Below are 55,470 nucleotides of genomic sequence, written 5' to 3'. Positions count from 1 at the left end.
GCCGACGTCATCGAGGCAGCACCCGCGTTGAAGGTCTTCGGGCGCTGCGGCGTCGGTTACGACAACATCGATGTGGCGGCGGCGACCCGGCAGGGCGTCGCGGTCACCTGCACCCCCGGCGCCAACCGGATATCCGTATCCGAGCACGTCCTGGCGCTGATGCTGAACTGCGCCCGGCGCCTTCCCCAGAACATCGCTTCCGTGCACAGCGGCGGCTGGACGCAGGAGAGCGGGCGTGAGCTGCACGGCACGACGCTCGGCGTCGTCGGCCTCGGCTCCATCGGCAAGACCGTCGCCCGCGCCGCACTTGCGCTCGGCATGCGGGTCGTTGCCCACGACCCTTACTTGGACGAGGACTTCCTCGCCGAGACCGGCGTCCAAGCGCGGTCCCTCGACGGCGTGCTGGCGGAGGCGGACTTCCTCACCCTGCACATCTCCCTCGACGAGCACACCCGCCATCTGATCGACGCCGCCGCACTGCGCCGGATGAAACCCGACGCGTATCTGATCAACACCTCGCGGGGCGGGGTCGTGGACGAGGACGCGCTCGCCGACGCGATCGAGGGCGGTCGACTCGCGGGCGCCGCACTGGACGTGACCGAGCACGAGCCGCTTCCGGCGGACAGCAGGCTTCGCGCGCTCGACAACGTGCTGGTCACCGCGCACATCGGTGCCGCCACCCGCGAGGCGCGCGCCAGGTCCGGCGCCATGGCGGCCCGGCAGGTGATCGACGTGCTCGCCGGGCGCCCGCCCGCTCACCTGGTCAACCCCGGGTACGCAAACGCCGCGGCCCACGTCGGAGCGCATGTCGGAGCGCACTTCGGAGCGCACTGATGCGGGCGCCGAACGGGCTGCGTCTTGACGCCAACCTCAAGTGGCTGTTCACCGAGGTCCCCTTCGAAGAGCGCTTCGACGCCGCGGCCGCTGCGGGCTTCACCGGTGTCGAGTACGCGGACCCCTATCCGTACCCGGCCACCAGACTCCGCCGTCGCCTGGCCGACGCGGGGTTGCACCAGGTACTGATCAACACCCCGGCGGGCGGGCCTGGTTCACCGGAGCGGGGGTGCGCGGCCATTCTCCCGGGAGGCACGGACCGTTTCCGCTCCGACCTGGAGCGCGGCCTCCACTACGCGGTCGAGCTGGGCAGCGACTTCCTGCACGTGAGAGGTGGGGTACGGCCGCCCGGCGTCAGTGACGACCGCGCCTTCGCCCATTACGTCGGCAACCTCTCCTGGGCGGTCGAGCGGGCGCGGGGCACCGGAGTGTGTCTGCTCCTCGAGGCGCAGAACGGCCGCGACGCGCCCGGCTTTGTGCCGGACACCCAGGCGCGGGCCGCCGCCGTCGTGGAGGCGCTCGCCGAACTCAGCGGGAACGGGGACGGGAGCGGCGACGGGGATGGAGACGGGCTCGGGCTGCTGCTCGACGTGTACCACGTACAGGTCCAGGAAGGTGATCTCGTCGCGACGCTGCGCGAGCACCTTCCCCGGGTGCGGCACGTCCAGATCGCCGACCCGCCGGACCGGACGGAGCCCGGCAGCGGCGAGATCGCCTGGCCGCGCGTCTTCGGCACACTGCTGGAGGCCGGATACGCGGGCTGGATCGGCTGCGAGTACCGCCCGGCGAACGGCACGATCAGCGGGTTGTCGTGGATCGCTGAGCAGGCCGGAACGGCTTCGGCGCACCCCGGGTCGGAAGTGCCCCGATGAGCGGCGGGAAGGCGGACCGCGCGCCGCGTATCGCACTGATCAGCGCCACCCCCGCCGCTGTCGCCCCGGCGGTCGCGGGGCTGGCCGAGGAGTTTCCGGCCGCCGAGCCCTGGAACCTGCTGGACGACCGGCTGTTGACCGACGCGCCGGCTGAGGGGCCGCTGCCGCCCGCCCTCAGGGATCGGATGCGGTGGCTCATCGGGTATGCGCTGGACGGTGGGGCGGACGGGGTGCTGCTGACCTGCTCGCTGTACGGTCCGGTCACCGAGGAGGTCGAGGCGCGGGTCCCGCTGCTGGCGCCCGACGCGGCCGCCTTCACCCGCGCGCTGTCCTCCGGCTTCGGCCGGGTGCTGGTGCTTGCCTCGTTCGAGGCGGCGATGCGGGATTCGGTGGCCCGCTTCTCCGCCGCCGTGACGGCTGCCGGTTCGGCGACGGAGCCGGTCGGCGTGGTCGCACCCGACGCCTGCGACGCGGCCCGCGGGAACGACACGGCCGCGCTGGCCGACGTACTGCGGAACGCATGTCTCGCGTACGCGGCCGGCGCCGATGCCGTCCTGCTCGCCCAGTACTCGCTGGCGCCCGCCGCCGCGCCGCTGTCCGCCGCGTTGGGTCTGCCCGTCGTCTCCGGCCCGCAGGCCGCTGCCATGTGCCTGCGCACCACCCTCACGGGGAGGCCCGCATGACCATGACCGAACCTCACCCACCGCGAGGCCCTCTCGGGGTCATCGCCGACGACTTCACCGGCGCGACTGATGTCGCCGTGGCACTGCGCCGCGCCGGGTTGCGGACGTTGTTGTTCTTCAGGGTGCCTGGGGGTGAGGGTACGAGCGAGGGTGGTTACGCTCCCCAACTCCCCCCGCATGACGCGCTGGTGGTCGCGCTGAAAAGCCGGATGGCCCCCGCGCCGGATGCCGTCGCGGCGTCCACCGAGGCGTGCGAATGGCTGCGCGCACAGGGCGCGGGGCAGCTCTACTTCAAGTTCTGCTCGACGTTCGACTCGACGCCGCACGGCAACATCGGCCCGGTCCTGGACGCGCTGGCGCACGCGACGGGAGCGGGCCCCGTACCGCTGACGCCGAGTTCGCCCGCACACCTGCGGACCCAGTACCAGGGTCACCTGTTCGTGGACGGCGTCCTGTTGGGTGAGTCGCACATGCGGGACCACCCGGTGACCCCGATGACGGACTCGTATCTGCCCCGGCTGCTGCGCGCGCAGACCCACGAGCAGATCTCGCTGATCGGTCTTCCTACGGTACGGAAGGGCCGGGCGGCGGTACGCGCCTCACTGACGGCCGCCGGGGTGCGGGGCGCGCGCTATGTGCTGGCCGACGGCACACAGGAGAGCGACCTGCGTACGCTGGGCCGGGCCTTCGTGGACGCGCCGCTCGTCGCGGGTGCAGCGGGGCTGGCCGCCGGGTTGGCCCGTGCGTACGCGGAGAAGCGCGCCGGGCAGGCTCCGGGCGCCGGGGACACTGGGGACGCCGGGATCCCCGAGGACATCGGGGCCATCGGGGACGCCGCGGGGACGCCTGACGGGTCGGCCGCCGTGCTGAGCGGGAGCTGCTCCCGCCGCACCCTGGAACAGCTCGCCGCTCTCGGCGAGGCGGGCAGGCCCTCGTACTACCTGGACGCGGTGGCCGTACCGGATCCGGTCGCGCTCGCCGATGCCGCACTCGCCTGGTACGACGAGTTGCCCGCGGGGGGCGGCGCGCCCGTCCTGTACTCCTCCGTCGCCCCGGAACGGCTGCGCGAAGTACAGCGGTTGCTGGGTGTGGAGCGGTCGGCCGCCGTGCTGGAGGAGGCGACCGGACTGATCGCGGTCGGTCTCGCCGGGCGCGGGGTGCGCCGACTGGTCGCCGCAGGAGGCGAAACGTCAGGGGCGGTGGTCGCCGCCCTCGGGGTCACCGGCGCGCGGGTCGGTGCGGAGGCGGCGCTGGGAGTGCCGTGGATCCATCCGCTGGGCGGCCGTCGCCCCCTCTCGCTGTTGCTCAAGTCCGGCAATCTCGGCGGCCCGGGCCTGCTCGTTGACGCCTCCGCCGAGGGGGTCGCGTGAGCGGTCGGGCCGGTGCGCACACCCACTCCACTCAAGCTCAGGCGAAAGGGCAAAGATGTCCACGGACACACCGCACAAGGTGTCCCTCTTCAGCGCGCTCGCGGTGAAGAAAGCCCTCGACGACGTCATCCTCACCAAGTTCACTCAGCAGACCGGTATCACCGTCGAAGGGTTCTACGACCCGACGAACGTGCTGTTGCAGCGCATCGAGGAGGGCGCCCGGCCGGAGGTCATGGTCGGCGTGACCGGCTCGTTTCCCGCACTGTGCGAGTTGGGTGTGATCGACAGAGGCTCCGTACGGAACCTCGCCCGGGTCGGGGTCGGCCTGGCCGCGCCGCCCGGTGCCGAACGACCCGCCATCGACACTGTCGACGCCCTCATCGCGGCGCTGCGCTCGGCCCGTTCCGTCGCCTACTCGCGCACCGGGGCCAGCGGGGTCTACTTCGCCGGGCTGCTGGAACGGCTCGGCATAGCGGACGAGGTGAACGCGCGGGCCACGGTCGTGGAGAAGGGCTTCACCGCGCTGGCCGTGGTCGACGGCAGAGCCGATCTGGCCGTACAGCAGATGAGCGAATTGCTGTTCGTACCGGAGGCAGAGGTGGTGGGGCCGCTGCCGGAGGGAGCGCAGCACTTCACGGAAGTCTCGGCCGCGCTGGGAACGGCGGCCGTCGCACGGGCCGAGGCCCGCGCGCTGCACTCGTTCCTCACTGGGGAGGAGGCCGGGGATGCGTACCGCGATGCGGGTCTGGACGTACCACCGCTGGGCTGACAGGACGTATCACCGCTGGACTGAACTGCTTGGGTTTCACCGCCCACTGTGCCGCCGGGGCGGCAGGCGCCCATGAACGCGATATTCGCCTTGGTCACCTTCATCGGGGCCATCGTCGTGTGGAACGTATGGGTCAAGCGCAACATCGGCGAGGCCATGGTCATCGGCTTTCTCACCAGCGCCGCGTTCGCCGGTACGGACGCGCCGCGCGTCGCCAGGGACGCCCTCGTCGAAGGGCTGAAGTCGGACATCACCTTCGCCGCACTGGCCTTCGTCTTCGTCAGCGAACTGCTGACCAGGACGGGGCTCGTGCAGCGAATGATCGATATTCTCAGCTCCCTCCTCGGCCGCCGCGAAGGGGGCTCCGCCTACGCGGCGACGGTCTCGGCCGGTCTCTTCGGTGCCGTGGCGCACAACGGCGCGGCGATCGTGGCGACCATCGGGTCCATCACCATTCCGTGGATGAAGCGTTCGAAGGCAAGCGGCGAGACCGCGGCGCTGGTCCTCTCCGGGAACGCGGGCGTCGGCGCCACCTTCCCGTTCAGCGGCGCGTTCTTCATCCTGCTCGCGGCGCCGACCGTGCTGCCGGTGCTCAGCGCGCAGGACGTGGTCGGCACGCTCTTCGTCACCGGTGCCTGGATGGTCGTGATGCGTCTGGTCATCGCGTACGTCATCGTCAAACGGCGCGGCGTGGGGGCGATGGCCGAGGAGGACATCCATCCGCTGCGGCAGTCGTTCGCGGCGGGCTGGACCTCGCTCGTCGTACTGGCTGCCCTCGCGGTACCGATCGTACTGACGACCTCGCCGACCAGCGACATTGTCGGGGAGCGTCTTGGCGGGCTCGAAGCCTCCGACGCCGTACCGCTGTTGGTCTGGCTGCCGGTGGTGATGCTGCTCGCCGGACTTGTCGTCGAGCGGCGGATGCTGCCGCGCGGCAGTGGTGAATGGTGGACGCTGCTGTCGGAGATCAGCCCCAAGCTCGGGCTGATCGGCGTCACGATGATCTCAGCCTTCGCCGCCTCCAACGTGCTGCACACCCTGGGGATCGGTGACCAGCTCGCCGCGGTTCTACGGAGCCTTGAAGACGTCCCGCAGATCGTCGCGGCGCTCGTCGTCGGACTGGTCGTGGTGATCGTCGCCGGTCCGCTCAACACGACATCGACGCTGGCGGCGGTCGGGCCGGTCGCCTTCGCCGCGCTGACGGCGGCCGACGTCGCGCCGTACATCGCCTTTGCCGCGATCATCGTGTGGGCCTCGTCCGAGGGCTGCTCGCCGCCGGGGGCCGCACCGCTGTATGTGGCTGCCGGAATCGCCGACATCAATCCGGTACGGATCTTCGTTCCGGTGACGCTGTATTACCTCGTGCCGTCCTATCTCATCGGCGTGCTGATGGTGGTTGGGGCGATATGGATTCCCGGGTGAGCCGGGTGAGCCGGGTGAGCCGGGTGGCTCGGGACGTGCTGGGTGGCTCGGGTGAGGAGTATCGGATGTACATGTTCTGCCTGAATGCCTCGCGCGTTCTGGTTGCCCTCTTCCTACTGGCCGGTTTCGTGGTGGTCGCGGGCCAGACGGTGGCCATCGCCGTCGGCTCCGCCTCACTGATGACGGCCTTCGGCGGCGGGGTCGCCGACACCGCTTGCATCCTGGCCGGGCTGGCCGGAATCTTCGCCTTCCTGCTGCTCTACACGCGGGAAGGGCGGGGAAATACCGGCGAGTTGGAGGAGGAGTGACTGGAGGAGTAACTGGAGGACTGACTACTCGCACGGGTCACGCGTGGCGAACGGAGCGAGGTGTGTCGCGGATCGAGGGCGACCTCGTAGACGACGGCCGAACTCATGCTGAGGCCGCGGCAGGTCAGCCGGCGCGGCGGTGTGCGGTCGGAGTGCAGCTCGATGTCGAAGCCCGTCGGAGGAGGCGAGCGGTTGGTGACGCGGCCCCGCCAGCGGTCGCTTTCGCGGGCGGTCTCGCGAACGACATCCGCATGATCCTGACGACCGACCCGGACCTCGCCCGCGGCACGCTCGAAATCCGCCGCGGACTACTGCGGCGCACCCTCTACCTGGAGGAGTTCACACACCGGCTCACCATGGAGTGGCTGACCGACCGCAGCGAGGCGTTGGAGACTGCCGATCCTCCCCCCAAAAACTGATGCGGCTGTTCGATATCGCAGAGCAGACAGCCATGCATTACGTTGGCGTCGCGCGCCCGGAGCCCACTGCGAAGCTGCCCCGATAGCCGTGCCGGTCACCCGCCAGTCAGCAGCAGCTGGCTCGGGCAGTGTACGGCGGCAGGGACGTCACGGACTCCCAAGCGCGCCAGCGTCATCATCGTCCGGGTCCTCCGCTGAGTGCATCCCACCGGTGACTGACAGGCCCTCAATTTTCTCACCGGCGGAGGTTCGGATGGGATGTGTGCGAGAACCGAACGGTGATGGACAGGCCGCCTTTGAGGGGTGCAGTGGTGGTGAGGGCGGCGTGGTGGGCTCGGGTGACGGCGTGGACGATGGCGAGGCCGAGACCGTAGCCCTCGCGGTGGCCGTGACGATCGGGCGCCAGTTTCTGGAAGGGGTGGAAGAGTCGCTGGATCTGGTCGTCGGGGATGACCGGTCCGCTGTTGGTGACCGTAAGGGTCGACTGGGTGCCGGAGTTCTGGGTGGTGATCTCTACGTGCCCGTCTGAGTGGTTGTGGCGGATGGCGTTGTCGATGAGGTTGGCGACGAGGCTTTCGATCAGCCTTGGGTCCCCGGCCGTCACTGCGGGCGTCAGGTGTTCGGCCAGGTCGATGCTTCTGTCTGTTGCTTGGCCGCGGCGGGAGGCGAGCACTCCTTCGACGACCTGGGCGAGGTCGAGGGTGTCCCAGCGAGAGATTCCACGCTCGCTGGTGGCGAGGGTGAGGAGTGCCTTGACGAGCCGTTCCTGGTGTTCGCCGAGGGCGAGGGCTTCCTGGCAGGCCGAGCGCAGGGAGTTCGTGTCGGCGTCGGGGTTGGCGAGGGCGACTTCGAGGAGGGTGCGCAGGCCGGCGAGGGGGGTGCGTAGCTCGTGGGAGGCGTTGGCGACGAAGTGGCGTTGGGCCTCGAAGGAGGCTTGAAGGCGGGCGAACAGGTCGTCGAGGGTATAGCCGAGTTCGGTCAGCTCGTCCGTGGGCTCGCCGAGGTCGAGGCGCCGGTGGAGGTTGCCGACGTAGAGGCTTCTGGCGGTGGCGGTGATGGCGCGTAGCGGGTGCAGGAACCGGCCGGCGACGAACCAGCCGAGTGCCAGGGCGACGGGAATCAGAATGACCAGGGCGACGGCGGATCCTGTGAGGAGGTGGGACAGGCTGATCCCGCCCCCGTCTCCGGTGGTCACGCTCGATGCGGGGTGGCCTTTGGGTGTGGCCGCATCGACGCTGGCGAGCAGGACGATGACGACGGCGAGGACGAAGCCCCCGGCGGCGTAGATGCCCGCCGCGTAGGCCAGCGCGAGCCGTGTCTGCAGGGACCTTCTGGCGAGCTGCTGCGTCGTCATGACGGTCCGATGCAGTAGCCGCCTTCGCGGATGGTCTCGATCACGGGCGGGTCGCCGAGCTTGGCCCGCAACCGGTGCATGGTGTGCTTGACGGCGCTGCTGAAGGGGTCGGCGGCCGCGTCCCAGACGCGTTCGAGCAGTTCCTCGGCGGAGATGACCAGACCGGGTGCGGCGAGCAGGCATTCGAGCAGGGCGAACTCCTTGGGGCTCAGCTCGAGGCGCCGGCCGGCCCGGAATGCGACGCGGCGGGCCGGATCTAGGGCGATGTCCCCGCATGCCAGGGTGGGTGGTAGCGGTGGGGTGGCGCGGCGGGCCAGGGCACGGACGCGGGCGACCAGTTCGGCGAACGCAAACGGCTTGGGCAGATAGTCGTCGGCGCCGAGGCTGAGCCCGAAGACGCGGTCCTCGATCGTGTCGGACGCGGTGAGCATCAGCACGCGGGTCGCGCAGCGGCCGTGGGCGAGTTGTCGGCAGATCTCGTCCCCGTGGACGCCGGGCAGGTCGCGGTCGAGGATCACCACGTCATAGCGGGTGACGGCCAGATGGTCGAGGGCGGCGGTCCCGTCCAGGACGACGTCGACGCCCATGCCCTCGTGGCGCAGGCCGGTGCCGATGGAGCGGGCGAGGACCTCAAAGTCCTCGACGACGAGGACCCTCACCGTCCCCCACCGCCGGTCGTCGTGCGGGCGGGGCGGCCGAACCGGCCCGCGGGTCGAGGTGGCATGCGCCAACGATGCCAGATCCCAGGTCTCAGCCGGGTCGCAGCGGCTGCAACCGGGCTGGAACCGGGTGCCGCGTACAACCGTCGGCATGAGTGCACTTCGAACCGTGAGCCCGCTGCGATGAGCGCCCCAGGGATAGTCGTCGCCGGACTGCGCAAGCGATACGGGGCCACGCTGGCCCTCGACGGCATGTCCTTTACCGTCCGTCCGGGTCTGGTGACTGGTCTCGTGGGGCCGAACGGGGCCGGGAAGTCCACCACAATGCGGGTGATCCTCGGCCTGGACGCGGTCGATGAGGGCACCGCACTCATCGAGGGCAGGCCGTACCACAGCCTCCGGCATCCGATGAATCATGTCGGTTCACTGCTGGACGCCGCGGCCCTGCACCCCGGCCGCAGCGGGCGTAACCACCTGCTGTGGCTGGCGCACACGCAGGGCCTGGCCGCGCGGCGGGTGGACCAGGTGATCGAGCAGGTCGGCCTGGTCCCGGCAGCCCGGCGCAAGGCCGGCGGCTACTCGCTCGGCATGCGGCAGCGGCTCGGGATCGCCGCAGCCCTGCTGGGCGACCCGCCGATCATCATGCTCGATGAGCCGTTCAACGGCATGGACCCCGACGGCATCATCTGGATGCGCAGATTCCTGCGGTCGCTGGCCGGGCATGGCCGCGCCGTGCTGGTCTCCAGCCACCTGATGAACGAGGTGCAGGACACAGCCGATCATCTCGTCGTGGTCGGGCGCGGCAAAGCCGTCGCCGACGCCGACATGGCCTACCTCATCGCGGCCGCCTCCCGGAACCGGGTGGCCGTGCGGACCACGGCCAGGACGCACGCGATGAGGGTCCTCGCGCATGCCGACGCGAGCGTGGCGGCCACGGGCCACGACACCCTTACCGTCTCCGGCCTGCCCGCGGAACGGATCGTGACGCTCCTCAGCCAGAGCGCGGTGCCGTTCTCCGAGGTATCAGCACTCCGCGCCACCCTTGAGGACGTCTATCTGGAGCTCACTGGCGGGGCGGTCGAGTTCCGCGCCGCGACGCCCACGGAGGTCTCGCAGTGACCGCCACGCTCACGCCGTCCCGTTCCGGGCAGCGGGACGGGGGAAACAGCTTCGCGCATGTGGTGCGCGCGGAGTGGACCAAGTTCCGAACCGTCCGCGGCTGGGTGACCGGCATGCTGGCGGCGGCACTGATGATGGTGCTGTTCGCGCTGCTCGTCGGCGTCAGCAGCAACCAGAAGGGCTCACCGCCCGTTCCGATCGGACCGGGCGGTGAGCCGGTCACCGACAGCTTCTACTTCGTGTACCAGCCGCTCGCCGGAAACGGCAGCATCACCGTCTCCGTCTCCGCGCTCAAGAGCAGCATCCCCAAAGGCCCCGGGGACCTGCGGCCCGGCACCGTGCCGTGGGCGAAGGCCGGGCTCATCATCAAGGGGAGCACCCGCCAGGGATCACCCTACGCGGCGATCATGGCCACCGGCAGCCACGGCGTGCGGATGCAGGACGGCTACGTCAACGACACGGCCGGCCCCCCTGGTCCGGTCTCCGCCGAGTCCCCCCGCCGGCTGCGGCTGGACCGCTCGGGCGACACGATCACCGGCTATGCCTCCACCGACGGCACGAGATGGACCAAGGTGGGCACCGCGCAGGCGAGCGGGCTCGGATCGACCGCGCAGGTGGGGCTGTTCGTCGCCTCTCCGCCTGCCGTGGGCGGCGGGGGCACCGCCGGCAGTGTGTCCACGGCCACCTTCGGGGATCTTCGTACCCAAGGGGGCTGGGCCGGTGGCAACTGGACAGGCGGTCAGGTGGGAGCCACGTCCCCCAGCTTCGCCGGCTACCCGGAGAACGCCTCGGGTTCGTTCACGGGATCCGGTGCCCGGTTCACGGTGACCGGTGCCGGAGACATAGCGCCCGCTGTCCGCGACAGCCTGCCGACCGGCGGGCTCCTCCGGGACATCCTCGCCGGCACGTTCGCCGCACTGATCACGGTGATCGTCGTGGGGGCGCTGTTCATCACCGAGGAGTACCGGAACAAGATGATCCACCTCACCCTCGCCGCGAGTCCGAGGCGGAGCCGGGTGCTGGTGGCCAAGGCGATCGTATTGTGGGCCGTCACCTTCGTCGCCGGGTTGGTGGGGGTGCTCCTCGCGACTCCGCTCGGTGAGCGGCTCGCCCGGGGCAACGGCGTCTACATCTTCCCGGTGTCGTCCTCGACCGAACTGCGGGTGGCACTCGGGACCGCGGCGCTGCTCGCGACCGCCTCGGTCCTGGCCCTGTCCGTCGGCGCCCTCTTCCGGCACAGCGCGGGCGCGGTCACCACGGTCATCGTGGCCATCGTGCTGCCCTACATCCTGATCGCCATCCCGTTTATGCCCGCAGACGTGTCGAAGGGAGTGGCCACGGTGACGCCGGGCGCAGCTTTCGCCGTCCAGCAGACGCTTGAGCCATACGACCAGGTCACAAGCGCTTACACGCCGTACTACGGTTACTACCCGCTGGCGCCATGGGCCGGGTTCGCAGTCCTGGCCGGCTACGCGGTGGCAAGCCTGGCCGTGGCCGCCGCCCTTCTCAACAGGAGGGACGCATGAGACTGGCACTGCACGCGGAATGGACGAAGATGCGGACCGTCGCCAGTCCCCTATGGCTGCTGCTCGGTACCGTCGCGGCAACGGTGGCCCTGAGCAGCGTGGCGACCTCGGTGGTGAACTGCACGGCCAGCGGCTGCGGCGGCGACACGACCAGGCTCACCCTCATGGGCGTCTACATCGGCCAGGCTCTGGTCGCCATCCTGGCAGTGCTGATCATCAGCGGGGAGCACAGCACGGGCATGATCCGCACCACCCTGACGGCGGTGCCACGGCGAGCCGCCGCCTTCGCGGCCAAGGCCCTTACTCTCACCGCCGTCGTGGCCGTCGGCGGAACGGTCGCCGTCCTCGGGTCGGTGCTCGCCGGGCGGCTCATCATGCCCGACCTCGGCGACCAGGCCCTGTCCCTGTCCGACGGGCCGACGCTGCGCGCGGTCTTCGGGACGGTCCTCTACCTGGTTCTGATCGGGCTTCTGAGCTTCGGCGTCGCGACCGCCGTGCGGGACTCAGCCACCAGCACGGGGGTCGTCCTCGGCCTGCTCTACATCGTCCCCATCGTCTCCCAGACCATCAGCGATCCGTACTGGCAGCGCCTGCTGGAGAAGTTGGCGCCGATGAGCGCCGGGCTCGCCATCCAGGCCACCACCGGTCTCGGCAGCCTGCCCATCAGCCCGTGGGCCGGCCTCGGCGTGACCGCCGGGTGGGCCGCCGCGGCGCTGTTGGCCGGCGGCCTGCTGCTGCGCATACGTGATGCCTGAACGCCCTCTCCGGCCCGTTCACTCCGCCCGTGATGAGGATCTCTGGCATCGGGTGCGGGGTGGCCAGCACGGCGACGATGGTGACGGGCTGATCGCAGTGCGGGCAGTTCCGGACGGTTCCGCGCCCCCGTCGCCCCGTCCGCCGGTCTGGCGGCCGTCCAGACCGGCGTTGGCGGGCGATGTTACGCAGGGACGCCGAGCGGCGGGTGCTCGAGCACGCGGGGCTTGTACTCGACCAGCTGGATGCGGCCGTCGAAAGTGCGGTGATCGATCATCTCGAGGGCAACGTCCGGATAGCCGTCGTAGATGCGTTCTTCGCCCGTGGCCCCGGTGATCACCGGGAACATCACGACCCGGAAGCGGTCGACGAGTCCGGCTCGTAGCAGCGACCGGCACAGGCTGAGGCTGCCGATCGTGCTGAGGAGCCCCGAGCCACTCGACTTCATGGCGCGGACCGCCTCGACGGCGTCGTCGCGGACGAGCGTGGAGTTGGCCCACGTCAGTGGCTCCTCTAGTGAGGAGGAGAACACCACCTTGGACGCTTGCGTGAGCTCGTCGACGGACGCCTCTTCTTCAGGCCTGAACTCGTCTTGGCCATGTGGGACCTCGCCTGCGGCGAAGCCCGACATCAGGCGGTAGGTGTTCGCTCCCATCAGGTAGGTGGCCTCGGGCTGCTCGCCGAGCCATGCGAGGTACTCCGGGCCCTCGAGGCCCCAGAACCCGGGCCACCCCTCTCCCGATGCGTGGCCGTCGAGGGAGGTGATGAAGTCGACAAGAAGCTCCGACATGGCGCTGTCCTTTCCTGGGGTGTCACGAGCTTGGACCGGCCGGGAGCCACAAACTCATCGGCCTCACTGTGGATTAACGAGAAACTTATGACGCTGCAGCCGATCAGGTCGGCGGAGCGGCACTGCTTCGGGGGCCGGAGGCCTGATCGGTGAGGCTCCGCTGCCCGATGTCGACAGCGGGTACTTCATCGACTCACCTGCGACAGCGGCGGAGCACGTACGTCAGTACGGCCCCGCTCCGATCGACGGCGAACCGATCGCGCTGGTCTTCGCCAGCGACGGCGGGGGCCATCTGTTCGCGATCTGAGCCAGTGGACAAGTCTGGAAGTCCACCACGGCCTTCTGGTTTGACGACTTCGAGGTCACCGCGTCCAGCTTGCAGAAGTTCCTCGAACAGCTCGGCCGCCGGATCGCGAAACAGACCTACTGACCTATTCGAAGTGTTGTCGTAGTGGGTGACGAGTGGTGATCCCTGCGGTAGGCCGGTGCTATGCGCTACGCACAGGGCGGCGGGCTGACCGCCGAACGGCAGCACTTTCGTGAACGGATTCGGTTCGAGGCCGGTGAGCGGTTCGAGCAGGGTGAGAAGAACGCGGTGATCGCGAAGGAACTACGGGTGAGTGTGCGGTCGGTGGAGCGCTGGCGGCGGGCCTGGCGCCAGGACGGGACGGCCGCCCTGGCCTCCGCGGGCCCGCCGAAGCTGCCCAAGCTGGCCGATGATCGATTCGCTGAACTGGAGCAGGAATTGGCGCGGGGGCCGGCCGTGCACGGCTGGGAAGACCAGCGCTGGACCCTCGCAAGAATCCGCATACTGATCTACCGGCAGTTCACGCTGGATGTCTCGCCGGCCGCGGTATGGCGGCTGCTGCACCGGCACGGCTGGTCCTGGCAGTCACCCGCCCGCCGGGCCATCGAGCGCGACGAGCACGCGGTCGAGCTGTGGAAGAAGGATGTGTGGCCGCAGGCGGAATGACTGCGGCGGCGCAGGGAGCCTACGTCGTCTTCGAGGACGAGGCGGGGTTCGGAATGACCCCCTCTCGCGCTCGCACCTGGAGCCGGATCGGCCAGACGCCGGTGGTGCGGGTGCGTGGCCGGTCCTGGCGCCGCTACTCGATCGCTGCCCTGTGCTGCTACCGGCCGGGCGAGCCGCCCCGGCTGATCTACCGGCCCCGCCGTCACCGCAAGTTCCGCGGCAAAGGCCGCAACAGCTTTGCCTGGACCGACTACCGCGACCTCATCGTGCGCGCCCACATCCAGCTCAGGGCCCCCATCGTCCTCATCTGGGACAACCTCAACACGCACCGGACCGCCGGGATGCGCCAGTACGCGGCCGACCACGACTGGCTCACCATCATCTATCTCCCCTCCCCTCCTATGCACCGGACTTGAACCCGGCGGAGGGCGTCTGGTCATTGCTGCGGCGCGGCTGGCTGGCCAACGTCGCCTTCACGGACGACGACCACCTCGAACGCATCCTCCGCCGCGGTCTGCGGCACGTCCAACGCCACTCCGAACTCATCGACGGCTGCCTCACTGGCACCGGACTCAAGCTGACCCACCAACCGACGACAACACCCCGAAAAGGTCAGTAATCATCGGCCGAAGACAAACGCGCCCCTGTCCCCAGGAAGTCGTTCCACAGCTGGGGAATCGCGAGCAGGTGTGGGGACACCCTTGAGCAGGGGGTGGCCAATCTCAAGGTTCGGGCAAGGTTCTTGTGGAGCGTGACGGAGCGCGACCTGGATCATGCGAGGAGAACTCGCTTGCGCAGCAACGGGAGTCCGGCCCGGAGTGGCTGACATGGTCATGGGTCGGGGTGGAGGGCCTGGTCTTCACTAGGCTCTCCGACGCCTACCTGCCCTCGATGAGAGGGTGGCGGAAGTACAAGATCCGCGAGACGAGCGAGGCGGTTGTCGGCGCGGTTACCGGATCCCCGGCCGGCTCCGCGCACGCTACTGCTTGGCAGATACGACACCGAAGACCGCCTTCAGTACATCGGCCGCACCGCCCCCCTCGTCCGGGCGGCAGGCGCTGCGGTCGCCGGCCTGCTCGCTGCGGGACGGCGCGGACATCCGTGGACGGGCTGGTCGTTCTCCGCCGGATGGGGCAGCCGGGAAGAACTGAACGTCACGCTGGTGGAGCCCAAGCTGGTGGTGGAAGTCGGCGTCGACATCGCCCGCGATGCCTCCGGCCGGTGGCGCCACCCCGCACGCCGGCACCGCGCCCGCCCCGACCTCTCCCCCGCCGCCCTTCCTCCGCCTCACGCCGCTGCCCCCGGTGAGGCGGCACGGACGCGGCGGCCCCGGCCGACGCGCAAACGGCTGAGCGCACCCCAGTGCCCGGCCGCTGCCGTGCCCATCCCAGTCCCTTCTCCTGCACTCCAGCCAGAGGGATATGGGCGGCGAAAGCGGCCTAAACGAGGATGTCAGCGGTCGGACCACGGCGAAACCGCGTGGACACGGCGACGCACAGCGGCGCCACCTCCGGAGCAGTGGCGGGATCGGGCATGGCGCACCCATGAGCGGTGCCTGCGCTCTCAGTTCCTGGCGGCGGGGCGGGCGTCCAGCGCCATGCGCGGGCGCTTCGCGATGGACTGGTACCGCTGGACGCAGCCGGGATCCGCCAGCTGGTCGGCCCAGGCAGCTGCCTGTACGGGTCAGGCCACCATTCGGAGACGAGCGGCCAGCCCAGGAGGCGCAGCCCGGCGCGGTTCATGTCACGGTAGATGCCCTCCAGGTAGTCCGCGTCGACGGGCAGCTCCCAGCACGACTGCCAGCTCAACCCGTCCAGTTGAATGGGCGGCCAAGAGGCAGCCCAGGCAGCGCTCACGCAGAACCGCCGCCCTCCGCTCGGGAGTCAGCGGAGCGACTCTCTCTTCGCCCCCAGAGTCGGGCAGCACGGTCCTGCAGTCGGTGTCCAGGAAGATGTCGATCTCCCCGAGAACGACGTGCGTCGTCGCGATCTCCCGGTCGGGAGGACCAGTACGTCGGGAGGACCAGTACCTCGGCAGAAGGACGATCACGTCGTAGGCGTCGAGGGGCATCGGCCACCGCCGCTGACAGCGGATCGTGATCCTTACAGGGAAAGCCTCGGTCGCTCTCCCGGGCGGGGTGGCGGGCCTCCCACATGCAGGTGTGGTGCACCAGGACGCCCGGGCCGTCCGGCGAGGTCCACAGCGTGTTGGTCGTCGGCTCCGGCGGGGCGGCCGGCCCGGTGTCCTTCTTGCGGCGGCTTCGGCTGCGCCTCACGCCGCTCATGGTCCAGCGCCAGTAGTCCTCGGCTTCCTCCAGGAGCAGGACCCGCTGTCCGCTGTGCGCCCAGGCCGCCGCGATCCCACCGACCAGGTAGTGGAGGTTCCCGGAGCGCTTCGTCAGGAACCGCAGGATCTGCGGTGCAGCGTTGGTCGTCGAAGCGGGAGGTGATCGGCAGTACGCCACTAGCCGGGCAGGACGCCAACCAGCGCAACCACAACGGCCGAGGACCGGGCCGTTGGTTCCCTCGAACGGGTGAAGCCTCTGGCTGGCCGCGCCTCTCAGACTTGGCCGCTCGCCGGGCCGGAGCCGTCAGCAGCCGTTCCGCGACCGCGTTTCTCCAACGGAGATGTCGAACGGCGTTACAGCCATAGATGTGCATCTATGCCGGAAAGGCCGATGAGCGATGAGCAGGGCGCCAACGAGCAGCAGCTCCAGCAGATCGCGGCTGACAGCCTCGCGCAGATGTACTTCCGCGCCAACAACAGCCGCACACACGAGCTGGGCGTGGAGTTCACCGATGTGAAGCGGCTCGACATCGAGCTGTAACGAAGGGTCCTCCGGCGCGCGACGTTATCCGCAGCCCATAAGGGCCCTGCCAGTCGGCGGGGCCCTTATGGGCCTTGGACCGAAGAACCGTGGCATGCCCGCAGGTGAGCCCTGCAGGCACTCGGCCGAGCAGACCACACCATCAGCGTTCCGTCGGTACGACGGCGGACGGCCGTCGGGGGGGCTAAGTGACCTGCTCCACATAAGTGGACAACCAGTACTTTCCCATACCTGACAGTTCGTGCTGGGGGTTGTCCTTGTCGTACTGCACGATCTTGAGCCAGGTGGGTTTGGCCTTGTCGTGCTTGGCGCGTTCCCTGGCCTCGGCGGGGGTGAAGACGTCGACTCCCGTGCCGATGTAGTCATCATCCATCGCGTTCAGGATGAGGCGGGCCACGTCTGCGATCACTCGGATGACCTTCAGTGCGGTCTTTTCCTTGCCCTGGGGGTCAAAGTCCTTGATCGCCGCCTTCAGCGCGTTGCTGATGTCCTTCAAGTGCTTGTTGATCTCCTCGCGGAGTTTGTCCTTGCCGTAGTCGTGTTCCCATGCCTGGATCGACAGGGAGATCGTCTGGTCGAATCGGCCCGTCGTGAGCTCAAGCTCGACGGACTTGTAGACGTCCTTGCGGTAGCCCTCGTAGTCCTTGGTGATGAAGTGGTTGTCCTGGGGAGCCTTGGGGTTGTGAACGTTCACGACAAGGTAAACCTCATCGTCTCCCTCCGCCTCGAGTCCCGCGAACGCCTGATGCTCGCACCCCAGCTGAAGGGTCCAGAGCCGAAATGACTCCGGCATCCGGCCTTGTTCAGGCTGGGCCTGGTCTGACTCTTCCTGGCCAGTCTTCAGAAGAAACGTGCTCCAGCCGTAGCGCTGGACGTCCTGGGGGTTGAGCTGCCTCGCCTCGGCCAGGGCATCGCGGTCAGTGGCGATGGCAACGTTGGGGAGGTCCGTGACCGCGCCGGTCAGTTGCACCACTGCGGCGGCGGCCTGGCGATAGGTGAAACTGTCCCCCGGGGCCAGGCCGGCGACCGTGTCGGGAAACAGCGCTCCGCGTTCCTCGGGCGTGAGTCCGGCGTAGATGTCTCCGTAAGCGCGGATACCGTCGTCATCAAGCTCGGCGGCCCGCGCGAGCCCGAGGAAGTCCTGCTCGATGTCCGTCAGTTCGGCACCGCTCGTGTGCTTGTGGCAGGCGTTCAAAAGGACCGGGGTGAACAGGTTGATCGGGGCATTGGCCCGCACCCGCTCTACAGCCAGTCGTCTTTTGCGCTCCTGCCGCCCTTCGCGGCTCTCCCCGCTCTCGCTACGGAACAGCGCGCTCGCGTCTGTGGACCGCGCCCCAGGGTCCGCGGCCAGTTTCAGGATGTCGCGCAGCCGTGCGGGTGCAGAGGGGGGTGGCAGGTCAGCTGGTACGGCAGCTTTGGGCATGAGGAATCCTTGGAAGCGGCATCGGTGGACAGGCTGCGGCTCCCGGATGAACCACGGCCCCATCACGTCCGTCCCACAAGATCGCCGCTGCTAAGCCGCAATCGACCCAGTCGGGTGAAGGTGCGCCCATGTGCCCAGGCGGCCGATGATCACGGGCGTACCCGTCTTGGTGCTGCGTTCAGGCTGTCAACTGCCGTACGGAGCGAGCACGCCATGCTGTCCGCCATCCGCCTGCCCTCGCCCCGCCCGGCCCTCGCCGTCCGACGTGAGGGTGCAGTATCGGGTTCGTGGCTGGAGGTGATCGCCTCGAATCTCGATTACCACCGAGCGGCCTTCTTGTGGAAGTGCGAGGGCCTCTCCGATGCACAACTGCGGCTACGTCCTGTGCGGTCCTCGGCGTTGACCCTGCTGGGACTCATGCGCCATATGCAGGGGGTTGAGCGTGCCTGGTTCCAGAGGGCGTTGGCCTGCACGATGCCTTGCTTCTTCCCCTATCGGACCTACGTCACCGCTGACGGTGGCGACTGGTACGACGAGTCGGACGCCACGCCGGCCAGGGACGTCTACGAGGACTACCTGACGGCGTGCGAGGAGTCGCGTCAGCTCTTCGCGGAGATGACCGTCGACCTCGCGCGCATCGTGCCGAACCCGGAAGTCGGTGAAACCGATGTGGGGTTCGTCCTTGAGCACGCGATCGAGGAGTACGCCCGCCACGTCGGCCATGCGGTCTCCTCCGCGGGGCCATCGATGGCGTCACCGGCGAGTAACCGACCGCTGCGCCCCACGAAGCATGCCTCAGCACAACAGGCGACGAAACACTACCGCATGGGACAGCCACAGCTGAGCAAATGGCCAACCACTCGTGAGCACAGGCTGATCGCGGGCACGCAAGGCGCCGCACGAGCTGGTGCTGCGAGCCCGCGTGGTCGAACTGAGCTGGTCTGGAGAGCCAGTGCCGGTCATCGCGGACGAGCCGAGGTGCAGCCCGAAGACGCTCCGCCGCTGATTGCACCGCTGCAATCGCCTGCGCCTGAACGGGCTGGAGAACCTGGGCAGTCATGGTCACAAACGGCGGATCACCGAGTCGGAACGCTCCAGGATCATCGGCCTGGTCAGACAGCCGGCGCCGGGTCGGCTGACTGTGCGGGCGGACAGCGGGTTGACCGCAGCGGACCAGATGTACGCTGGCGCCGCGCCAGGTCCCGGGCCCATTCCAAGGATCCGAATTCCGAGGAAAAGGGCACGGACCATCGGCCTCTGCACTTGCCCGCCCCAGAGCGCGAGGGTCACTGCGCCGACGGCCTCGGGCCGGTGACCCCACGCCCGTTCCCGCCGGTGCCCGGCTGATCGCCGGGCGGCCACCGCATCAAGTCCGAGGTTGACTACGACCGAGGGCCGGAGAAGACCTGGGTCTACGGCGCTCTGCGAGTGCGGGACGGACACGAGATCCCCATGACCGCCTCCTCTCGCAACAGTGCCTTCTGCCAGAAGTCTCTTCAGAACGTCGCGGCAGCCCAGCCCAGTGGTGACATCTACGTCGACACCGATAACCTGCCCTCGCACAACAGCGCGTCCACCCGGACCCGGTGGGAAGAGCACCCCAGAATCCGGCACGTTTCCATCCGACCGGCGCCTGAAACGCGCCCCCCGAGATGGAACAAGCCACCCGCCTCGCAACATCCCAGCTCAACACCCGGGCTCTGGACCTGGGGAAAACCCACACCATCAACGCGCTGGCTGCGGCGCCGATACATGTAGACCGTTTGCTGACTGAGCGTTCCGCCTTTGCAGTACGTGTGCTTGAACTCCGGCCGTGAGGTGCAGCAGGCGGCTGGACGATCTGCTGTGTGGGGGGCGGCGGGACAGCTCGGCGGTACTGCCGGGAGTGCGGTGATCCGCTGTCGGTGAAGATGGCGGTCGTGGACGGTGGAGGTGAACCGGGCGCGGTCGGCGGTGTACTGCTTGGATATCATCGATCAACGGCGGCAACAGGGCTAACGAGCTGCAACAATGACCACCGGCGCACCGGGCTGCTCCTGGTCGAGCGGTGTCAGTGCCTCTGCCACTGCTCGATCAGGAGCAGCAACTGTGCCCTCGCCTGAGACTTGGATGACAGCCGCCCTCTACCGCGGTAGTTGCAGGCGGCTCGTCTCGTACCGCCCTGGTTTCGTCTCGTACTGCCCTGGTTTCGTCTGGAATCAAACCAGCAGGGGACGCCGGCCCGGTCGTCCGTCCATACCGTTATGCACGTACGCATCGCACGGCGGGCCGTCGGGGGACCCAACGGGGGGACCCGGCCCGCTCCTCGAGAAAGGACCGTGCGTCCATGACGACGATGACCATGCGTCAACGCATCACCACCGGCCTCGTCTCCGCCGCGTTTCTCGGCGGGACCCTGGTCGCTGTCGCACCGGCGGCGAGCGCCGCACCGGCCACGGCGCCAGCCGCCTCATCGGCAGGCGTCAGCGCCGCCCCCAACTGCCCCATGACCTCTGGAGTCGGCTACTACTGCGGCTACTACAAGGGCACCGCCTACACCGACTTCGGCGACCGGGGCAACAAGGTGAAGGAGATCCAGGCCCTCATCAAGGCGTCGCACTACTCGGGCCGTCTCGCGATCGACGGCGTCTTCGGCAACGACACCCTGAAGGCCGTCAAGTGGTACCAGAAGCGCTGGATGGGCGACAGCACGCCCGACGGCATCGTCGGGCCGAAGACCTGGAAGTCGCTGCGCTGGGACTGCGCCTGCTGACTCCCCAGCCCAAGGGTGCGATGGGCTTCAAGATCCGGGAGAGCCGGGCAACGGCTAAGGGGCTCAGGCCCGTATCTGCTGAGCGAGCTGCATGCTTCCCGCTCGTGAAGCAGAGGTACTGCAACCAGAGGTACTGCAACAACGAGGCATGCTGGATCGTCGGGAGCAAGCCGAAGACCGGCAGACGCTAACGCAACGGACGTATCGCGGCCGGGCGGACAGCGGCGGCGCCACCGGTCAGGCCGGTGACGCCGGCTTCTGCTTACGGGCGGCGGTACCTGCGCGAGGACGAGCGCATACACATCGCTGACCGGCTGCGGGAGAAGGCTTCCATCCGTCGTGAAGATGAGACTCTTGAACTCGCCGTCGATGCCGGTCGTCCTCAGAGGGCCTCCGCCGACTTGCTTCGTACTGGTCATGGGGGCCGGTGTGATCGTTGAAGACGCTGCTCGGGCTGGTTGTGTGCGGTAGTCCCGCGTCTTGATCGTCTGCTGGGTTTCAGCGGTTGCTCTCCAGGTTGGTCAGGACGAGGAGGGCCCGCAGCAGTGCGGTTGCCCCGGTGGCGGCGATGCCGAGTTTCGTGAGGATCTGCCAGTCGGCCTGTTTCTGGCCGGGGTTGAGCTTGCGGGCGCCTGTGGCCTTGAAGCCGGTAACGATGACCGGGTCGTCCGGGTCGGCCTCGGGGGTGTTGTCGAGGCCGACGAAGCCGAGGTCGGCCAGGGCGCCCAGGCCCGCCTCGCGCCGGTGCTCCACGATGCGGTCGCGGCGGGCGGCGGTGGTGTCGTGGGTGCTGCCCGGCCGCGATGGCCTACCGCTCAGGCGACGGCAGCAGGCCGGGAAGTTTGCGTCCCTCGGACGCTGACCAGACTTCCCGGCACACCCCACGCTCATCTCTTGTCGCGTTCCTTATACCGAATACCGAATCGGGTCGTGGCTCAGCTGTCGCCCACAGGCCCTACAGCCGGACGCGGAGCTCCCTCGACTCGTACTGTCTCGTCCCTCCGCTTCTCCCCCGGCTCCGAGGGCTGTGCGGCCCGCCGCCGGTCCAGACGAGTCACCACTGGCCCGGCCGTGACGCCGTGCAGCACGACCGACACCAGCACCGTGAACGTCACCACCGCCCACAGCTCTCGCTCGGGAACCGAGAAGTCCTGCTGCCCCAGCGCGTAGGCGAGGTAGTACAGCGAGCCGATACCGCGGATCCCGTAGCCCGCCACGACCCACCGCTCCCAGCGCCTCAAGCGGCCCCCCAGCAGCCCGGCCCACCCGGCCAGCGGCCGGACCACCAGCAGAAGCAGCAGCCCGGTCGCGGCGCCCTGCCAGGTCAGCGGTGCCAGACCGCCCAACGCGATGAACGCGCCCAGCAGGAACAGCAGCGTCGCGGTCAGCAGTCGCTCGACCTGTTCCACGAAGTCGTGCAGTACGTTGTGGAAGCCATGGGCGCGCTCCGCCGCCCTGACCGCGCAGGCGGTGGTGAATACAGCGAGGAAGCCGTAGCCACCGGCGAGTTCGGTCACGCCGTACGCCAGGAAGGTGGCGCCGAGCGCGACGAACCCTTCCCGGTACTCGGCCAGCCGCAGCACCGAGGAGCGGGTCCGGAAGAACAGCCAGCCCAGCAGCTTGCCGATCAGCAACCCGCTCAGCACACCGACGACACACTTCAACGCGACGTCCTTCACCGCCCATGTGCCGATCCACTCCGCGGACCAGCCGCTGCCCGCGGCGGCAGCCAGCGCGATCGCCGCGTATGTGACAGGGAAGGCCAGGCCGTCGTTGAGGCCCGCCTCGCTGGTGAGGGCGAACCGCACCTCGTCCTCGTCGTGCTTGTCCTCGGTGGGCTCCCCCACCCGCACCTCCGAGGCGAGCACAGGATCCGTCGGCGCGAGGACCGCCGCGAGCAGCAACGCGGCGGCCGGTGGCCACTCGAGCAACCACCACGCCACCACAGCGGTCGCTACGACGGTCAGCAGCATCGTGATGCCCAGCAAACGCCAGGTCGAGGCCCACAGGCGCCAGCCCACAGGCCGGTTGAGCGCCAGTCCGGCGCCCATCAGGGCGATGATGACGCAGACCTCGGTGACGTGCTCCGTCACGAGCCGGTGCTCCACCGGATCGACCACCGGCAACGGCAGCGGAAGCGCATACACGACGATGCCGCTCACCAGGAACACCACCGGCAACGACACCGGCCGCCCAGCCACCACGCGGGGCAACACCGCGGCGACCAACGCCCCCACTCCCAGCCACGCGAACACCACATCGGCGATGGTCACTGCGCTGTGTTCACCAGGCTCTCGTGACGCTCACTCGCGGGGAACTGCCGGCACAGCCGCGACCGGGCAGGTCCGTCCTCTCGGGTCACCGTGTCCTGGTGAAGGGGGCGGCTCATCGACACTCCTCAGCTTTCGTATGACTGTCATACGTCTAACCCCAAGGACCACGCCGACACTATCGTGCAGCTTCCCTCCTATGCTCCGGATCTGAACTCGGTCGAAGGGGTGTGGTCCCTGCTGCGTCGCGGACCACTGGCCAACGTCGCCTTCACCGACAACGAACACCTCGGACGCGTTTTGCGTCACGGCCTGCGTCGCGTTCCGAGCCAGTCATGGTCGGCGGCGTACCAGCGCATCCCGGCGGCCCGGTGGGTGCTGAGGTTGCCCCAGACCAAGACGATCGGGGCGCCGAGCTGGAGGTGGGCGCGCACGACCAGGTCACGGTAGTCGCTCCAGGCGAAGCTCTTGCGCCCCTGACCGGCAGGTGGCGGTGGCGGTGGCAGTGCGGACGGTAGATCAACCGCGAAGTCTCACCGGCCTTGCAGCAGCACAGGGCGGCGATCGAGAAGCGGCGCCAGGAGCGTCCTCGCACCTGCACCACGAGCGGGTGCCCGCGCCGGCTCCACGTGCGGGCGCCGGACGGTGACGTCGAGAGCCCGGACTCGTCCTCGAACACCACATGGGCCCCGAGCGCCGCCGCAGTCATTCCACCTGCGGCCACACCTCTTTCTTCCACAACCCCACCGCGTCCTCATCACGCTCCAGCGCCCGGCGGGCCGGCGACTGCCAGGACCAGCCGTGCCGGTGCAACAGCCGCCACACCGCCGCCGACGAACAGTCCAACTCGAACTTCCGTCCGATCAACACCCGGGTTCTCGCCATAGTCCAGCGCTAATCCTCCCCGCGAATTGACCATCGGACAACCTCGGCAACTTCGGCGGTCCCAAGGACGCCAGGGCATCCATACCGCCCGCTCGCCAGGCACGTCGCCAGCGCTCCACCGACCGCTCACTGACCCGCAGGTCCCTGGCGATCACCATGTTCTTCTCGCCCCGCGCGAACCGCTCACCAGCCTCGAACCGGATCCGCTCTCGAGCTCGTTGCCGCTCGGCGGTCAACCCGCCGCCCTGCGCGTACCACGTACCGCATATCACCGGCCTACCGCAAGGATCACCACCCGTCACCCCCTCCGACAACCCCTCGAAGAGATCAGTAGTTCCGCATCAGCCAATGTTCGCCCCGCAGTGCCCCAGATCGCGGATGACGCAGGTCTCGACGAACGCGACGTCTGAAATCCGCCAGCTTGCTCGCGGTCAGTCGGGCGAGAATCCGCTCATGATCGCTGAAACGCAGGGGATCCGCATCCGGCATCGCGGGCATGAACCGCAGGTTCATCCCACCGCCTACGTCGCCCCGACGGCCACGCTGGTCGGTGATGTGCGCGTGGGGCCGAGGGCGCGGGTGATGTACGGTGCGGTGCTCGATGCCGAGGGGTCTCGGATCGAGGTCGGGGAGGCGGCGGTGATCTGCGAGAACGCGGTGCTGCGCGGGTCTGCGGTCGCCGGTGATCAGCCGGTGCTTGTCGGCGACCACGTCTTCGTGGGGCCGCATGCCACGCTGTTGGGCTGCGAGGTCGGCAGGTGCGTCTATGTGGCGACCACGGCGACGGTCCTGCAGTGCGCACGGTTGGGGGCCGGCTCGGTTGTCGCTGTCGGCGCGCTCGTCCATGCGCGCACCGTTCTGCCGGACGAGTACTTCGTGCCGCCGCACACCGTGGCGCTTGACGCGCCGGTGCGGTTGCTGGCCCCTGGACATCCGGGCCTGGCCGAGGCCGTCGGCCGGGTGGGCTTCGCGCAGGTGGCGTTCGGTGTCGAGGCGGAGTGGACCGATCGGATCAGCCGGTACGAGCAGATCACGGAGGTGCGCGTCGCCGAGTTCGGCACGCACGCCGACGATGAGGTTCTGAATCTCGGCTAGCGGCGCATCAGCGACCCTTGTGCTGTGCTGAGGTGACGCGCCGTCCAGTTTCCACTGCGGACATCAGCCACGAGGGCCTGCGGGTCCTGCTCCGCGAGGAGGGCATCTCGTTTCAATGCATAAGGAATCGATCGGCATGTACGATTCAGCGCGGTGCCCCCTGGCCATCCACCATGCCGGGCACCGCCCGGTGGGCGCCAGCGCCGAAAGCAAGGAGGTCTTCAGGTCTTCATCGCCACCATCGGACGCGCGCAGCGGACGGAGAAGGCCCGGCTGAGTACGGAACTGCCGGCGATGCGGATACGGCCGAAGCGCTCTACCCCGCGCCGGGCGAGGTCGTCGACCGCCTTGGGATCCGTGACATCGGTCGGCACGACGAGCGCCTGCGCGCCATGGCGACGTTCGCACTCCTGCCGAACCGCCTCCAGTGCCTCCGCGCGCCGCGCCGCCAGAACAACAGAGCACCCTTTGCGGGAGAAGGCGACGGCGGTGGCCGGGCCAATGCCGCTGGAAGCCCCAGTGATCACAACCACAGAACCGCGCACTCCCATTGAGAACCCCTTCTCCTCACCATGACCGACGCCCGTCTGGTCACTCAAAGACCGGATCGTTTCTTCCACCGCTCGGCGGGTGCCCTTCGGGTGCAGCCCTTCGATTGCAGCCCTTCGGGTGCTTCCTTACGCCACCAGCCGACGCGGGCCACACCCGTCCCCGCGCGCGACCCCGGCCACGGTTCAGACCTCCTCGTCCATGCCGATGACCCTTCGCAATTCGTCACGCGCCTTGTGCGTCTCGCCCTCACGTTGCTCCAGCAGCGCCACCGCGATCGCGTCCAGCTTGCGCTGGACCGCGTGCTCGGCTCGCCGCTCGCTGTTCTTGAGCAGGGCCAACAGGACGAGGACCACGGCCGTCATCAGATCACCGACGAAGACCTGCCATGTCAGGGAGAGACCCGCCGCCTGGGTCGCCAGGAAGGCGCCCACCAGTGCCATGCACAGGCCGTAGAAGGGCGCCGACGCCGTGATGGTGGAGGCCTTCTCCGCCAAACGCTCGAACCAGCCCGGCTCTCCTGTCGAGGCCCCGGAATCCCGGGACGGTCTCTTCCGCATCGCGTCTGCACACCTTTCCTCACCTCATCTCACCCCGCCCCCCACCGCCCTGTCCTCACCGCCGCGCCCTTGAGGCGGCTCAGCCTTCGACGCCGGTGTCAGAATGAGACGCGCCGACGGGCTTGGACTCCGGTGACCCGCGCTGCCGCAGGTAGACGGCGAGAATGACCATGGAGGCGACCGCCAGTAGCTCCGACTGCCAGTTCTGCAGCGTGCGGCTCCAGAAGTCCGCCGACGACAGGTAGTGGGACCACGTGGTGGGGGCTTCCAGCCGGCGCAACTGCTCCTCGTTGTAGGCGGCGACGCCGGTGACCGACTGGGCGAGCCAGGAGAGCAGGAAGACGGCGCCCATGACCAGGCCGAGCGAGTGGGAGAAGACAACTCCACGCCAGTCCTTGTACGCGGCCCAGCGGGGCGAATTCTCCGTGGCGTGCGCGCCGACCCTCTGCTCCTTGTCGGACTCGGTGCCGTCCTTGTCGAGTTCCTTGGACTCCGGTGACCCGCGTTGCACCAGCCAGACGGTGGCGAAGATGTACAGGAAGAACTGGAGGTATTCCGACTGCCAGTTCTCGGTGACGTCGACGGCGAAGTCCGACGATGTCACGTAGGCCCCGAGGCCGACGGGTGCCATGCCGTCACTGACCAGCTGGTTGCTGAAGTCGGCGTGCCCCGCTACGGCTTGGCCCACCAGAGCCAGCAGGAACGTGGTCATGAAGAACAGCCCGAGGCCGTTGTGCCGGACAGAGCGACGTACGCGGTGCTGGGCCGGTGCGGTTTCCTTGTCCTTTTCCGGTGCGGGGCTCATCGGTGCATCAGCCCCAGCGTCATGAAGTACGCCAGCCCTCCGATGATCACCAGCAGCGTGCCGATGAACAGTGTCCTCATGGTCTCTCACCCGCCCTTGATCCCGCACTCGTACGGCCGCTGAGGGCGTGGGCGGCAGCCGGCGGCCGTCACTTTCCAGCCGGCCGGGAAGTGCGCCAGGAACACGGTGTCCCGCTCCAGCATCACCCGGGCCTGATCGCCGTACACGTCCGCGCCCCGCACCGTACCGGCCGCGGGGAGTTCCCGCTCGTCGATCGCCCGGCCGATCGCCTGCTCGCAACGGCTTTTGGAGGACTGCTCCAGTTCCTCCCTCGTGGCAGGTGCCAGAGCCGCGCACAGCCGTTCGTGCTGTCCCGCCTTCAGCGCTTGCTCGAAGCGCGTGACTTCCGCGGTGACCTCATCACGCCGCTCGGGAAGCGCGCCGCAGGCACTGACCGCGGCAAGGACCACGAGCACCCCGATGCCGGGCCCGTACGACCGTCCTCGCATCCTGCCTCCTCGGTGCCTGCTCAGAAAGGGCCCACCTTGTCGACGAAGCGAAACGCGACCACTCGTTCATAGGACAACCACCCTCATGTCTTCGCAACCGCGAGCCGCCGAGAGAGCCGTTGCCATACGGGGCGTACGGGGCGTAACAGCAGGGCCCGGTCAGGGCATGCTGTCGGATTCGATGACCAAGCAAACGGTGGACCAGGGCGGTCACCTCGCGCATGTCACCGGTCGCGTCCAGCGCGGGGCGGACGTGATCCAGCAGCACAACGACGACGTCACGGTGATCGGCTGCAATCAGCGAGGATTCAGATCATGGGTGCGGCCTCGGCCGACCCTTCCCCTGGTCGCGGTCGTGAGCCTCCACGCCACCACGTAGCAGTCCGCGGTCAGCCGGTCGCCGGGACGCCCTGGACCGGGCTTCACTCCCCTACGGCGCGAGCGCCCTGCCCGACCACGCCGCGATGGTCCTGCCAGCCCCCCGGGCGTCTTGAGCGGTATCCGCGCCCAAAGCCAGCCGCCTGAACTCGCCGAGCCAGGCGAGCGGCTGACCGACCCCACCACCCGCGCCATGCTCACCTCCCTCCTGCACGGCCTCGCCGAAGCCAACAAACACCAGGCCGGAGGCCGCCTCGTCCAGCCGCTGCACCACTGGCAGAGCCAGCTCGCCGGAGCTGACCGCCTTCTCGAGCGACCCCCACCCGCAGCCCGGGTGTGGCGTACGGCCTGCCTGCCTCAGGGCCTGGGGGGGGGAGTACTCCCAGTGAGCTTCAATGGTCGCGACGGTCGCCGGTCACAGCGCCCACTGGCTCGGCGCCCTCGCCCGCAATCGCCCGCACGGGAACCTTCGGCGTCCAACGCTGTGATGCCGCCCATCCAGACGGTGGATGAGCGGCATCACAGTGTCACTTCGGGGCACGGCCCGCACTTCGCTGTACGCCGACTCGTCTCAGTGGTCGGCGGGGACCTGCGGGGTGCGCCGTATACCGACGGCCGCGAGGACCGCGCCCAGGACGCAGAGCACTCCCGTGACGAGCACGGCGGTGTGCACGCCGTTCATGAACGCCTGGCCGCTGCCTTCGATGACCGCCGTCTTCAGCTGTGCGGGCATGTCACCGGAGACGGGAGCGATTCCCATCGCCACGGCGTCCTTGGCCTCATGCATCCCGTCGGCCATGGGCGCGGGCACCCCGGCGGAGGTCAGTTCGCCGGTCAGGGTCGAGCCGACCCGGCCGCTGATCAGGGACACGAGGACGGACGTACCCAGCGCGCCGCCGATCTGCAGCGCGGTGGCCTGCAGACCACCGGCCACCCCGGCGTCCTTGACCGGCGCGTTGCCGACGATCGCGTCGGAGGAAGCGGCCATCACCATGCCGACGCCCAGACCGAGCGCGATGAACGGCGGCCACATCGCGGCGTACGAGGAGTGCGCGCCCCAGCCGAGCATCCCGAAGGAGGCGGCGGCCTGGAGCACCATGCCGAGCGGCATGGACAGGCGGGCGCCGAACTTCTCGGTGAGCTTCGCGCCCAGCGGCGAGGCGACGACGGAGGCCAGGCTGAGCGGCAGGGTACGGACACCGGCCTCTACGGGGGTGAAGCCGCGGACGTTCTGCAGGTAGAGCATGACGAAGAAGATCACGCCGAGCAGGACGAAGAAGTTGACCGCGGTGATGAGCGTCCCGATGGTCAGCGCGGGGTTGCGGAACAGGCGCATCGGCAGCAGGGGGTGCCCGACGCGCGTCTCGTACCACCCGAAGACCAGCAGGATGACGAGGCCGGCCGCGAGGGTGCCCAGGGTCGTGCTCGAACTCCAGCCCCACGTCTCGCCCTTGACGACGCCGAAGACGACCACGAGCAGGCCGAGCGCGAGCAGGACGACGCCGGGTACGTCGAATCGGTGACGGTCGGCGGGGTTCTTGCTCTGCGGCAGCACCAGGGCGCTGAAGACGAGCGCGATGACACCGATCGGCGCGTTGACGTAGAAGACCGACTCCCAGGTGACGTGCTCGACGAGCAGACCGCCGACGATGGGGCCGAGCGCCGTGGACACGGACGAGACCATCGCCCAGATGCCCACCGCCATACCGAACTTCTTCGGCGGGAACACCGCGCGCAACAGGCCGAGTGTGTTGGGCATCAGCAGGGCGCCGAAGAAGCCCTGTACGGCACGGAAGGCGATGACGCCCTCGATCGAGCCCGCAAGACCGATGGCGACGGAGGCGATCGTGAAGCCCAGGACACCGACCATGTAGAAGGTACGTCGTCCGAAACGGTCACCCAGCTTTCCGCCGAGAATCAGCGCGGCGGCCAGGGCCAGCAGGTACGAGTTGGTGACCCATTGCAGATCGGTGGTGGACGCGTTCAGGTCCCGGCCGATCTCCGGGTTGGCGATCGAGACGACGGAGCCGTCCAGGCCGACCATGAACAGGCCGAATGCGACGGCGATCAGCGTGAGCCAGGGGCTGCCGCGACGGCGGCGCGGCGTATCGGTCGGGGTGGGCGTGGGCAGGCGGGAGGGATCCACGACGGTGGAGGGCATGGAGGTGCCTTGCTTCTTGGAGAGATTGAGGTGAGCGGCTACGGGGGGGCGCGGACAGCCGCGCGAACGCCGTCAGTCAGTGGGCGGCGGGGTGAATGTGCGGTGCCAGCCCTCGCAGGGCGCCGAGGGCGGACCCGATCGCGGCGCGGTCCCCGTCGGTGAGGGCGTCCAGCGCCTCGATGAGGTACCCATCCATGAGCTTCCCGACCGCGGTCAGACGGCGCCGGGCCTCGGCGGTGGTGTGCAGATGGGCGACGCGCTTGTCGTCCGGATCCTGTCGGCGCTCCAGGAGCTCCAGGCCGACCAGCTGGGTGACCAGGGCACTCACATTGTTCGGCTTCATCAGCAGTTCGTCGGCGGCCTCGCGCACGGTGACGCCGTCCCGCTCCGCGACGAGCCGCAGCAGCGCCAGCTGGCCCTCGGGCAGCTTGGAGTGCGGGAAGTCCTGGGCCAGCCGCCGGTCGAGTGCCCGGTACAGCACCGGCAGGGCAGCCGCGAGCCCGGAGGCGATGCGGTGCGTGTCCTGGTCGGGCGTGCTGGAGGCGGGCATGCCTCGATGATAAATATGAACCCATACCTATGTCAACATAGCTTTTGGTATTTCAGGCTCGCGCTGCTGGTCACCGTGGTGCGTAGAGCATCCCGAGTCTGTCCATGCCGGCGCCCGCGCGGCCCGTGAAGCCCACGATCTGCAGGCCCGCCGGGGCCGTGAAGGTGACGGCGTCCGGAGTCGGCGTGCCCGAGGAGAGGGAACGGCCCGCGTCGGTGGTGAACTCGGCGGAGAACACGCGGGTGCGGCCGTCCTTCTGCCCCTTGGTGAGGGTGACGGACGTGAGGTGCTCACCGCGGGCGAGGGTGAGGGAGACCGGGCTGCCACCGGTACCGCCGTGGGCCAGCCGGATACCGCTGTCCAGGGTGAGGGCGACCGCGTCGAGCCGGGCTGCCCCGCGCAGGGCCAGGGTGCGGGGTGCGCGGGTACCCGGCGGCAGGCCGTCGATGTCGTCGCTGTCGTTGAACGCGGTGCCGTGCGGGCCCCCGAACTGGTCGCTCGCCCGCAGGTCGGAGCGGAGCTTCCAGGAGAGGTCCACGGTGTGCGGGTAGTGGTCGGAGAGCGCCGCGCCCTCGGCGTCGCGGAACGCCGGATGCTCGTTGTGGTAACGGTCGGCGGTCAGCGCGAGGAGCGGGCTGCCCCGGTAGAGGATTTTGTCGACGACCTCGCAGTCGTCGGTGACGTGAGCGGGGTCGCACAGCAGCGGGTCGGAACCGGCGGGCGGAGCGGAGCCGTCGCGGACGAGCCGCACCCACGCGTCGGTCAGACCGTTGCGGCTCACGAGATCGCGGATGTTGTCGCCGGTGCGGGAGTAGCGCGTATTGGTGTCACCCATCACGATCACCGCGTTCCCGCCGGAGTTGGCGGCGATGAAGTCGGACAGCTGTGTGACGTTCGCACGACGCGCGGCCAGGTCGGCCTCGGTCGAACCGGCGTTGGTGTGCACGTTGTAGATGTCGACGACGGCACCTTCGGCCAGCCGCGCTCGGGCGAGGCTGAAGCCCTTGGGCGTCAGGCAGTCGGTGCCGTTGCAGCTGTTCCACCGCACGCGCTCGAAGTCGCTGTACGGCAGGTCCGAGAGGGTGTTGAGGCCGTCGCCGAAGGGCACACCACCGCTGGTCGCGGTGCGGTACGGGTGATCGTCACCCGCGTAGAGCGCCGCGTGGTGGTTGAAGTCCTCCTGGACGTTGACGATGTCGTAGCCGCCGAGCCGCGGTGAGATGAGAGGGGTGTTCCGCTCGGGATTTCCGGAAGAGATCCCTTCGGGCAGGCCCGCGACGTTGTACGTCAGTACGGTGAACGAGCCCTCGGCAGGCTCGGCAGCCTCGGGCGGGAACGCGGACGCGGCGGCTTCCCCCGCCGGGCCGACGCCGGCGGTGGCCCACGCCGCCGTGACGGCCACGAACAGCGCCGCGAGGCGGCGGCGTGTGGCGGTGCCTGGCCGGTCACTGCGCATCGCACGTCCTCGTTGTCCGCAGGGATCTCCCCATCGGATTCCCCATAGGTCGGATTCCCCATAGGGTTCATAGGAAGGGGAGCGGTCGGGCGACCGTAATGAGCGCCGACGCAAGAGTCAACGCACGCGCAGGACCGGGTTGCTGCCGCGGCTGCGGTGCGCGGAGAGACACGCGTGCGGGTCGACGGAGGAAGGCTACGTAGGGCCCCGGTCGGAAGCCGGCCAGACGTACGGCAGATCATCGGGAACGCCCGGGAAGAGCGGGGAGTAGATCTCCGGCGCCTTGCGCACCAGTGCCGACTGATGGCTGCGGTGGAAGGCGGGGTCTCCCAGCCAGGGCGGCAGCTCACCGTCGTCGGCGAGCTGTTCCTGGCCGCGTACGGCGGCGCCGGGACGGTGCCGGGTGAAGTCGGTGACGAGCGTGGCGGCACAGGTGTCGGCGCGCCCCTCCGCCACCCACACCGCGCACACGTCGAGGCCGTAGCGGACCAGGGCTTCCTCGTAGCCGATCCACATGCGTACCGCGGGATGATGCCGCCATCCGTAGCCGGGCACGGTCAAGCCGCGCAGCACCTGCAGGGCCTCGACCCGCTGCTTGCCCAGACGTGTCCGGTCCAGGGTCGCGGCGGACCTGGTGAAGTCGGAGTACGGGAGAAAGGTCTGCACGCAGAATGCCTACCGCGCATAGTCCCGATTCACCCGCGCGCCTCGTCTGCGACCTCGCCGAACGCAAGGGGACGACTCCTTCATCCGACATGATGCACGGCCGCCGTGACCGATGCTTCCCGCGTGCCTCACGTCCTGCATGCCGTCGAGTGCGGGATCGATCACCTCAAGCGCCGGGCGGCTCCAGCGCAACGCGTTCGAGCCGGTCACTGCCCACTCACCGCTCCTGAAGTCCGTACGCCACCTGACCGCGGCCTCGTAACCGCTCTGAACCCCGTGCTCGGCTACGAGGCAGTCGGCGCCCTGGCCCGCGACGCCAGTACAAACGGCCGGTCCATCACCGACCTGCCCCTGGAGAACGGCATCCTCACCCGCGCCGACTGCCGTCCCTGGCCGCCGGCTGGTCGACATCAGCTCGAACCACAACATCCCAATGACCCGGCCTGCTGACCTCGCCGCGATCATTCTCGCCCTGGTGCGAGGCCGAGCTGCGGCATCGGTCAGGAACGTCGATTGATCCCCACCCCATCCCTCCAAGGAGTTGCTGTGGCCGTAAGCGAAATGTCCGTGGCAGACAAGGGCGCTGGGCCGTACGGCATCGCGGCCGGACCGGACGGCGCACTGTGGCTCACGTTCGCGCACAGCGGCCGCATCGCGCGCCTCACCCTCGACGGCGAACTCAACGAATACCCCCTGCAACCGTCCGAGTGTCGCCCTACGGTCATCACTCCTCGACCCGACGGAGCACTGTGGTTCAGTCCTTCCCCGTGCCGACGCCCGACGGCGGACCCTTGGGGATCACCGCCGGTCCGGACGATGCGATGTGGTTCACGGAGATGAACACCGACCGGATCGGCCGCAGCACCAGCACGGGAGAGATCACCGAGTTCGTCCTTCCCTGTACGGGCACCTACCCCTCGGTGATCACCGCAGGCCCTGATGGGACCCTGTGGTTCACCCTCAACCAGGCGAACGCGATCGGTCGCATCACTGTCCACGGAGACATCGTGATCCACCCGCTCCCCACCCCGAGCGCTGCACCCGTGGGCATCACCAGCGACGGCACCGCCTTGTGGTGCGTCGAGATCGCGGCGGGCCAGATCGGCAAGATCTCGGTGGACGGCGCGATCAAGGAGTTCCCGCTCCCTGACCGCACGGCCAAACCCCACGCCATCGTCGCGGCCTCCACCGGGGGCTGCTGGTTCACCGAATGGGGAGCCAACAGCATTGGCCACATCACCGGTACCGGCAAGATCACCGAGTACAGCCTGCCGTCGCCGTCGTCCGAGCCGCACGGCATCACCCTGGGTCCCGACGGCGCTCTGTGGGCAGCCCTTGAAGCGGGAGGGGTCGCGCGGCTTGAACCGTAGCCTCAGGACGAAGAACCGCCCGCTCCGGAGCACCGCGCACACGTTTCGAGCACGCTCAGGGTAGCTGTGTATCGGCGTCGTGCCACGCGAGGCATGGGTGCGGCCCGATCGACATGGCGCGCCTGCCCGATCGCTGCTTCGCCCTTGGGCCAGTTGAGAAAGCCGCGCCCGCTCTTGGCGCCCAGGTCGCCCGCCGCCAGCTCCCCTTTGGCCTCCAAGTGTTCGGTGATGGCCTCGACGACGAGGCGTCGCTGGGCACGTAGATCAACGCCCCGACGAAGTCCTCCGGTTCGGCCGGCCGGTCCAGCGGGACGCGTGCGAGCATGGCGTCGCGGGTCGCGGTGGCCTTCTCGTCGTCCTCGTACAGCCAGGCGGGCAGCTCCGAGCGGAACACCGTGGGGGCCAGCACGTTCACCCGGATTCCGGCACCGCCCCACTCGGCGGCGAGGCTGCGGCCGAGCAGGTCGACCGCGGCCTTGGACGGGCCGTACGCGGAGTATCCGGCGGGGGGTAACCCAGCCGGCCGCGGGTGGAGGACACGAGCACCACGCTTCCCCCGCCGCCACGACCGAGCATGTGCCGCCCCGCCGCCTGGCACATCAGCCATGAGCCGCGCGCGTTCGCCGACTGGACGGCGTCGAAGTCCTCGACATTCATCTCGGTGATCGGCGTGACGTGGTTCATACCCGAGGCGACGAGCGGACCGTGCACGTCACCGAACGCCTGGGCCGCGGCTCAGGGATCGCCTCGGCGTCGTCCGGGGCTCTCGGCCCGGTACGGACGTCTCGACGTGGCCGCGGCCTTCTTGCACACTGACCGCCACAGCCATGGACGAGTCGCACCGTTGGGAATGGGTGGGAGCACCTTGGACGACTCACTCGTAGGTGAGCCGCGGCATCCCGATGAGGAGCCTTCTCCGGCGGACGAAGGAGGCGCCCCGATGACCCGCCGCGGTTCCGAGTCGCACACCGGGCCGGTGCTGGGCCGCGCACTGCGGATCCTCGGCGCGTTCAGCGTGAACTGCCCGGAGATGACGCTGAGTGAGCTGGCCCGGCGGTCGGGGCTGCCGGTGTCGACCGTGCACCGGATGCTCGGCGACCTCATCGCCTGGGGAGCGCTGGAGCGCGATGACAAGGGGTGCTACCGCGTCGGCCTGCGGCTGTGGGAAGTCGCCTCCCTCGCGCCGCGCGGGCAGGGCCTGCGCGAGCGGGCCCTGCCGTTCCTGGAGGATCTCTCCCGGATCACCCGCGAAAACGTGCAGCTCGCCGTGCGCGAAGGTACCGAAGTCGTCTTCGTCGAGCGCATCGCGGGGTCCGGTGCGGTGCCCGTGCTGACGCGCGTGGGCGGGCGTTTCGCCCTGACGGCCACCGGCGTCGGGCTGGTGCTGCTCGCGCACGCCCCCGCCGAGGTGCAGGAGCAGGTGCTCGCCGGACCCCTCCAGCGTTTCACGCCGGGCACGGTCACTGATCCACGCGCGTTGCGGCGCATGCTGGCCGAGGCGCGGACCAACGGCTACGCGGTCAGCGACCGCCAGGTCACGATGGACGCCCTGTCGGTCGCCGCCCCGGTGTACGGCGGCGGCGATGCGGTGATCGCCGCTGTTTCGCTGGTGGTACGCCATGGCAGCACCTCCGCGCACGCGCTGGCCCGGCTCATTCGTACCAGCGCCCGCGCGATCTCCCGCACCATGATCACGCCGCAGGTCTGAACGCCACGGCCGCGCGTAGGCGGCTGCGGTTGTTTCCCGGCATCCGGAAAGGCCCCTGGTGCCCCGGGGGCGGTGACCCCACGATGGTCCGCACCAGTCGACGCCCGGCCCCGGTCCGCCGGCACCTCGCACTGAACTCCCCACTCCGAAGGAGACGGCATGACTGCTTTCGTACGTGATCAGTGGTACGTCGCCGCCTACAGCCGCGAAGTCACGCGCGAGCTGCTCGGGCGCACCGTGCTGGGTGAGCCGATCCTGCTGTACCGCACGGAGGGCGGCGGGGCGGTGGCGATGTCGGAGCGCTGTGTGCACCGGCGCTTCCCGCTGTCGCAGGCGCCGAGCCGGCTGGACGGCGACCGGGTGGTGTGCGGATACCACGGCTTCACCTATGGCCCCGACGGCGGCTGCGTCTTCGTGCCCGGCCAGCGGCGCATCCCGCGCACAGCGCGCCTGAAGACGTACCCGGTGGTCGAGCAGGACTCCTTCGTGTGGGTATGGATCGGTGACCGCGAACCGGGGGGTGCCCTGCCGCCCCGCGCTCCGTGGATGGACTCGCCCGGCTACACCGTGGTGTCCGGCATGGAGCCGATCGACGGCGACTACGGGCTGCTGGTCGACAACCTCATGGACCTCTCCCACGAGACGTACCTGCACGGCGGTTACATCGGCACTCCCGAGGTCGCCGAGACCCCGATCACCACCGAGGTCGACGACGCGGCCGGCGTCGTCCGCGTGAGCCGTCACATGGACGACGCCGAGTGCCCTCCCTTCTACGCCAGTTCCACGGGCGTCGAGGGCCGGATCACCCGCTGGCAGGACATCGAATACCACGCGCCGTGCCTCTACCTGCTCCACTCGCGCATCGCGCCCGTCGGAGCGCCCGGTCCGCATCCCGACGGCAGCGATCCGCACGCCTTCCACGTGGAGGTCGTCTACGGCATCACCCCTTCGACGGAGAAGACGACGTACGACTTCTGGGCCGTGGCCCGCGACTTCGCCCTCGGCGACCAGGAGGTCACCGACTTCCTGCACAACAACAACCACACCGTGGTCATGCAGGACGTCGTGGCCCTCAACGTGCTGCAGAAGTCCCTGGACACCGAGAAGGCCGGCTATCAGGAGCTGAGCATCAGCATCGACACGGGCGGACTCGCCGCCCGGCGCATCCTCGCCCGCCTGGCCCAGGAGGGCGAAGCGAGGCAGGTCCAGGAAGGGGACGCGACGCAGGCCCTGCCGGTGGCCCGATGAGGCCACTCCATCCTCCCGTCCTCTCCGGCGAGGAGGTCTACCGCATGCGCTGGGTGCTCGGTACCGACCGGCTGCTGGGCCACCCCGAGGGCCACCACCCCGGCCCGGCCACGGAGTCCGCTCCCGCGTCCGCCCCTCCGCCTCGCCACGCGGTCTTCGCCTGATCTGTCCCGGCCCGGAAAGAGAATCACCATGACCGTCACGAGCCCACAACGCACCGGGGGCGAACCCGACCTCGATCTGACCTTGGTGCGCAAGGAGTCCCTCGCCGAGGGCGTCGCCCGGCTCACCCTGACCCACCCCTCTGGTGGACGGCTGCCCTCATGGAGTCCGGGGGCCCACATCGACCTGACGCTGGGCCCCGGCCTGGTACGGCAGTACTCGCTGTGCGGCGACCCCGGGGACACCTCCCTCTTCCAGGTGGCCGTGCTGCGCGAGCCGGAGAGCCGGGGCGGCTCCCGCTACGTGCATGACACGCTGGCCGAGGGCGACGCGGTCCGGGCGAGCGGCCCCCGCAACCACTTCCAGCTGGTCGACGCCCCGCGCTACCTGTTCGTCGCCGGCGGTATCGGCGTCACCCCGGTCCTGCCGATGATCGCCGCCGCCGAGCGGCGGGGCGCCGACTGGCGCCTGGTGTACGGCGGGCGCAGCCGCGCCACCATGGCCTTCGCCTCGCGGCTCACCGAGGACCACCCCCACCGGGTGGAACTGTGCCCACAGGACGAGAGCGGCCTCCTCGACCTGGACGGGCTGCTCGGCCGCCCCTCCCCCGGCACCCTCGTCTACTGCTGCGGTCCTGAGCCCCTGCTCGACGCGGTGGAACGGCGGTGTGCCTCCTGGCCGGAGGGCACGCTCCACATCGAGCGGTTCACGCCGAAGGGGCAGGAGGACGATTCCCCTTCGGTCTCCTTCGAGGTGGAACTCTCCCGGAGCGGCATCACGGTGACCGTTCCGCCGGACAAGACCGTCCTCCAAGCGGTCGAGGAGGCCGGCGTGCGGATCCTGTCGTCGTGCCGGGAGGGCACGTGCGGCACCTGCGAGACCGCCGTCCTCGACGGAGTGGTGGACCACCGGGACTCTCTGCTCACTCCCGCCGAACGGGCACGCGACGACACGATGTTCCTCTGCGTCTCGCGCGCCGCCTGCCCTCGCCTCGTCCTGGATCTGTGACCCGCCGGCACCTGACATGTGTGCTTGCGGCCGGCTCTTGCGTGCCCCGAGCGCTACAGCCCCTTGCCGTCGGCCGCGATCCTGCTCATCAGGCGGTCCAGGTGCGAGCGCATCACGGCGATCAAGTCGAAGGTACGCCCGCCGGCCAACCACTGCAGCCGTAGTCCGGCGTCGACCGCCGCGCACTCCCTGGCGATGTTCTCGTAATCCAGGCCCGCTTTGAGTTCACCCGACTCGGCGCCGGCGCGCAGGCGGTCCGCGAGTTCCCGTACGCCCTTCTCCTGCCAGTGGGAGAAGAACTCGTGCGCGGGGTGATCGGGAGCGGTGGCCTCGGCGCCCACCACGACGGCGAGTTCGAGGATCCCCGGCATGTTCAACGCTCCGGCGGTGTCCTCCAGGTGGCAGCGGAAGGCGTCCCGCACGGAGTCGGACACGCGTACCCACTGCGCGTCGAGCCGCTCGTGCCAGTACTGCACCACGGCCAGCAGCAGTTGCTGTTTGTCGCGGAAGTGATGGAGCAGCCCGGCGTCGGTGATTCCGGCGTCGCGGGCGACGCGGGCCAGTGAGGTCTTTCGGTAACCGTCCTGGCCGAAGCGCAGCAGCGCGACCTCAAGGATCTGGTTGCGCCTGGCCAGTCCCGTTGCGTAGCCGCCGCGCGGCCCCCGTGGTGTCCCCATGCGGACAACGGTACCGAGGCCGTCGCCCACTCTCGCGAGGAGTGCTGTCACCGCCCGGCAGAGGCGCCCTGACGTCCTCGCGGTGTGACGTGCGCCACAACCTCAACACCTAGCGCGCACTAGGTATTGGCTTCATCATCGTCCAAAAGCGAGGGAACGTTTCGAGCCCGCGGCCGGATGTGAGCCCTGGGTGACGGCATGCCGTTCCGCACACGAACCCGACCTTCCCTGTTCGCGAAAGGAGCGGCTTCATGACATCGACGTCTGCGAGCCCCCGGCTCGACGCAGCACCGTCCGACGACACCGCGAGATGGACTCCGCGACTGATCGCCGTACTCCTGGCGCTCATCTGGCCGACGCAACTCCTCGCCGCCGCCGGCATCCTGGGTGCCAATGCCACCGCTGACGTGGCGCAGAGCTTCCGCACCACCCATGTGGCCTGGTTCACGCTGACCGTCGTCCTCGTCTCGACGTTGTTGACGCCGTTCGTGATGAAGCTGGGTGACCGGTACGGCAAGAAGCGGCTCATGCTCGTGATGACCGGCTTGGGAGTCGTCGGAGACGTCATCGCCGCGGTCGCGGGCAGCTTCTGGCTCCTGCTGGCCGGGCGGGCGATCGCCGGCTGTTACGGCCCGTTCGCCGCCCTGTCCTTCCCTGCCGTGCGCGACATTTTCCCTCCCCGGCAGGTCAAGCCCGCCAGCGCCGTCCTGGGCAGCAGCATCGGCCTGGTGGCCCTGGCCGCGCCGTTCCTGGCCGGCTGGCTGGTCGACGGCTGGGGCTACAAGGGCGTGATGTGGTTCCTCGCCGCGGCCTCCGCCGTCGGCTTCGCGCTGATCGCCGTCCTGGTGCCGCGGACTCCCCGGCACGACTTCCGGCCCGGCTTCGACTGGCTCGGCGGTCTGGTCCTCGGCGGAGGGCTGACCGCCGTCGTCTACGCGGTCGGCCAGGGGCAGAGCTGGGGGTGGGCCGACTCCAAGACCCTCGGCTGGCTCGCCGCCGGGCTTGCCGCACTGGTTGCCTTCATCTTCGTGGAGCGCTCCAGCGCCCACCCGATCCTGGACCTGAAGGTGCTCAGCCGCCGCCCGGTCGCCCTGGTCCTCGTCACCGGAGGGCTCGCGCAGGCCGTCGCGTACACCCTGCCCAGCATGGCGATCCTGCTCGCCCTCTACCCGCACATCCCCGGCGTCTCCGCCGGCCTCGGGTGGACGGCACAGCACAACGCCGCCGTCAGCGTCACCTGGAACGTGGTGATGTTCGGCGCCGGACTTGTCGCCAGCCGCCTCCTGCGCACGACCGACGCCCGCCTGCTCTGGTGGACGGGGCTGGCTCTGATGGCACTCGGCTACGGCCTGCTGGGCTTCTTCCACGCCGATGAGACCCAACTGATCCTCACCTCGTGCCTGGCCAACCTCGGCTCCGGCCTCGTCGTCGCGGGAGCTCCGGCGCTCGTCGTCGGCGTGGTGTCCAAGGAGGAGCAGGGGCTGGGCAGCGGCATGCTCAACATGCTCATCAACTTCTTCGGCGCCCTCGTCACCGCCCTGTCGTTCGCCGCCCTCGCGACCCACAGCACCGTCGTGGACGGCACCGCCTTCTACCAGGACAGCGGCTACGCCTGGCTCTTCTGGACAGGAGCGCTGCTCACCGCGCTGACCCTCGCGCTCTCGCTGCTCATCCCCCCACTGCGGGACCCCGCGGAAACCGACGCCGCTCCCGTCATTGAACGCCCCGCGCCCGGACGACCGTAGCCCACCCACCACGAGAGAGTCGGACATGCCTCATACCTGGACCGCTCAGGTCATCACCCCCGACCGGCCGGAAGAGCCACCGGGTACGGCGGGCCGCCCGGCCGCCCTGCTGCGCGGTGTGTTCACCGTGAGCAGCCAGGTGAGACAGGCGGAGCTGCGGGTCACCGCCCTGGGGGTGTACGAGATGCGACTCAACGGCGCCGTCGTCGGCGACCACGTCCTGGCACCGGGCTGGACCAGCTATCACCACCGCCACCGCTACCAGTCCTTCGACGTGACCCGGATGCTGCGCCGCGGCCCCAACGCCTGGGGCGCACACCTCGCGGACGGCTGGTACCGGGGGCTGCTCGGATTCAACGGCGGCAACCGCGACATCTACGGACCACACACCGGCCTGCTCGCCGAGCTGCGGATCGAGTACGCCGACGGCAACCTCCAGACGGTCACGACCGGCCCCGGCTGGCGAGCGGCGGCCGGGCCCGTCACCGCCGTCGGCCTGTACGAGGGAGAGGACCACGACGCCCGCCGCGAGCTCCCCGGCTGGAGCGAACCGGGCTTCGACGACGCACACTGGCGGCGCGTTCGCGTGGTGGACTTCGACACCTCGGTGCTCTTCCCGGCCGACAGCCCTCCGGTACGGCGCATCGAGTGCCTCCCTCCGGTCGCCGTCACCACCTCGCCCACCGGGCGCACCATCGTGGACTTCGGGCAGAACCTGGTCGGCAGACTCCGCATCCGCGTCCGCGGAGAGGCGGGTCGCACAGTGACTCTGCGGCATGCCGAAGTACTGGAGGACGGGGAGCTGTGCGTACGTCCGCTGCGCGGTGCCACGGCCACCGACCGCTACACCCTGCGTGGCGACACCGACGGCGAGCAGTGGGAACCCCGCTTCACCTTCCACGGCTTCCGCTACGCCGAACTCGACAACTGGCCCGGCGAACTCTCCCCTGGGGACGTCACCGCTGTGGTCCTGCACAGCGACCTGCGCCGGACCGGCTGGTTCGAGTCCTCCGACCCGTCGCTGAACCGGTTGCACGAGAACGTGGTGTGGGGGATGCGAGGCAACTTCCTGGATGTCCCCACCGACTGCCCCCAGCGCGACGAACGCCTCGGCTGGAGCGGCGACATCCAGGTCTTCGCCCCCACCGCCACGTTCCTCTACGACACCAAGGACTTCCTGCGCTCCTGGCTGCGCGACCTCGCCGCCGACCAGAGCGAGGACCCCGACGGCATCCCGCCGGTGATCAGCCCCGCCATCCCGCTGAACATCCCCGTCCCGGTGCCTCCCGGCAATCCTCCGATGGCCGGCTGATGCGATGCCGCAGTCATCGTCCCGTGGGTCCTGTACGAGCGGTACGGCGACGCGGAGGTGCTGCGCACCCAGTACCCGTCCATGCGTGCCTGGGTCGACGCCGTCGACCGGATCGCCGGCCCCGGACACGTGTGGGGCGAGGGCTTCCAGTTCGGCGACTGGCTCGACTCGTCCGCGTCCCCCGACGACCCGGGCGGGGCGACGACGTCTTCTCAACTCGTCGCGACTGCCTGCTTCGCACACTCGGCCCGTCTGCTCGCCCGCACCGCCGAGGTGCTGGGCGAGAAGGACGATACCGAGCGCTACCACGCTCTGTCCGATGCCGTACGGCAAGCTTTCCGCGCCCGCTTCCACACCGGCGGCGGCCACTTGGTGGAAGAGACCCAGACTGCCTACGCCCTCGCCCTCGGCTTCGGCCTGCTCCAGGACGTCGCCGAGCGAGCCGAGGCCGGAAACCGGCTGGCCGCCCTGGTGGCCGAGCGGGGCCACCGGATCGGGACCGGCTTCCTCGGCACGCCGTTGGTCTGTGACGCGCTCACCGCCACCGGCCACACCGACACCGCGTACAAGTTGCTGCTTGAACGCTCCTGCCCCTCGTGGCTCTACCAGGTGGACATGGGTGCCACCACGATCTGGGAGCGGTGGGACAGCCTGCTCCCGGACGGCAGCGTCAACCGCGGAGAGATGACTTCCTTCAACCACTACGCGCTCGGCGCGATCGCCGACTGGCTGCACCGCACCGTCGCGGGTCTCGCGCCGGCCGCCCCCGGCTACCGCCGCCTACTCGTGCGGCCCCGCCCCGGCGGGGGCCTCACCTGGGCGAAGGCCGCGCACGAAACACCGTACGGCCGGGCCGAGGTGGCGTGGCGCCTGCACGAACAGCGGCTCACCGTCGACGTCACCGTCCCGCAGGGCACCGAGGCCACCATCGATCTGCCGGGCGCCGAACCCACCCGCGCCGGCCCTGGCACCCACACCTTCCACACTCCCCACCGCACCACCGAGGAGCAGCAGTGACCCACCCGTACCAGGACGCCGGCCGCAGCATCGAAGAACGGGTGGCCGACCTGCTGCCCCGGATGACCCTGGAAGAGAAAGCCGGGCTGCTGTTCCACCACGCGACAGGCATCGGAGCGAACCCCGCGCCCGTCGGCCTCACCGCCGAGCAGATGATGTCCGACCATCTCATGTCACACTTCAACCTGCTGGGCGCGGGCACCCCGCGCGAGATGGCGCAGCTCCACAACCGCCTCCAGGAGCAGGCCTCCGCCACCCGGCTGGGCATCCCGGTCACGCTGTCCACCGATCCGCGCCACGCGTTCACCGACAACCCGGGCACCGCGATGATGGCCGGCCCGTTCTCGCAGTGGCCCGAGGCCCTGGGCCTGGCCGCCACCGATGACGTCGACCTCATGCGCCAGTACGGCGACACCGTGCGCCGCGAGTACCTGGCCGTCGGTCTGCGCGTCGCCCTGCACCCACAGATCGACCTGGCCACCGAGCCTCGCTGGGCCCGCATCCCGGGCACTTTCGGCGAGGACGCCGACCTGACCTCCCGCCTGGCCGCCGCGTACATCGAGGGCCTGCGCGGGCCGGGCGAACAACTCGGCCAGGACAGCGTGGCCGCGATGGTCAAGCACTTCCCCGGCGGTGGCCCGCAGAAGGACGGCGAGGACCCGCACTTCCCGTACGGCAGGGAGCAGATCTATCCGGGCGGCTTCTTCGACTACCACCTCAAGCCGTTCAAGGCGGCCATCGCCGCCGGGGCCACGCAGGTGATGCCGTACTACGGCATGCCGATCGGCACCCCGTACGAAGAGGTCGGATTCGGCTTCAACCACAGCATCATCACTGGGCTGCTGCGCGAGGAACTCGGCTTTGACGGCATCGTCTGCACCGACTGGGGTCTGCTCACCGACGGCCCGATCATGGGCGAGACGCATGCCGCCCGCGCCTGGGGCGTGGAACACCTCACACCCGCGGAGCGGGCACTGAGGGTGCTGCACGCCGGTGCCGACCAGATCGGTGGCGAAGCCTGCCCCGAGCTGATCACCGGCCTGGTCCGTGGCGGACGGCTGGCGGAGTCGCGGCTCGACTCCTCCGCCGCCCGCCTGCTGGCCGAAAAATTCCGCCTGGGCCTCTTCGACGATCGCCGTTACGTCGACCCGGACACCGCCGAAGAGGTGGTCGGCCGCGCCGACTTCCGTACCGCCGGTGAGGCCGCCCAGCGCCGCTCGCTGACCCTGCTGGAGAACCGCGCCGCCGTCCTGCCGCTGACCGGCCGCCCCCGGCTGTACGTGGAGGGCGTCGACCCGGCCGTGGCTGCCGAGTACGCCGACATCGTCACCGACCCCGCCCAGGCCGATCTGGCGGTGCTGCGGCTGAACACCCCGTACGAGCCCCGCTCGGGCCTGTTCGAGTCCTTCTTCCACGCCGGTCGGCTCGACTTCGACCACGACCGCCTCAAGCAGATCCTCGCCCTGCTCGACACGGTGCCCACCGTCGTCACCATCCACCTCGAACGGCCCGCCGTCATCCCGGAAATCGCCGACCGCTGCGCCGCACTGCTCGCCGCGTACGGCGTCGGCGACCGGGCGCTGCTCGACGTCCTGTACGGCCGGGCCGCCCCCGAGGGCACGCTGCCCTTCCAGCTTCCCCGGTCCATGGCCGAGGTGGAGGCCGGCCGGCCCGACGTCCCTCAGGAGAGCCCTGAACCGCTCTACCCCTTCGGGCACGGACTGCGGTACGCCGCCGGAACCACGGCCGGACCGGACCTCACCACCTGAAGCCGACACCCTGCTGCTCGGCCCGCCGGCCGGCCTGTGCCTCGGTAGCGGAACGTCCACCCAGAGACGAAATACGGCAGCCACACCTGCCCGATTCGTTACTTCCCCCGCTCCTCCAGCTGTTGGTGAAGTCGTTACCTGACGCGGTGGCGTCCTCCAATGGGGAACCAGGCTCTGGTGGCTGCCGACCAGCCACCCGGGCCCGTGGGTTCGGGTCATGCACGCATGACGGCGATCGAGTGCGGGCGCCGACCGCCCTGCCCAACTTGCAGGCAGGCAGGACGCCTCCCAGTGGATGCAGAGCCACCACACCGCTCAGCAAAGACGCCACCGAGGGCGCGCGGACTGGGTGAGCCATCGAGAGGCCGTTGTACGGCCGAGCCTCGACGCTGCAGTCCGCGGCTCCCGGGCGGAGCGACGGGGACCCCATGCGCAGGCGGCAAGGCAGGGGCCCATGCCTGTCCTCAGCGTGCGGTCTTGGACCACCTTCTCGTCTGATGCGCCGTTGCAGGACCACTGGATCAGCTCGGATGCCCCGGTTGCTCCTGAGCCGAGGCCGAGGCACTCGCCGGAGTAGACGTTCCGCAGTTCACGTGCGCCCGTGTCGTACCACCGCTGATGGTCGACCGCGCCGTCGCACGTGTACTGAACCATGCCGGCCCCGATGGCGAGACTGGACGCGGGGACGGGGCCCACGCACTTGTCCGAGTACGCGTTCTCGAGGAAAGAGCGCGTTTGCCGTTGGAGTCGGTGGCCTTGAACGCCCACTGGCTGGACCGCGCCGGCGTCGGCCGCCGGAGAGACCGACGAACCCGGGTCCGCACCGCCGCCCTCGTGGCTCGGCTTCTTGATCCCCGCCTTGCCGTCTTTGCCGTTGCCGCCCTTGGCCAGCCGGCGGGAGGGCGCACCGGCCGGTTTTCTGTGGGAGCCGGCGGACGGCGAGGCGCTCGGGAAGGTCCAGGCCGGTGGCCGGTTTCGACTACCCGGCCGGAAGCGACGTACGACGGCGACGGGTCGAGCCGTACCGCCTGGTCGCCTCCGACCGGCGCTGGTACCTCTTCGCGTACGACCTCGACCGCGACGACTGGCGCACCTTCCGCGTCGACTGGATGAGCGAGGTATCCGCACGGGCCTGGCGCTCGCGCCCGCGCGCGGCGCCCGACGCGGCGACGTACGTGCAGGAGAGCGTGGCGAGCCGGGTCTACCCGCACCGGGCGCGCTTCCTCGTGCACGCGTCGGCCGACACGGTGGGCGCGCAGCTGCCCGCGTCGGCGGCCGTCGTGCGGCAGCGCGGGAGCGAGCTCTGCGAGGGACTCAGTGGCGCCGCCGGCCCTCGGCTTCGCCATGCGCCGGGCCACCACACCGACGGCATCGTCGCGTAGACCCTTCTGGCAGCCTGGCGCCGTGGCCGATCGGCCACGGAACTCGGAGTGGCTGGGCAGCCTCTTCACTCATTGGAGTGAGCGGGTACGCACGGACCTTGCTGCTGTCACGGTCAATGTTCGTCGTCGAGATGATGAAGCTGTCGAGGGCCTGGAGTGGTCAGCTGCTTCGCTTGACCTGGTGCGCTCAGCCGCTCCGTGGCGGACGCCCCGCTGGCTGCCATCCGCTGTGTGATCCGGTCGAACAAGTCCGTCAGCGGCGCACCGACGTCCCGGCCGAACTCAGTCAGCCCGTAGGTGACTTGGGGTGGCGTCGTCGGCTCGACCTTCCGCCAGACCAGGTCGTCCTGGACCAGTGCGCGCAGCGTCTGAGCGAGCATCTTCTCGCTGATGCCCCGGATGCTGTCGCGCAGCTCGTAGAACCGAAGGTCACTGCTCCGCAAGGAGATCAGCACCCAGATACCCCACCTGCTGGTCACATGGTCGACCACGTCGCGCGCAGGGCAGTCGGTGTGAAACACCTCATACCGCTTGCCCGCCTCGGCCTGCGTCAGCTGCGCACCTTCCCTCATGTCCGGAGCTTACCTCTGGGTACGTTCTTACGAAAAGTAAGCCCGCCTCCTAGCGTCAATTGCCGAAGTGCACAACGGACTAGGAGCTGAACATGATCGTGGTGACCGGGGCTACCGGGAATGTGGGCCGGCCTTTGACGCAGGTCCTGGCCAAGGCGGGCGAGGAGGTGACGGCGGTGTCACGGCACGCGGCGGCAATGCCGGACGGGGTCCGGCACGTGACGGCTGACTTGGCCGAGCCGCAGGGCCTGACCCCCGCTTTGGACGGGGCGAAGGCACTGTTCCTCCTGCTGTCCGGCGACCTGCACGCCCCCGAAGCCAGGCCGACCGACATTATCGACCTGGCTGCTGCCAGCGGGGTCCGCCGAGTCGTCCTGCTGTCTTCGCAGGGCGTGGCGACCAGGCCGCTCGGCCCGTCGCGGATCGCGATGCGGGCGGTGGAGGGCGCGTTGAGAGAGTCCGGCCTGGACTGGGCCGTCCTACGACCGGGCGGCTTCGCCTCCAACGCCTTGGCGTGGGCGGAGTCCGTCCGCACGCAAGGGACGGTCGCCGCGCCCTTCGGCGCTGTCGGGGTTCCGATCGTCGACCCGGCGGACATCGCCGAGGTCGCGGCGGCCTGCCTGCTGGACGACCGGCACACCGGCGGCATCTTCGAGCTGACCGGGCCCGAGGTGATCACGCCCCGCCAGCAGTCGGAGGCCATCGCCGCCGCGCTCGGCTCGCCGGTGCGATTCCACGAACTCACCCGCGAGGAGGCCAAAGCCGCGATGACCCAGTTCGTGCCGCCGGAGCTCGCCGACGACACCCTGGACATCATCTCCGCCCCGAACCCCGCCGAACTGCGGATCAGCTCGGACGTGGAACGAGTCCTCGGTCGCGCTCCGCGCCCCTTCAACAACTGGGTCGCCCGTAGCATCGCCGCTTTTCGCTGAGGCACAACTCAGCTGAAGCGCCCGGGCAGCCTCGTGCGACTACGGCCGCACGGGGCGGCCCCGTAGCGTCACCGCCCGCCACCATCCAACACTCAAGAGCCGGAGCGACGTGACAGGGCTCTACTGGTTTCCTGCGCCGGAGATCCGTTGGTAGGAGCGGGTGAGGGAGTCCAGATCAACGGGGTCGAGTACTCGTTCCACTGGCTGCACCCAGGCGCGGACGGCGGATTCCCTATTCCGTCGATCTGGAAGATGCCCAGGTCAAGAACGCGAATGACGATGCCCTGAAGCCAAGCTCAGCAACCCCGGCGGCGTCGCACTGGGCATCAGCAGCTGCGAAGCCACCCAACTGACGCTGCGAGATGCACAACCAGTCTCCGGCGACGTCAAAATGCACTACGCCAGCTTCAAGGTCATCGAGGCTGCGCCACAGGTGTGGTCGGCCACGGTACGCCTGGAAGGACTGACCTACGATGCGCTTACCCCGCCCCCGCCACAGACCTACGCCGCGTCGGTGAAGACGCCGACGCCCGCACAGTCCAACTCGCCAAGCAGCGTCGACGCCGGGTCACTCTGCCCTGGCACGCCAGGCTGTGGGGTTATCTCCAGGACGCGACCGTGGGCTACGGCTTCCGTCCCACCCGTGCCGGTGGCAGGCTCCTGGCGGCAAAGGCCCGGGGTTCAATGCCCCCGTCTACACCCTGGACCTCCTGCTGCCGATCATCGACTTCGGTCGGCAGAATGCCTTCACACCCACCGGGATTCACCAGTGGTTGTCCTACCTGCTGATCGCCGTTGGCTGGGTTCTCGCCACGACCGTCGCCGCCGGGATCACACGCACCCTCAGCCGCCAATAGCGTCCGCTTGCATCCAGGCTCTCCGTCAAGAGGTGCTCGGCGTGTCCGGCGGCAGTCCGGTCAACAAGTCCGGTCAACAACTCAGCGCCGCCTGGTGCAGCAACCGAGCGACATGCCACAGCGGGGCGAACGTTGCCTACTGATCTCTTCGGCATGTTGTCGGAGAGGGTGACGAGTGGTGATCCCTGCGGTAGGCCGGTGGTATGCGGTACACGCAGGGCGGCGGGCTGACTGCCGAGCGACGGCAGTTGCGGGAACAGACCCGGTTCGAGGCAGGTGAGCGGTTCGCGCGGGGCGAGAGGAACGCGGTGATCGCGAAGGATCTGCGGGTGAGTGAGCGGTCGGTGCAGCGATGGCGGCGGGCCTGGCGCGAAGGCGGCACGACCGCCCTCGCCTCGGCCGGGCCGCCGAAACTGCCCAAGCTGACCGACGACCGGTTCGCCGAGCTGGAGAAGGAGCTGGCCGACGGCCCGGCCGTGCACGGCTGGGAGGACCACCGCTGGACCCTGGCGAGGATCCGGGCACTGACCTTGTGGAAGTTCGGACTGGACCTCTCGCCGGCGGCGGTCTGGCGGCTGCTGCACAGACACGGCTGGTCCTGGCAGTCGCCCGCCCGCCGGGCCCTGGAACGCGACGAGCATGCCGTCGCGTTGTGGAAGAAGGACGTGTGGCCGCCGGAGGATGACCGCGGCGGCGCTCGGGGCCTTCCTCGTCTTTGAGGACGAGGCGGGGTTCGGGATGGACTCTGCCGCGGGCCCGCACTTGGGGCCGACGCCGAGATACGCCGGTGGTGCGGGTGCGCGGCCTGTCCTGGCGCCGCTACCCGATCGCCGCCCTGTACTGCTACCGGCCGCGCGAAACCTCCCGGCCGGTCTACCGGCCGCGCCGGCACCGCAAGCACCACAAGCACCACAAGCACCGCGGCAAGGGACGCAACAGCTTCTCCTGGCAGGACTACCGCGACCTCATCGTCCGCGCTCACCTCCAGCTCAAGGCCGTTACCGATACGGCGGCGTTAGGGACGATGGACGCCAGTCTTCCTGGTCACCTCGGGGCGCTCAGTGCTGTGCGGTCCGTTGCGGGCAGCCACCAGGGGGCGTCGGGGAGACGGTGCCAGCGGTGGGTCTGGGCGTAGGTGTGGATGATCTCCAGGGCTCGGTTGGTGGTGGTTGTCGCGGTGGTGGTGTTCCAGACGGCGTGCCAGGGGTAGAGAGGGACGGGGCTGGTCAGGGGGCGGGCGGTCAGGCCGTCGGGGAGCAGCCCGGTGGTGAGGCCGAAGGCGGGGTAACCACGGGCTTGGACGGTTGCGTGGATGGCGGTGCGGCCGTGTCCGCGTACGCGGAGCGCACCGCGTAGGCCGAAGGCGGCCATGATCTGGTCGATCCAGTCGCGCCACTCGGCGGCCTCGTCGGCGGTGTGGACCAGGAGCGGGTGGTCGGCGAGAGCGGCCATGGGCACCTCGTCGTATGCGGCGAGGGAGTGGTCGGCGGGGATGATGACGCCGATGGACTCCAGCCTCACCGGCATGGTGGCGAGGGTCGCGGGCAGTTCTTGGCCGAGCCCGTGGATACGACCGAAGGCGAGGTCGAGGTCTCCGGAGAGCAGGCGGGGCAGCGCGGCGGCCAGGCCCTGGCTCTGGACGACCTCGAACGGCAGGCACGGGGTCTGGGCGCGCAGGTGCTGGGCGAGGACCGAGGGGGTCAGTCCTTCGGTGAGGACGTCGATGCGCAGCGGCGTACGGCTGCGGGCGAGGTCGTCGATCAGTTGCTGGGCGTCGCTGAGCAGGCGCCGCGCGCGGGTGGTGAAGACCTCGCCCGCGGGGGTGAGGGAGACCTGGCGGCGGTCGCGGAGGAACAGTTGGACACCGAGACGTTTCTCCAGGGCGGTGATCTGCGAGGACAGGGTCTGCTGGGCGATGGTGAGCCTGGCGGCGGCCCGGCCGTAGTGGAGTTCTTCGGCGAGGGTCACGGCGTAGCGCGCCTGGCGCAGATCGAGATCCACACCTTCACCGTAACAGCCTACGGCTGTTGGGTGTCAGATGAAGAGTGTTGGACCCGCCAGGGCTCGCCATCGTTGACTGAGTAAGCAGAAGACGCCGTACGGAACCACTTCCAAGGGTTTGGCGGCGAGGTAATCGCTCATTCGAAGGTAAGGCGGCAAGCGTGATGAAGGCAGTGGTCATGGATTCCTACGGCGGCCCGGAGATCCTGCGGGTGGCTGATCTTCCTGAGCCGCAGGCAGGTGCGGGGCATGTCCGGGTGCGGATCAAGGCGGCGGGGCTGAACCCGATCGATGCCAAGATTCGGCGCGGGGAGTTCGACGCTGTCTACGACATCTCTTTCCCCCAGCAGCTCGGCAACGAGTTCGCCGGCGTGGTGGACCAGGTCGGCGACGGCGTCAAGGGCTTCTCGGCCGGAGACGAGGTGATCGGTTTTGTGGACATGGCGGCCTACGCCGAGCAGGTCGTCGTCCCCGCGGAGAACCTGGCGGTCAAGCCTGCGGCGCTGTCGTGGGAGACGGCGGCGGTCGTCGGAGCGGTCGGGCAGGCGGCGTTCAACGCGCTGGCCCGGCTGGAGCTGAAGGCCGGGGAAACGATGCTGATCCACGGCGCGTCCGGCGGTGTCGGGAGCCTGGCGGTGCAGTTCGCCCGTGCGCGGGGCGTGCACGTCATCGGAACAGCGGGTGAAGGCAATCACGACTACGTCCGCTCCCTCGGCGCCACCCCGGTGGCGTACGGCGAGGGCCTGGAGCAGCGGGTGCGCGAGCTGGCCCCGCAGGGCGTGGATGCCTCGCTGGACCTGACCGGCTCCGAGGAGGCGATCAGTGTGTCCGTCGCGGTGACGGGCGACAAGGCCAGGATCGTGACACTGGCCAGCCCGCCGCTGGCCCAGCAGTACGGCATCACCATGATGTTCGGCACCCGCTCGGCCGCCACCGTCGCCCAAGTCGCCCAGGCGGTGGCCCGCGGCGATGCCGCCCTGCCCATCGCCCGCCACTTCGCGCCGGCCGACATGGCCGAAGCGCACCGGCAGATGGAGACCGGCGGACACCGGGGCAAGCTCGTCCTGACCCTGGACTGATCCCCCCGGTACGCGACGGCGCGCCCGCCACTGACCTCACGGCCGCTGAGACTGCGCGGCCGGAGGCGGCACGGCCCACCCAGAACACCGGCAACTCCCCGCACACGTTCTAGATGCGGGCTTCTTCCAGCAGGCCTGCCGCATGTGCGGTCCGCTCGTACAACACGTAGCGCCCGTCTCTGACCTTGGTGACGAGGCGTGCGCGATGCAGTGCGCTGAGGTGGTAGGAGACAGTGCCCGGGGTGCATCCGATCCGGGCGGCGAGTTCCGCGGTGGACCGGGCTGTTTCGAGGTCCGCAAGTAAGGCCGCTCGGGTGTTGCCGACCACTTGCGCGATTCTTCCGGACCTGCGATCCCGGCCGGCTCCGATCCGTTGGGCGGGGTAATAGAGGACGAACTGCCCGGGGGTGTCGACCTGGATGATGACGTCGGGCCAGTTGAGCACGCCGGGGGCGAGGACCAGGTCCCGGCCGGTGACATCGATTTCACCATCCCACGACTTGGCGAGGGTGACCGCGTCGCCTGCCCAGTCCATGTCGGGATGAAGTGCCCCGAGCGTCCGGCCGATGCCATGGGTGGCGATGGCCGTCGCGCGGTGGGCGATGTCCTGATTGACGATCGAGCGCAGTTCGGGCCAGCCCTCGGAGAGGGCATCGCGCCAGAACCGGGCGAGACCGTTGGCGAGATGTCGCTGCATCCGCCCCGACTCTGCGATCCGGCGGGTCGTGGCCAGCAGCGGCCTGTTCCAGTGGGTCCGGGTGTAGGTGAAGAGTTGGGTTTCGAGGTCGTCCTGCGCTACGGCCTCGATCTGCGCGACCTGCTCGTCGAGCAGGTCACGACGCTGCGCGTCCGTACCTGGCTGAGGGGTGAGCAGGTCAGGTGTGTAGGTGTCGCCGTTTTGCGGCAACAGGTCCGCGAGCAGGGCGACGTCGGGATGGGCAAGTGACGCGCGGGCGAGTGGTCCGGGATCTCCGAACACCGGGTGCCGTCTCGACGCGGCGGTGAGTTTCAGCCACGCCATGGACTCCGACGCGGGGGAAGGGGCCAACCGCGTCCTGGACACTGTTTCGGCGTCTACACGCAGGGTGAGCACCGCTCCGACGGTAGCAGTCGTCACGATGGATTTGAACCGGCTCGAATGCTTTCCGGCGCGAGGTCCCCGCGTGGTTGAGTCGGGTTGCCGAACAACGGCAGCACAGCGTTCACTGCCCGATCTGAGGCGGTTGTCTCCGCACGGCGGTGAGGTTGTGCACCCGTTACTCGAAGAACCTGGGAGAGGTTGTCATGGTCAGATCGAAGGGCACAGCGAAGGGCACATCGAAGGCCAAGAGCCGCACGAGGACGGTCGGCGCGGCCGGCATGCGAGTTACGCGAACGGGCGCAGGTTCGATAGTCGCCATCACTGCCGTTCTCGGACTGAGTCTGGCAACCGCCGGCCCCGCCGCAGCTGCGGATGCCGGCACCTGGCGTGCTTACGGCAACACGAATCCGATCACCTCCAGCCCCGCCACGTGGAAGTGCGCCGGCAGCAAGACGGTCGCCACCTCTGTGCTCGCGCAGGTCTGTGCGATCAGGTCGTCAGGCGGGGGCAGCGTGCAGGCGGCAGTGATCGTGCGCAACAACCGATCCAGCCTCTACAGTGCGAGAGCAATCGTGGACCTGTATACCGCCACCCCAGCCACCTACCTGGGTCTTTGGGAGTGCGCGTCATCGGGGGTCGGGGCGAACTCGTGGTCGGTATGCTTCGGGAAAACCCTCAGCAAGCCCAGCTCGGTGAAGGTGAACGCGGCAGGATTCCTCAACAATGTTGATCTCGGCCAGTCACCGAACGTCTGAACCGGAGCCCATCGGGTGGCGTGCATCCTGCGCGTTGTGTTCGGTCACCCGCTTCTGAACCTCACGGTGCACGGGGGATGAGCGCGGCGGCGATCCGGGCCGCGATGTCTGCCGGGTCTTGGCTCATGGCGACTCGGATGCTGTCGCGCTCACCCCTGCGGAACGGGTAGTCAATGGTGGGGAACTGGCCTCGGAAGTACAGGTGTGTCAATCCCCAGTTTACGTAGAGAGCTTGGCTATGCAGCCTGGTCTCGGTGTTCGGCCCGGGTCCGTGCTTCCCGGATGAGCTGTTCGAACTCGACGGGCGGTCGCCCGCCGACCGCGCTGTGACGCCTCCTGGTGTTTTACTGGCTCTGGCAAAAGCGGTTGATCATGTGACTGGGGCTTGTCGGCTCGTTGGTCTGAGTTTCTGAGTTCTGAGTTCTGAGTTCTGCGTATGGGGAACTGTCAGCCGCGACCGTGGATCGTGTCGGACGAACTGTGGTCGCTCATCGAGCCGTTACTGCCCAAGCCCGCTCCCGAGCAGGTCGAGGGCAGACCGCGGGTGCCGGACCGGCAAGCCCTGTGCGGGACCCTGTTTGTCCTGCATACCGGCCTCCAGGGAGTACCTGCCCCAGGAGTTGGGATTCGGCTCGGGCATGACGTGCTGGCGGCGGCTGGACGCCTGGAACGAGGCGGGCGTGTGGGGCCGGCTGCACGCAGTGCTGCTCAAAGAGCTGCGGTCCAAGAACCAGCTGGACTGGTCGCGGGCGGTGACCGACTCCTCCCACGTCCGGGCCGCTCGCAGGGGCCCAAGAGCGGGCCCAGCCCGGTCGACCGCTCCCGGCCGGGCGGCAGGCACCATGTGCTCACCGACGGGCCGGGCATCCCGCTCGCCGTCCCGCTGACCGGCGGCAACCGCAACGACGTCACATAGCTGCTGCCCCTGCTCGACAAGGTTCCTCCCGTCGCCGGCGTCGTCGGCAGACCACGGCAGAAACCCGACGCCTGCTCTGGCAACGCAGGATCCGACCGGTCATCGCGCCGGAGCGGGAGCCAGCCGCACGGCACCGGCCTGGGCATCTTCCGCCATGTCGTCCAGCGCACGATCTCCTGGTTGCTCGGCTTGTGCCGCCTACGGATCCGCTGGGAACGACGCGACGACATCCACGAAGCAAGTCTGGCCAGCTTGCTGCGTAGCGGTTCCAGCTTGGTCCGCACGGTGACGTCCACCCCCACCGCTTCGCCGACCTCACGGGCCATAACCGGGTCGGCGGCCTGCCGTGTTCAGCGACGGCGAGTTCGTCCCACTTGGCCCGCACCTCTGGTAGCTGTTTGGCCAGCTCTTCTGCGAGTTCATCCAGTTCCGCGCGCGGCGCGGTGATCCGATCCAGCAGCTCGGGATCCAGCAGGCACCGGATTGTAGAAGGCTGCCGTACCGCAGCGGGCAGGAACCGGACCGTTCAGCTACGTGCTTCTGCTGACGACCTCTCGCGCAGGGCTCGATCTCTACGAAAATCGGTGCTGGTCGAGCCAGCCATACGCCAGACGCTGAGCTTCGGCCGTGACCTCGGCATCGAGCTGGGCCAACGTCCTGTCCCCGTACTCGACGATGTCGTACTCGTCATCAAGCTCGGCAAGACGCTCGGCCAGCGGCAGCTGGTGACCGAACCGCTGGTGGATGCGCAGAGCAAGCTCTCGCGGCGTCAGTTTGCCTGCCAGCAGCTGCTGTGCGAGCGCCCGCACGGCAGCTTCCTGCCCGGCGTCGCTGTCGCGCGGGTAGAACACGAGGTCCAGATCATCGAGTACGACGGGAAGCAGGTCGGGCACGTCGTACTCCGCCTCGGCACGTGTACATCCGGCCAGCATGCGAAGTGCCGGGCTGTCCAGTCCGGCAACGAGTGCTGCGCAGGCAGCCTCAACGACATCGTGCGCACGGGCCTCTCCGATACTCCAGAGAACAGCAAGATCCTGCAGGTCATCGGCTGCGGCTTCGATCGGCGACACCCATGCATGATCGCCTGCACGAGAGGATCCCTTCAACCGCATTGAGACCGAGGGGCCGACCGCGCTGACGGA

General features: G+C 69.2%; 47 protein-coding genes and 11 pseudogenes (1 of these 58 only partly in view). 35 read left to right on the top strand and 23 right to left on the bottom strand.

The annotated features are described in order from the left end of the window. The 8 genes from ACWDVB_RS17990 to ACWDVB_RS17955 form a co-directional block, all read left to right on the top strand. Positions 1-834, top strand: the 3' portion of a protein-coding gene (locus ACWDVB_RS17990) for a phosphoglycerate dehydrogenase (protein WP_451515935.1). The gene continues 213 nt to the left of window position 1, outside the view; 834 of the gene's 1,047 nt are visible here — the last part of the coding sequence; its start codon lies beyond the left edge, outside the window; it ends in the stop codon at positions 832-834. Further along, positions 834-1,706 (top strand): hydroxypyruvate isomerase family protein, encoded by an 873-nt coding sequence (locus tag ACWDVB_RS17985; protein ID WP_451515936.1) that lies wholly within the window; start codon positions 834-836, stop codon positions 1,704-1,706. The genes ACWDVB_RS17990 and ACWDVB_RS17985 overlap by 1 nt, the downstream gene beginning before the upstream one ends. Continuing rightward, positions 1,703-2,389, top strand: a complete 687-nt coding sequence (locus ACWDVB_RS17980) for an aspartate/glutamate racemase family protein (RefSeq protein ID WP_451515937.1) — start codon at positions 1,703-1,705, stop codon at positions 2,387-2,389. Before ACWDVB_RS17985 ends, ACWDVB_RS17980 begins: the two co-directional genes overlap by 4 nt. Next, positions 2,386-3,759: a 3-oxo-tetronate kinase gene (otnK, locus tag ACWDVB_RS17975; protein WP_451515938.1), complete on the top strand. Its 1,374-nt coding sequence runs from the start codon at positions 2,386-2,388 to the stop codon at positions 3,757-3,759. The genes ACWDVB_RS17980 and otnK overlap by 4 nt, the downstream gene beginning before the upstream one ends. A 55-nt stretch (positions 3,760-3,814) precedes the next feature. After that, complete coding sequence (locus ACWDVB_RS17970; RefSeq protein ID WP_451515939.1) at positions 3,815-4,528, top strand: molybdate ABC transporter substrate-binding protein; 714 nt, start codon at positions 3,815-3,817, stop codon at positions 4,526-4,528. Positions 4,529-4,600: 72 nt separating this feature from the next. Then, positions 4,601-5,950 carry a TRAP transporter large permease subunit gene (locus ACWDVB_RS17965; protein ID WP_451515940.1) on the top strand — a complete coding sequence of 450 codons (1,350 nt, stop codon included), beginning with the start codon at positions 4,601-4,603 and terminating at the stop codon, positions 5,948-5,950. Next, on the top strand, positions 5,947-6,258 hold the full coding sequence (locus ACWDVB_RS17960; protein ID WP_451515941.1) for a hypothetical protein: 312 nt from the start codon (positions 5,947-5,949) through the stop codon (positions 6,256-6,258). The genes ACWDVB_RS17965 and ACWDVB_RS17960 overlap by 4 nt, the downstream gene beginning before the upstream one ends. 251 nt (positions 6,259-6,509) lie before the next feature. Next, on the top strand, positions 6,510-6,677 hold the full coding sequence (locus ACWDVB_RS17955) for a hypothetical protein (RefSeq protein WP_451515942.1): 168 nt from the start codon (positions 6,510-6,512) through the stop codon (positions 6,675-6,677). Between the two features lie 235 nt (positions 6,678-6,912). On the opposite strand, the gene ACWDVB_RS17950 is transcribed toward ACWDVB_RS17955, so the two are convergent. Both ACWDVB_RS17950 and ACWDVB_RS17945 read right to left on the bottom strand, forming a co-directional pair. Then, positions 6,913-8,031: a sensor histidine kinase gene (locus ACWDVB_RS17950; RefSeq protein WP_451515943.1), complete on the bottom strand. Its 1,119-nt coding sequence runs from the start codon at positions 8,029-8,031 to the stop codon at positions 6,913-6,915. Further along, positions 8,028-8,690 (bottom strand): response regulator transcription factor, encoded by a 663-nt coding sequence (locus tag ACWDVB_RS17945; RefSeq protein WP_451515944.1) that lies wholly within the window; start codon positions 8,688-8,690, stop codon positions 8,028-8,030. Before ACWDVB_RS17945 ends, ACWDVB_RS17950 begins: the two co-directional genes overlap by 4 nt. A gap of 183 nt (positions 8,691-8,873) precedes the next feature. On the opposite strand from ACWDVB_RS17945, the gene ACWDVB_RS17940 reads away from it, so the two are divergent. Genes ACWDVB_RS17940 through ACWDVB_RS17930 form a run of 3 tightly spaced genes read left to right on the top strand, consistent with a single transcriptional unit; the run spans position 8,874 to position 12,090 of the window. After that, positions 8,874-9,809, top strand: coding sequence for an ABC transporter ATP-binding protein (locus ACWDVB_RS17940; protein WP_451515945.1), 936 nt, complete (start codon positions 8,874-8,876; stop codon positions 9,807-9,809). Next, entirely contained in the window at positions 9,806-11,335 is a 1,530-nt protein-coding gene (locus ACWDVB_RS17935) for an ABC transporter permease subunit (protein WP_451515946.1), read from the top strand. Before ACWDVB_RS17940 ends, ACWDVB_RS17935 begins: the two co-directional genes overlap by 4 nt. Further along, positions 11,332-12,090, top strand: a complete 759-nt coding sequence (locus ACWDVB_RS17930) for an ABC transporter permease subunit (protein WP_451515947.1) — start codon at positions 11,332-11,334, stop codon at positions 12,088-12,090. Before ACWDVB_RS17935 ends, ACWDVB_RS17930 begins: the two co-directional genes overlap by 4 nt. 182 nt (positions 12,091-12,272) lie before the next feature. Here the strand turns inward: ACWDVB_RS17930 and ACWDVB_RS17925 are convergent, their stop codons facing one another. Beyond that, positions 12,273-12,878, bottom strand: a complete 606-nt coding sequence (locus ACWDVB_RS17925; RefSeq protein WP_451515948.1) for a dihydrofolate reductase family protein — start codon at positions 12,876-12,878, stop codon at positions 12,273-12,275. A gap of 490 nt (positions 12,879-13,368) precedes the next feature. On the opposite strand from ACWDVB_RS17925, the pseudogene ACWDVB_RS17920 reads away from it, so the two are divergent. Further along, positions 13,369-14,470 (top strand): annotated as a pseudogene (locus ACWDVB_RS17920) (IS630 family transposase). Between the two features lie 2,058 nt (positions 14,471-16,528). Beyond that, entirely contained in the window at positions 16,529-16,678 is a 150-nt protein-coding gene (locus ACWDVB_RS17915; RefSeq protein ID WP_451515949.1) for a hypothetical protein, read from the top strand. A gap of 184 nt (positions 16,679-16,862) precedes the next feature. Here ACWDVB_RS17915 and ACWDVB_RS17910 read toward each other — a convergent pair whose 3' ends face one another. Beyond that, the gene (locus tag ACWDVB_RS17910) at positions 16,863-18,101 is read right to left on the bottom strand and encodes a hypothetical protein (protein WP_451515950.1); all 1,239 of its coding nucleotides are present in this window, start codon (positions 18,099-18,101) and stop codon (positions 16,863-16,865) included. A 213-nt stretch (positions 18,102-18,314) separates the two neighbouring features. Between ACWDVB_RS17910 and ACWDVB_RS17905 the strand changes: the two genes are divergently transcribed. After that, a complete protein-coding gene (locus tag ACWDVB_RS17905; protein ID WP_451515951.1) occupies positions 18,315-19,448 on the top strand; it encodes a DinB family protein in 1,134 nt (377 codons plus the stop codon). A gap of 979 nt (positions 19,449-20,427) precedes the next feature. After that, a complete protein-coding gene (locus ACWDVB_RS17900) occupies positions 20,428-20,853 on the top strand; it encodes a peptidoglycan-binding domain-containing protein (RefSeq protein ID WP_451515952.1) in 426 nt (141 codons plus the stop codon). A gap of 498 nt (positions 20,854-21,351) precedes the next feature. Here the strand turns inward: ACWDVB_RS17900 and ACWDVB_RS17895 are convergent, their stop codons facing one another. Both ACWDVB_RS17895 and ACWDVB_RS17890 read right to left on the bottom strand, forming a co-directional pair. Beyond that, the gene (locus tag ACWDVB_RS17895; RefSeq protein WP_451611972.1) at positions 21,352-21,744 is read right to left on the bottom strand and encodes a hypothetical protein; all 393 of its coding nucleotides are present in this window, start codon (positions 21,742-21,744) and stop codon (positions 21,352-21,354) included. 44 nt (positions 21,745-21,788) lie between these two features. Next, on the bottom strand, positions 21,789-23,126 hold the full coding sequence (locus ACWDVB_RS17890; protein WP_451515954.1) for a cation:proton antiporter: 1,338 nt from the start codon (positions 23,124-23,126) through the stop codon (positions 21,789-21,791). 174 nt (positions 23,127-23,300) lie between these two features. On the opposite strand from ACWDVB_RS17890, the pseudogene ACWDVB_RS17885 reads away from it, so the two are divergent. Continuing rightward, positions 23,301-23,459: pseudogene (locus tag ACWDVB_RS17885) on the top strand (IS630 family transposase); the annotation flags it as partial. Here ACWDVB_RS17885 and ACWDVB_RS17880 read toward each other — a convergent pair. Continuing rightward, positions 23,450-24,277 (bottom strand): annotated as a pseudogene (locus ACWDVB_RS17880) (IS630 family transposase); the annotation flags it as partial. The pseudogenes ACWDVB_RS17885 and ACWDVB_RS17880 overlap by 10 nt on opposite strands. A 109-nt stretch (positions 24,278-24,386) precedes the next feature. Here ACWDVB_RS17880 and ACWDVB_RS17875 point away from each other — a divergent pair. Continuing rightward, the gene (locus ACWDVB_RS17875) at positions 24,387-25,103 is read left to right on the top strand and encodes a gamma carbonic anhydrase family protein (RefSeq protein ID WP_451515955.1); all 717 of its coding nucleotides are present in this window, start codon (positions 24,387-24,389) and stop codon (positions 25,101-25,103) included. A 221-nt stretch (positions 25,104-25,324) separates the two neighbouring features. Here the strand turns inward: ACWDVB_RS17875 and ACWDVB_RS17870 are convergent, their stop codons facing one another. The 4 genes from ACWDVB_RS17870 to ACWDVB_RS17855 all read right to left on the bottom strand — a co-directional run bounded on the left by ACWDVB_RS17870 (position 25,325) and on the right by ACWDVB_RS17855 (position 27,526). After that, positions 25,325-25,723, bottom strand: coding sequence for an SDR family NAD(P)-dependent oxidoreductase (locus ACWDVB_RS17870; RefSeq protein ID WP_451515956.1), 399 nt, complete (start codon positions 25,721-25,723; stop codon positions 25,325-25,327). A 114-nt stretch (positions 25,724-25,837) separates the two neighbouring features. Further along, positions 25,838-26,212: a low affinity iron permease family protein gene (locus ACWDVB_RS17865; protein ID WP_451515957.1), complete on the bottom strand. Its 375-nt coding sequence runs from the start codon at positions 26,210-26,212 to the stop codon at positions 25,838-25,840. Between the two features lie 79 nt (positions 26,213-26,291). After that, positions 26,292-27,017, bottom strand: a complete 726-nt coding sequence (locus ACWDVB_RS17860) for a DUF6766 family protein (protein WP_451515958.1) — start codon at positions 27,015-27,017, stop codon at positions 26,292-26,294. Between the two features lie 86 nt (positions 27,018-27,103). Next, complete coding sequence (locus ACWDVB_RS17855; protein WP_451515959.1) at positions 27,104-27,526, bottom strand: hypothetical protein; 423 nt, start codon at positions 27,524-27,526, stop codon at positions 27,104-27,106. Positions 27,527-27,707: 181 nt separating this feature from the next. On the opposite strand from ACWDVB_RS17855, the gene ACWDVB_RS17850 reads away from it, so the two are divergent. Continuing rightward, positions 27,708-27,905, top strand: a complete 198-nt coding sequence (locus tag ACWDVB_RS17850; RefSeq protein WP_451515960.1) for a hypothetical protein — start codon at positions 27,708-27,710, stop codon at positions 27,903-27,905. 570 nt (positions 27,906-28,475) lie between these two features. Here ACWDVB_RS17850 and ACWDVB_RS17845 read toward each other — a convergent pair. From ACWDVB_RS17845 to ACWDVB_RS17830, 4 genes are all read right to left on the bottom strand, one after another. Further along, entirely contained in the window at positions 28,476-30,065 is a 1,590-nt protein-coding gene (locus tag ACWDVB_RS17845; RefSeq protein WP_451515961.1) for an MFS transporter, read from the bottom strand. Positions 30,066-30,141: 76 nt separating this feature from the next. Next, positions 30,142-30,615, bottom strand: coding sequence for a MarR family winged helix-turn-helix transcriptional regulator (locus ACWDVB_RS17840; protein ID WP_451515962.1), 474 nt, complete (start codon positions 30,613-30,615; stop codon positions 30,142-30,144). Between the two features lie 70 nt (positions 30,616-30,685). Further along, on the bottom strand, positions 30,686-32,071 hold the full coding sequence (locus ACWDVB_RS17835) for a jacalin-like lectin (RefSeq protein ID WP_451515963.1): 1,386 nt from the start codon (positions 32,069-32,071) through the stop codon (positions 30,686-30,688). A gap of 195 nt (positions 32,072-32,266) precedes the next feature. Continuing rightward, complete coding sequence (locus tag ACWDVB_RS17830) at positions 32,267-32,737, bottom strand: MSMEG_6728 family protein (protein ID WP_451515964.1); 471 nt, start codon at positions 32,735-32,737, stop codon at positions 32,267-32,269. 105 nt (positions 32,738-32,842) lie between these two features. Here ACWDVB_RS17830 and ACWDVB_RS17825 point away from each other — a divergent pair. The 3 pseudogenes from ACWDVB_RS17825 to ACWDVB_RS17815 form a co-directional block, all read left to right on the top strand. Continuing rightward, positions 32,843-33,061 (top strand): annotated as a pseudogene (locus ACWDVB_RS17825) (hypothetical protein); the annotation flags it as partial. Positions 33,062-33,119: 58 nt separating this feature from the next. Next, positions 33,120-33,254: pseudogene (locus ACWDVB_RS17820) on the top strand (alpha/beta fold hydrolase); the annotation flags it as partial. Between the two features lie 44 nt (positions 33,255-33,298). Continuing rightward, positions 33,299-34,107 (top strand): annotated as a pseudogene (locus ACWDVB_RS17815) (Vgb family protein). A gap of 55 nt (positions 34,108-34,162) precedes the next feature. Here ACWDVB_RS17815 and ACWDVB_RS17810 read toward each other — a convergent pair. Both ACWDVB_RS17810 and ACWDVB_RS17805 read right to left on the bottom strand, forming a co-directional pair. Next, positions 34,163-34,714, bottom strand: a complete 552-nt coding sequence (locus ACWDVB_RS17810; protein WP_451515965.1) for an SDR family oxidoreductase — start codon at positions 34,712-34,714, stop codon at positions 34,163-34,165. Continuing rightward, a pseudogene (locus tag ACWDVB_RS17805) lies at positions 34,627-34,827 on the bottom strand (SDR family NAD(P)-dependent oxidoreductase); the annotation flags it as partial. The gene ACWDVB_RS17810 and the pseudogene ACWDVB_RS17805, both read right to left, overlap by 88 nt. A 220-nt stretch (positions 34,828-35,047) precedes the next feature. On the opposite strand from ACWDVB_RS17805, the gene ACWDVB_RS17800 reads away from it, so the two are divergent. From ACWDVB_RS17800 to ACWDVB_RS17785, 4 genes are all read left to right on the top strand, one after another. Beyond that, positions 35,048-35,815: an IclR family transcriptional regulator gene (locus ACWDVB_RS17800; RefSeq protein ID WP_451515966.1), complete on the top strand. Its 768-nt coding sequence runs from the start codon at positions 35,048-35,050 to the stop codon at positions 35,813-35,815. 159 nt (positions 35,816-35,974) lie between these two features. Beyond that, positions 35,975-37,063 carry a Rieske 2Fe-2S domain-containing protein gene (locus ACWDVB_RS17795; protein ID WP_451515967.1) on the top strand — a complete coding sequence of 363 codons (1,089 nt, stop codon included), beginning with the start codon at positions 35,975-35,977 and terminating at the stop codon, positions 37,061-37,063. Continuing rightward, positions 37,060-37,227 carry a hypothetical protein gene (locus tag ACWDVB_RS17790; protein WP_451515968.1) on the top strand — a complete coding sequence of 56 codons (168 nt, stop codon included), beginning with the start codon at positions 37,060-37,062 and terminating at the stop codon, positions 37,225-37,227. Before ACWDVB_RS17795 ends, ACWDVB_RS17790 begins: the two co-directional genes overlap by 4 nt. Positions 37,228-37,255: 28 nt before the next feature. Then, positions 37,256-38,233 (top strand): PDR/VanB family oxidoreductase, encoded by a 978-nt coding sequence (locus ACWDVB_RS17785; protein ID WP_451515969.1) that lies wholly within the window; start codon positions 37,256-37,258, stop codon positions 38,231-38,233. 53 nt (positions 38,234-38,286) lie between these two features. Here the strand turns inward: ACWDVB_RS17785 and ACWDVB_RS17780 are convergent, their stop codons facing one another. Further along, the gene (locus ACWDVB_RS17780) at positions 38,287-38,910 is read right to left on the bottom strand and encodes a TetR/AcrR family transcriptional regulator (protein ID WP_451515970.1); all 624 of its coding nucleotides are present in this window, start codon (positions 38,908-38,910) and stop codon (positions 38,287-38,289) included. A gap of 251 nt (positions 38,911-39,161) precedes the next feature. On the opposite strand from ACWDVB_RS17780, the gene ACWDVB_RS17775 reads away from it, so the two are divergent. From ACWDVB_RS17775 to ACWDVB_RS17760, 4 genes and pseudogenes are all read left to right on the top strand, one after another. Then, positions 39,162-40,655: an MFS transporter gene (locus ACWDVB_RS17775; RefSeq protein WP_451515971.1), complete on the top strand. Its 1,494-nt coding sequence runs from the start codon at positions 39,162-39,164 to the stop codon at positions 40,653-40,655. Positions 40,656-40,680: 25 nt separating this feature from the next. Next, positions 40,681-42,699, top strand: a pseudogene (locus ACWDVB_RS17770) (family 78 glycoside hydrolase catalytic domain); the annotation flags it as partial. Next, positions 42,685-42,984 carry an alpha-L-rhamnosidase C-terminal domain-containing protein gene (locus tag ACWDVB_RS17765; RefSeq protein ID WP_451611978.1) on the top strand — a complete coding sequence of 100 codons (300 nt, stop codon included), beginning with the start codon at positions 42,685-42,687 and terminating at the stop codon, positions 42,982-42,984. The pseudogene ACWDVB_RS17770 and the gene ACWDVB_RS17765, both read left to right, overlap by 15 nt. Next, complete coding sequence (locus ACWDVB_RS17760; RefSeq protein WP_451515972.1) at positions 42,981-44,753, top strand: glycoside hydrolase family 3 protein; 1,773 nt, start codon at positions 42,981-42,983, stop codon at positions 44,751-44,753. Before ACWDVB_RS17765 ends, ACWDVB_RS17760 begins: the two co-directional genes overlap by 4 nt. A gap of 315 nt (positions 44,754-45,068) precedes the next feature. Here the strand turns inward: ACWDVB_RS17760 and ACWDVB_RS17755 are convergent, their stop codons facing one another. After that, positions 45,069-45,521: an RICIN domain-containing protein gene (locus ACWDVB_RS17755; protein WP_451515973.1), complete on the bottom strand. Its 453-nt coding sequence runs from the start codon at positions 45,519-45,521 to the stop codon at positions 45,069-45,071. Positions 45,522-45,706: 185 nt separating this feature from the next. Between ACWDVB_RS17755 and ACWDVB_RS17750 the strand changes: the two are divergent. Then, positions 45,707-46,081, top strand: a pseudogene (locus ACWDVB_RS17750) (WYL domain-containing protein); the annotation flags it as partial. Between the two features lie 167 nt (positions 46,082-46,248). Here ACWDVB_RS17750 and ACWDVB_RS17745 read toward each other — a convergent pair. Beyond that, on the bottom strand, positions 46,249-46,707 hold the full coding sequence (locus ACWDVB_RS17745) for a winged helix-turn-helix transcriptional regulator (protein ID WP_451515974.1): 459 nt from the start codon (positions 46,705-46,707) through the stop codon (positions 46,249-46,251). 92 nt (positions 46,708-46,799) lie between these two features. Between ACWDVB_RS17745 and ACWDVB_RS17740 the strand changes: the two genes are divergently transcribed. Together ACWDVB_RS17740 and ACWDVB_RS17735 are read left to right on the top strand one after the other, a co-directional pair. Beyond that, positions 46,800-47,639: an SDR family oxidoreductase gene (locus ACWDVB_RS17740; RefSeq protein WP_451515975.1), complete on the top strand. Its 840-nt coding sequence runs from the start codon at positions 46,800-46,802 to the stop codon at positions 47,637-47,639. A 1,060-nt stretch (positions 47,640-48,699) separates the two neighbouring features. Further along, positions 48,700-49,487: pseudogene (locus tag ACWDVB_RS17735) on the top strand (winged helix-turn-helix domain-containing protein); the annotation flags it as partial. Between the two features lie 53 nt (positions 49,488-49,540). On the opposite strand, the gene ACWDVB_RS17730 reads toward ACWDVB_RS17735, so the two are convergent. Beyond that, entirely contained in the window at positions 49,541-50,497 is a 957-nt protein-coding gene (locus tag ACWDVB_RS17730; protein ID WP_451515976.1) for a LysR family transcriptional regulator, read from the bottom strand. A 164-nt stretch (positions 50,498-50,661) separates the two neighbouring features. Between ACWDVB_RS17730 and ACWDVB_RS17725 the strand changes: the two genes are divergently transcribed. Next, a complete protein-coding gene (locus ACWDVB_RS17725; RefSeq protein ID WP_451516023.1) occupies positions 50,662-51,576 on the top strand; it encodes an NADP-dependent oxidoreductase in 915 nt (304 codons plus the stop codon). Positions 51,577-51,685: 109 nt separating this feature from the next. Here ACWDVB_RS17725 and ACWDVB_RS17720 read toward each other — a convergent pair whose 3' ends face one another. After that, positions 51,686-52,597 (bottom strand): ArsR/SmtB family transcription factor, encoded by a 912-nt coding sequence (locus tag ACWDVB_RS17720; RefSeq protein ID WP_451515977.1) that lies wholly within the window; start codon positions 52,595-52,597, stop codon positions 51,686-51,688. A gap of 263 nt (positions 52,598-52,860) precedes the next feature. Here ACWDVB_RS17720 and ACWDVB_RS17715 point away from each other — a divergent pair, with 263 nt between their 5' ends. Together ACWDVB_RS17715 and ACWDVB_RS17710 are read left to right on the top strand one after the other, a co-directional pair. Then, a complete protein-coding gene (locus ACWDVB_RS17715) occupies positions 52,861-53,412 on the top strand; it encodes a hypothetical protein (RefSeq protein ID WP_451515978.1) in 552 nt (183 codons plus the stop codon). Between the two features lie 436 nt (positions 53,413-53,848). Beyond that, positions 53,849-54,574: pseudogene (locus ACWDVB_RS17710) on the top strand (IS5 family transposase); the annotation flags it as partial. A gap of 326 nt (positions 54,575-54,900) precedes the next feature. On the opposite strand, the gene ACWDVB_RS17705 reads toward ACWDVB_RS17710, so the two are convergent. Continuing rightward, positions 54,901-55,398, bottom strand: a complete 498-nt coding sequence (locus ACWDVB_RS17705) for a hypothetical protein (protein WP_451515979.1) — start codon at positions 55,396-55,398, stop codon at positions 54,901-54,903. Between the last annotated feature and the right edge of the window lie 72 nt (positions 55,399-55,470).

The sequence above is a fragment of the Streptomyces sp. NPDC003379 genome, from assembly GCF_053589195.1.
The sequence above is the reverse complement of the archived record's forward strand: the minus strand, read 5'-3'. Positions and strand labels throughout refer to the sequence as shown.

Excerpts from the sequence above, each read along its gene's own strand:
- ACWDVB_RS17895 (WP_451611972.1), bottom strand. The coding sequence starts at position 21,744 with ATGAGCGTGGGGTGTGCCGGGAAGTCTGGTCAGCGTCCGAGGGACGCA.
- ACWDVB_RS17835 (WP_451515963.1), bottom strand. The coding sequence starts at position 32,071 with ATGCGCAGTGACCGGCCAGGCACCGCCACACGCCGCCGCCTCGCGGCG.
- ACWDVB_RS17955 (WP_451515942.1), top strand. The coding sequence starts at position 6,510 with ATGATCCTGACGACCGACCCGGACCTCGCCCGCGGCACGCTCGAAATC.
- ACWDVB_RS17795 (WP_451515967.1), top strand. The coding sequence starts at position 35,975 with ATGACTGCTTTCGTACGTGATCAGTGGTACGTCGCCGCCTACAGCCGC.
- ACWDVB_RS17875 (WP_451515955.1), top strand. The coding sequence starts at position 24,387 with ATGACGCAGGTCTCGACGAACGCGACGTCTGAAATCCGCCAGCTTGCT.
- ACWDVB_RS17790 (WP_451515968.1), top strand. The coding sequence starts at position 37,060 with ATGAGGCCACTCCATCCTCCCGTCCTCTCCGGCGAGGAGGTCTACCGC.
- ACWDVB_RS17950 (WP_451515943.1), bottom strand. The coding sequence starts at position 8,031 with ATGACGACGCAGCAGCTCGCCAGAAGGTCCCTGCAGACACGGCTCGCG.
- ACWDVB_RS17985 (WP_451515936.1), top strand. The coding sequence starts at position 834 with ATGCGGGCGCCGAACGGGCTGCGTCTTGACGCCAACCTCAAGTGGCTG.
- ACWDVB_RS17850 (WP_451515960.1), top strand. The coding sequence starts at position 27,708 with ATGACCAAGCAAACGGTGGACCAGGGCGGTCACCTCGCGCATGTCACC.
- ACWDVB_RS17970 (WP_451515939.1), top strand. The coding sequence starts at position 3,815 with ATGTCCACGGACACACCGCACAAGGTGTCCCTCTTCAGCGCGCTCGCG.
- ACWDVB_RS17910 (WP_451515950.1), bottom strand. The coding sequence starts at position 18,101 with ATGCCCAAAGCTGCCGTACCAGCTGACCTGCCACCCCCCTCTGCACCC.
- otnK (WP_451515938.1), top strand. The coding sequence starts at position 2,386 with ATGACCATGACCGAACCTCACCCACCGCGAGGCCCTCTCGGGGTCATC.
- ACWDVB_RS17775 (WP_451515971.1), top strand. The coding sequence starts at position 39,162 with ATGACATCGACGTCTGCGAGCCCCCGGCTCGACGCAGCACCGTCCGAC.
- ACWDVB_RS17845 (WP_451515961.1), bottom strand. The coding sequence starts at position 30,065 with ATGCCCTCCACCGTCGTGGATCCCTCCCGCCTGCCCACGCCCACCCCG.
- ACWDVB_RS17800 (WP_451515966.1), top strand. The coding sequence starts at position 35,048 with ATGACCCGCCGCGGTTCCGAGTCGCACACCGGGCCGGTGCTGGGCCGC.
- ACWDVB_RS17720 (WP_451515977.1), bottom strand. The coding sequence starts at position 52,597 with ATGGCGTGGCTGAAACTCACCGCCGCGTCGAGACGGCACCCGGTGTTC.
- ACWDVB_RS17780 (WP_451515970.1), bottom strand. The coding sequence starts at position 38,910 with ATGGGGACACCACGGGGGCCGCGCGGCGGCTACGCAACGGGACTGGCC.
- ACWDVB_RS17900 (WP_451515952.1), top strand. The coding sequence starts at position 20,428 with ATGACGACGATGACCATGCGTCAACGCATCACCACCGGCCTCGTCTCC.
- ACWDVB_RS17860 (WP_451515958.1), bottom strand. The coding sequence starts at position 27,017 with ATGAGCCCCGCACCGGAAAAGGACAAGGAAACCGCACCGGCCCAGCAC.
- ACWDVB_RS17725 (WP_451516023.1), top strand. The coding sequence starts at position 50,662 with ATGAAGGCAGTGGTCATGGATTCCTACGGCGGCCCGGAGATCCTGCGG.
- ACWDVB_RS17810 (WP_451515965.1), bottom strand. The coding sequence starts at position 34,714 with ATGGCTGATGTGCCAGGCGGCGGGGCGGCACATGCTCGGTCGTGGCGG.
- ACWDVB_RS17785 (WP_451515969.1), top strand. The coding sequence starts at position 37,256 with ATGACCGTCACGAGCCCACAACGCACCGGGGGCGAACCCGACCTCGAT.
- ACWDVB_RS17965 (WP_451515940.1), top strand. The coding sequence starts at position 4,601 with ATGAACGCGATATTCGCCTTGGTCACCTTCATCGGGGCCATCGTCGTG.
- ACWDVB_RS17855 (WP_451515959.1), bottom strand. The coding sequence starts at position 27,526 with ATGCGAGGACGGTCGTACGGGCCCGGCATCGGGGTGCTCGTGGTCCTT.
- ACWDVB_RS17905 (WP_451515951.1), top strand. The coding sequence starts at position 18,315 with ATGCTGTCCGCCATCCGCCTGCCCTCGCCCCGCCCGGCCCTCGCCGTC.
- ACWDVB_RS17925 (WP_451515948.1), bottom strand. The coding sequence starts at position 12,878 with ATGTCGGAGCTTCTTGTCGACTTCATCACCTCCCTCGACGGCCACGCA.
- ACWDVB_RS17940 (WP_451515945.1), top strand. The coding sequence starts at position 8,874 with ATGAGCGCCCCAGGGATAGTCGTCGCCGGACTGCGCAAGCGATACGGG.
- ACWDVB_RS17745 (WP_451515974.1), bottom strand. The coding sequence starts at position 46,707 with ATGAGGGAAGGTGCGCAGCTGACGCAGGCCGAGGCGGGCAAGCGGTAT.
- ACWDVB_RS17840 (WP_451515962.1), bottom strand. The coding sequence starts at position 30,615 with ATGCCCGCCTCCAGCACGCCCGACCAGGACACGCACCGCATCGCCTCC.
- ACWDVB_RS17930 (WP_451515947.1), top strand. The coding sequence starts at position 11,332 with ATGAGACTGGCACTGCACGCGGAATGGACGAAGATGCGGACCGTCGCC.
- ACWDVB_RS17740 (WP_451515975.1), top strand. The coding sequence starts at position 46,800 with ATGATCGTGGTGACCGGGGCTACCGGGAATGTGGGCCGGCCTTTGACG.
- ACWDVB_RS17715 (WP_451515978.1), top strand. The coding sequence starts at position 52,861 with ATGGTCAGATCGAAGGGCACAGCGAAGGGCACATCGAAGGCCAAGAGC.
- ACWDVB_RS17865 (WP_451515957.1), bottom strand. The coding sequence starts at position 26,212 with ATGCGGAAGAGACCGTCCCGGGATTCCGGGGCCTCGACAGGAGAGCCG.
- ACWDVB_RS17980 (WP_451515937.1), top strand. The coding sequence starts at position 1,703 with ATGAGCGGCGGGAAGGCGGACCGCGCGCCGCGTATCGCACTGATCAGC.
- ACWDVB_RS17915 (WP_451515949.1), top strand. The coding sequence starts at position 16,529 with ATGAGCGATGAGCAGGGCGCCAACGAGCAGCAGCTCCAGCAGATCGCG.